This is a genomic window from Clostridium sp. AN503 (assembly GCF_040719375.1).
In the GTDB taxonomy this organism is placed as follows: Bacteria; Bacillota; Clostridia; order Lachnospirales; family Lachnospiraceae; genus Brotaphodocola.
In genome coordinates this window covers 979,399-1,037,069 of record NZ_JBFDTP010000001.1, presented here as the reverse complement: position 1 = coordinate 1,037,069, position 57,671 = coordinate 979,399, and the positions used below count along the sequence as shown (strand labels likewise).

Below are 57,671 nucleotides of genomic sequence, written 5' to 3'. Positions count from 1 at the left end.
GGCCACACAGCTCAACGCCCTCCGGGTCGTTCATCAGGAAATCAGCGAGCATCGCAGCTTCTTTCTTGTGCTCAGACGCTTCTGTGATCGCAAAACACTGGGAGATCTTGGTCAGACCTGCTTCCGTATCGCCGATGCCGGTGATGAAATCGCCAAGCACAAACTCCTGCCCCTCTTCCAACGCCTCCTGGAACTTGGTGTTGGCGGAATCCCACTCGTAGAAGCCTGCGTAGGTACCGTTCGCCCACTTGGAGTTCTTCTCAAGGATGGTAGCACCGTCGCCCAGCAGCAGCTCGATCTTCGGAAGTACATGTGTATCCTCCAGGGAGCATACCCAGTCAAGGCCTTCCTTTACTTCGTCAGCGGTATAGTTGACTGCGCCGTCTACCACCCACTCTTTGCCGTACCTGGCTTCCAGATAGTAGAGCATCAGCAGCATGCGCTCATACTGGTACATCGCCAGCGGATAGTACTCATCGCCCAGCTTGTCCCTAAAAACAGCGCCTGCATTCAACAGCTCATCCATGGTCTTCGGGATCTCCAGGCCTGCCTTCTCAAAGGTTGTCTTGTTCCAGAAGAAGCACTTGCCCGTAACACTGATCGGGACTGCCTGAAGCTTGCCGGCTACCACGCACTGGTCCACGATCTTCTCCGGGAAACCGCTTAAGTCAATATCCGTCAGGCTGTTGATGTCTGCAAAGGTGGAGCCGTCCCCGGAAAACTGGTAAAGCCAGTTCCAGTTTACCTGCATCAGGTCCGGCGCCGTACCGCCGTTTAACTGGGTGGCACACTTCTCTGTCCAGCCGTCCCATGCGCCGTACTCGCACTCGACCTTGATGTTGGGATACTTCTTCATAAATGCATCAACTGCCGCCTGCGTCGCCACATGCCGGGAATCACCGCCCCACCAGGAGAACCGTATCGTCACTTCTTCTCCGTCACCGGATGTGCTGTCCGCAGCTTCCGCCCCAGCGCCTTCTGCCTTGGACGCCTCTGCTTTGGGAGCTTCTTTCGCGGACCCTCCGCCGCATGCTGTCAGGGACGCCGCCATAGATACTGCCAGCGCCATGGAAACAACTCTTTTCATTAACTTCATTTTAAAACCTCCCTTGGTTTTTTATTTTATACTGCAATTATAACACATGCTCCGCCCTTGTCAATTGCTTTTTGTATATTTTTTATGTATACAGTAATTATTTTATTGTTATATTAAACATTTTGTCATTTTTCTATTGATTATTTTCTTTTTATAATGTATCATTATGTAAGTTACTTCCATTTATATTTTAGTGTATACATAAATATTGTACAATGCAATGCAAAATTTCACCTTGTATAAGGAGCTGCTATGAGATCAAATTCATTAAAAACTTTAAAAAACCTGACAAATCCTGTTACACTGCAATGCGCATACTGTGACCGGAACAGCCTGCCTGAGTTTTCAAAGCTGCTGGACCTGCTTTCACGGTATGAGTTTTATGGTATTGAGCTGAACCTGCCGGACTTAAAAGCGCTGCCTCCGAGAGAGCTTTCCTCCCTGCTCCGCACCTATGGGTTATCACTCACCTATATTGCTACTGGAGTCTATGCCAGGAATCAGGGGTTATCCCTTTCCGCATCCGACCCAAAACTCCGGCAAAAGAGCGTGGATGGCTGCATGGAAAATATTCGTTACGCCAGCGATCTCGGCGCGGGTATCATCATCGGCTACCTTAAAAATCACCCTGATCCCGCCTCCGCTCCTTCAGATCCAGCTCAGCCGGCTCTGTATCTCCAGGAATCCTTAGCGCAGCTGGATGACTTTGCCAAAACGCTGAATGTCCCGATCCTGCTGGAAGCTACCAACCGCTATGAGTCCTGTGTCGCAAATGCCCTGGCCGATACCTGCCAGATCGCCATGCAGGCAGCTGCCCTGTCCGCTGGCAATGATACGGCAGACCACAGCATGATCTCCATCCTGCCGGATACCTACCATATGAATATAGAAGAAAGTCATCCGCTGGAAGCTCTCGGCATTTACCAGGGACATTATCAAAACATCCACCTTTCAGACAACAACCGGTATTTTCCAGGACTGGGATGCCTGGCCTTTGAGAATTATTTTAACAAGCTGAATGCGATCCATTATCAGGGGACATTCGGGATTGAAGGAATCTTAAAAAACGGGATAGAAGAAGATCTGGAAGTATGTGTGGATTACCTAAACCGGTTGATGGAAACTTCGGCGCAGGCCTGTGAGATGGGACTGTTGGCGTAACGTATCTGAACAGAAAAGGAGGCGCCGGATGGACACCTCCTTGAACTGAAATCCTATCTTTTCCCTGCCGCAGTAAAGTAGTTTGCCAGCTCCGCAAACTGCTCAAGGGTCAGCGCCTCCCCACGGATCGTAGGAGAGACCCCCAGGCTCTCAATGCCCGCCGCGATCTGTTCTTTGGAAAATGAGATCTCCGGGGAATTGTTAAGGCCGTTCTGCAGGGTCTTTCTCCTCTGGTTGAAGGAAGCCCGGATCAGCTTAAACATCAGCGCCGGGTCCTGTACCTTTACGGGCGGCTCCTTATGCCGGGTAAGACGGATCACCGCCGACCCCACATTGGGACGGGGGATAAAACAGTTGGGCGGCACATTAGCTACAATATAAGGCTCTGCATAATACTGCACCGCAAGGGATAGCGCGCCGTAGTCCTTAGAGCCTGGCCCAACCTGCATCCGGTCCGCCACTTCCTTCTGTACCATAACGGTGATATTGTCAATCGGCACATCGCCCTCGAACAGCCCCATGATGATCGGCGTCGTAATATAATAAGGAAGATTTGCCACCACCTTGATCGGTCTGCCGCCGTTATACTTTTCCGCCAGTTCTTTTATGTCAACCTTTAAGACGTCTGCATTCAACACCACCACATTGTCATAATCCGCCAATGTTTCCGAAAGGATCGGGATCAGGTTCGTGTCGATCTCCACCGCCACCACTTTACCTGCCGCCTCCGCCAGATACTGGGTCATGGTCCCGATCCCCGGCCCGATCTCCAGCACCATGTCATCTCCCGTAACCCCCGCTGCCCGGATGATCTTGTCCAGCACATGGGTGTCGATCAGAAAATTCTGCCCGAATTTCTTTTGAAATGCAAACTCGTATTTCTGTATAATCTCTATTGTATTTTTCGGATTTCCCAATGTCGGCATCCTGTTCCTCCTCAATCTGCTCATTCCTTTTCCGGTCTGCTATATGCCATCCGGCCTTTACAGGTTCTCCAGCTATTATACCAAACTATGCGCGTCTGCAGATGCACTGGGCATCCCGGTTCACAAAAGCCTGTACATCTTTCTCGCATTCTGCTGCGTCACCGCGATCACTTCTTCCGGCGCCACTCCTTTTATCTGGCTGACCGCCTCCACCACATAGGGCAGGTTCAGGGAAGAATTGCGTTTCCCCCGGTTCGGGACCGGGGATAAGTACGGACAGTCGGTCTCCAGAACGATCCGGTCCAACGGCATATACTCCACAACTTCTTTCAGCTTCCGGGCGTTGTTAAAGGTCAGGACGCCTCCGATCCCAAGATAAAAGCCCAGATTTAAATACTCTCTCGCCATCTCCAGGCTGTAGGAGAAGCAGTGGATGACCCCGCCCAGCTCCCCGGCCCGCTCCGCCTTTATAATATCCAGCGTATCCTTCGCCGCGTCCCGGCTGTGAACAACAACAGGCAGATTCACTTCCCTCGCAAGAGCAAGCTGACGCACAAACCAATGCTTCTGCACCTCCGGCTCCGGCTCATTCCAGTAGTAGTCAAGGCCGATCTCACCGATGGCGACCACCTTCTCCTCCCCGGCCACGTGCTTCAGCCAGTCCATCAGATGATCGTTCAGCTCTCCGGTCTCATTGGGATGGACGCCCACGGCCCCATAGACAAAAGGATACCGTTTTATAAGCTCCAGCGTATTTTTCGTGGATTGGATGCTGGCTCCGATGTTTACCACCGCTCCGATCCCGTTCTCCACAAGGCTGTTAAGAATTGCCTCGCGGTCCTCGTCAAATGCCTCATCATCGTAGTGGGCATGGGTATCAAAAATCATGGTTTTCAAAGTAGTTCCCTCTTTCTTTATAATATAACCATTTACACAAAAATCAAATGATAGATCCCGGCCAATGCCAGCATATGCGCCGGATAAAACAGGTAAAAGAGGTACTTCCCCTTCCACTTGCCGCGCTGCCCATTGTAAAGGTATATCAGGAAAAATCCCAGCGCCAGGCCCGGAATCATATAAAGGGTCCGCATCGTCATGACCATCCACACAAATCCCATCACACACATCCTGGTCCGGTCCCAGCGGAACCAGTATAACAATGCGATCAGCATGATCCCGATATAGCCATAATCTGTTTTAAGCAGCCAGGCTGCACCACAAAACAAAAGGATCACCGCCAGCTGCAGGAGCGTCTTCAGCGGCATCTGCGCACTTCCAGGCTTCCACAGATCCACGGCCCCGACCGTTTCCAACGCTTTCATCATCAGAAGTCCCAAAAACAGGGTAAAAAATACGTTCTGCACGTCCCAGGACATCGGCACATGGGCGCCCATCAGGTCAAAGGGAATCTCCGAGACCACCGCAAACACACCGAGACGCAGCGCATACCGTCTCCAATCCCGGGTGTGCAAAAAACCTTCCAGCAGCAGAAAACAGAAGATGGGAAATGCCACCCTGCCAATCATCCTCAGCACGCAGTAGAGGATCCACCAGCCGCCCATGGGTTTCCCCAGCCGCATCATCATAGGCAGGATCACGCCGTCTCCCACAAGCAGGTACCCGATATGATCCACCAGCATACTGATAACGGCAATCAGCTTTAACTGATTGCCGTTTAATCTGCCGTTCAAACTCAATGTCATACCATTCTCCATCCGCATATCCCTATCTCATCGCCAATCAGCACGCATCAGCAGATCTCGGCTCCTGCAGGCATCTTCTTCTCCGGCACCATCAGGGACAGGTTGCCTTCTGCATCCTCTGCACAGAGCAGCATTCCCTCAGACAGGACGCCAGCCAGCTTTGCAGGCTTTAAGTTCACAACGACCATGACCTTCTTGCCGACCATCTCTTCCGGTGAATAGTACGCCTTAATACCGCTGACGATCTGCTTCACCTGGCTTCCGACCTTTACCCTGGAGCAGAGAAGTTTCTTGGACTTGGGCACTGCCTCGCAGGCAATGATCTCCCCGACCTGGAACTGGAGCTTTGCAAAATCATCATAGGTGATCTCCGGCTTCGCCTCGATATCGATGACGGCGTCATCGGACGCATCAGCTGCGCCATCAGCCGCGCCGGCTGCCGCCGCCTCGGCTGCATGCATGGCCTCCACTTTGTCCAGGACTTCCTTCATATCCATTCTCGCAAACAGGATCTCCGGTTTGTCTGTCACATGGCTTCCGGAAGGATACAGTCCAAACTGATCCATGGCGGATAAGCTGCGTTTCTCTGCGTGGAGCTGTGCCAGGATCTTCGCGGAAGTCTCCGGCATAAAGGACTCAAGCAGGGACGCGCCGATGGTGATCGCCTCCACCAGGTTGTAGAGAACGGTGGCAAGACGGTCTTTCTGCGCCTCATCCTTCGCCAGCGCCCAGGGCATGGTCTCGTCGATATATTTGTTGCAGCGGCGGAAGATATTGAAGATCTCACTGATCGCGTCCGCTACCCGCAGCTCGTCCATCTTCGCATCCGCTTTCTTCACGGAATCCAGTACCACAGCCTTCAGATCTGCATCCACTTCACCGGCTGCACCGCCGTCGCGCACCTCACCGCCAAAGTATTTGTTGGACATGGAGATCGTACGGTTCACCAGATTGCCCAGGATGTTCGCCAGATCGGAATTCATCCGCTCTACCATCAGCTCCCAGGAGATCACACCGTCATTGTCAAAGGGCATCTCATGCAGCACGAAATAACGCACCGCGTCCACGCCGAAGAAGTCTACCAGGGTATCTGCATAAAGCACATTCCCCTTGGATTTGCTCATCTTGCCGTCGCCCTGTAAGAGCCACGGATGTCCAAATACCTGCTTCGGCAGCGGCAGATCCAGCGCCATCAAAAAGATCGGCCAATAGATCGTATGGAAACGGATGATATCCTTACCGATCAGATGAAGATCCGCCGGCCAGAACCTGTCATACAGCTCCCCGCTTGCACCATCGCAGTCATACCCCAGTCCGGTGATATAGTTGGTCAGAGCATCCAGCCACACATAGGTCACATGCTTCGGATCAAAGCTGACCGGGATCCCCCAGGTGAAGGAAGTCCTGGAAACGCACAGATCCTGCAGGCCCGGGAGAAGGAAGTTGTTCATCATCTCATTCTTGCGGGATACCGGCTGGATAAACTCAGGATGCTCATTGATATGGGCGATCAGCCTGTCCGCGTATTTGCTCATCTTGAAGAAGTATGCCTCCTCCTTCGCAGGCTGCACCTCACGTCCGCAGTCCGGGCACTTGCCGTCCACCAGCTGGGACTCGGTAAAAAAGGACTCGCACGGCGTGCAGTAAAGCCCCTCATAATAGCCTTTATAGATATCGCCCTTGTCATAGAGCTTCTTAAAGATCTTCTGCACCTGAGCCTCGTGATCCGCATCGGTGGTTCGGATAAACTTGTCATAGGAGGTATTCATCAGATCCCAGATATCCCGGATCTGTCCTGCCACTCCGTCTACAAACTCCTTCGGGGAAACGCCTGCTGCTTCCGCCTTCAGCTCGATCTTCTGTCCATGCTCGTCGGTACCGGTCTGGAACCGGACGTCGTAGCCCTGTTCCCTCTTAAACCGGGCAATGCTGTCCGCCAGCACGATCTCATAGGTGTTGCCGATATGCGGCTTGCCGGATGTATAGGCGATCGCCGTGGTAATATAATAAGGTTTTTTACAGTTGCAGCTTTCATTCTGACACATGAGCCATTTTCCTCCAAATTATAGAAATTAAGTAATCAAACTATAGCACAAACCAGCCAAAAACTCAAGGAATCCGGTCAAATGTCTCATAAGTTGTATTTTTTCAGAGTATAGATTATAATAGGAACACTTAGGAGGATACCCTTATGCATACAAAACAACACCGAAACGGCAGTTCTCTGCTTTCTCTCCTGCTCTGCACCGTGATGCTCTGCGCGGCGCTGCTCACCGGTTGTGTGCCCCGCCCGGACGGGAATACGCCGACCACTGCAGCCCCATACCCGGAAGAAACACCGGCCAGTTACGAGCAGTTTGAAGAGAAAAAGCTGGAAGAACAGAACCGTTTCAACCAGATGGAAGAAGAATTGTTCCGCAGTGAAGCCGGAGGCAACCTGCTCAGCCTGCATTTTCTGCTGAAAGATCCCGCCGCTTACCAGATCACATCTGCCGAACATCTTTATACCCCTGCTACCCTGGAATTTGCGGAGTCTGCCCGACAGGAGCGCGAGGAACTGTCACAGCAGCTTGCCACCTTCGATGCGGCGCTTCTCACCGAGGAGCAGAAGGTAACCCTGCGGATCCTGCAAAGCTTCCTGGAAACAGAAAAAATGAGCGACGGCCTGGAGCTGTATTCCCAGCCTCTTGCCCCTACCATCGGCATTCAGGCGGAGCTTCCCATCCTTTTGTGCGAGTATACCTTTTATCAAAAACAGGATGTGGATGATTATCTGAAGCTGCTGGAAAACATGGATGAATATTACGCAGAGATCCTCCAGTTTGAGCAACAAAAGGCGGACGCCGGACTGATGATGAGCGACACATCCATTGACCATGTGATCGAATCCTGTGAGAGTTATCTCCTGGTGCCGGGGGACAATTTTATGATCGATTCCTTTAACAGCCGCCTGGATGCAGTGGCGGGGCTGACAGAGGAGGAAAAGGACCAGTACAGGGCGCAGAATTCCGCCATGCTGGAGCAGCATTTCGTTCCGGCTTACCAGCTTCTGATCGATGAAATGCAGAAGTTTAAAGGTACGGGAACCAATGAAAAAGGAATGTGCGGATACCCCCAGGGCAAGGAGTACTATAAATATCAGGTTTTCGCCAGCACCGGCACCTCTTATGGCTCGGTAGAAAGCCTGCTGGCTGCTATCGGGCAGAATATTGACAAAAACCTGGCTGAGACCTCCGCCCTGCTGACAGAACACCCTGAGCTTATAGAGGCTTTTGATACCTATCAGTACCTTTATACAGAACCCGCGGATATCATGGAGGCTCTGAAAACCCTGACCGCCAGGGATTTCCCGGCACTGCCGGAATGCAGCTACACCTTCAAGGATGTTCCCCGTGCGCTGGAGCTGTCCTTAAGCCCGGCATTTTATCTGGTATCGCCCATTGACGACACCAGCAGCAACACCATTTATATCAACCGCAACCCCCGGTACGCCTCCTCAGAGCTGTTCGGCACCATCGCCCACGAAGGCTACCCCGGGCACTTATACCAGCATGTGTATTTCACTGACGCCTGCGGTTCCAACCTGCGGAAGAATTTGACCTTCCTCGGTTACAGCGAAGGCTGGGCAACCTATGTGGAGCACCTTTCCTACACCCTGGACAATGGCCTGGACCCGGATCTTGGAAGGCTTCTCGCCGCCAACAGCATGGCAAGCCTCGGACTCCACGCCTACCTGGATATCTCCATCAATTATATGGGCTGGGATAAAGCCCAGGTCCAGGAATATCTTGCAAAATATTACAGCAAACCGGAGGATGTAGTGGATTCCATCTACAGCGCCATGGTAGAAAATCCAGCCAACTATCTGTCCTATTACGTGGGCTGTATGGAGATTCAGAATATGCGGGAGACCGCCGAGAAGCAGCTAGGAGATAAGTTCAATGCAAAAGAATTCCACCGTTTTCTGTTGGACATCGGAAATGCGCCGTTTGATGTGATCCAGCCATACTTTACCACATGGCTTATGAAACAGAAGATGTAGCGTGAAAAACGATGGGCCATGGCTAGTTTATAACCAATTTATGACCAGTCCATGACACAAAAATGACCGTCCCGGAGAGATCTTTTCACACACTCAGGGACGGCCTTTTCTTTTATGATTTCTTTTATGGTTTCCCCTATGATCAGATTTTCTAGCCCATCAGATATTCCAGGATCTCAGCCGCATTGGTATCCGGCTTCACTTTTTCCATGGCCTTCTCGATCACGCCGTTCTCATCGATCACATAGGTGCTGCGCACCACGCCCATAGACACCTTTCCATAGAGCTTCTTTTCCTTCCAGACATCGTAGGCCTGGATCGCCTGAAGCTCCGGATCTGAGAGCAGGATAAACGGCAGCTCATGTTTTTTAGCAAAATTCTGGTGGGACTTTACACTGTCCTTACTGATACCGACCACCGGCACGCCCAGGTTCTCGAACTGCTTGTAAACCGCTGCAAAGGCACAGGCCTGGCGGGTACAGCCCGCAGTGTTATCTCTGGGATAGAAATACAGGACAAACCGTTTGCCGGAAAAATCCGACAGCGAAACCTGATTCCCCTCCTTATCCTCCAGTGTAAAATCCGGCGCTTTTGTTCCAACCTCCAACATAGCCTGTCACTCCTCTCCCGGAATCTCAAGATCGATCTTCCGATTTTTAAAATAGTATTCCCGGTCGCGCTCTCCAATATCCCGCAGTACCCGGCACGGATTCCCCACAGCCACCACATTGGCCGGGATATCCTTTGTGACCACACTGCCTGCGCCGATCACAGAATTGTCCCCGATCGTCACCCCCGGCAGCACTACCGCCCCCGCGCCGATCCATACATTATTGCCAATGTTAACGTCCGCGCAGAACTGCAGCGCCTGTTTCCTCAGATGCGGCTCTACCGGATGCCCGGATGTGGTCAGGGTCACATTGGGGCCAAACATCACATAGTCCCCGATATAGATATTCCCATCATCTACCAGGGTCAGGTTAAAGTTCGCATACACATGGCTCCCCATATGCACGTTCCGTCCGCCCCAGTTGGCACAGAGCGGAGGTTCAATATAGCACTCCTCTCCGATGCTGCCAAACATCTCTTCTAAAAGCCTTTCCCGCCTGTCCGCCTCTGACGGGCGCGTGTGGTTGTACTCGTACTGCTTCTCCAGGCAGGCTGACTGCTCCTGCATAATGTCGCTGTCAGCCGGGTCATACAACTGTCCGGCCTCCAGCCTCGCTCTGTTATCCATGTCTGCGCTCCTCCCATCTCTACTCCCTGATCCCGTACTCACGGTATAAAACCGCGCGGTAACTCTTGTCCTTTGTCGCTTTCGCAAGATCATCCATTCTGGAATCCTCTATAAGCCGGCCCGTCAGGGCTACAAAGTCATTCTCACCGAGTTCTTTCCCGAGTGCTTCTCCTTCTGCTTTTCCAGCAATCACTCCATCTTCAAAGATCATCTGGCCGATCTGTGTCATCCTCATCTCCTCCTTTATGCGGTTTTTATATGCCTCATCGATCACCTTGTCCGAGAACGTCAGGATCCCCGCAAGGGCTTTTAAGGTCCGGTCCCGCTCCGGGATCCGGCGGGCAAGCTCTACGGACCGCTCGATCATAAGCTGTTTGTTCTGATTGCCCTTTACCGTCAGCGGCAGGATCGTGAGCTGCATCAGATCCTCCTCGTCAAGCCGCTCTCCCGCAAAAAGCTTCTCATCCAGTCTCTTATAGATCCCCTCTGTGTCCTGGAAGACCAGGTATGCGGATTCCACCTGCAGGGTCAGGCCGCCCAGGTCATACACTTCTTCCGCCCGCTCCACATCCGCCGTATAGAGCACCAGCATCTTGATCTTCCATACCTCATTTAACCGGTTCTGTCCTGCATAGCGTTTCAGCACCCTGGCAATGTAATTCAAATATTTGATAAAATTCTCCCGGTCAAAGCTGGACTCATAATCCATGATCGCCAGAGAACCATCCTCCAACTGAAACAGGTTGTCGATCCGCAGCTCATTACTCTCGATCGCCGGCAGATTCGTCGGCAGGATGCCTGTAATGGATAAATGCGGCAGACCAAACACAGCCAGGTTCTTCCCAACCAGCGTTTCCCCCGTCAGTTTGGATGCGATATCCTTGTTCTGATATGCAATATCACCCATATGTATTTCTCCTTTTATTATACTTGATTTGGTACCGTTATTGCAATACTGCAATCATATGTTGTTTGTTCCCCCCTTACTTTAAATTGCACCTGTTGTTTTGAAATCTTCCGCAAATCTGCGGCATTGATAAATATAGAATTTATCAGAACCCTGCCAGATGGAATCCCCGGCGAAGATTGTGTCCAGTATAATATCTTTTGGTATGGTTGTCAATTCTAAATGTTTTCTAATTTTGCTTTTTATTTTTAAAAACTTTCCGGTCAAAAACCGGCCGGCAGTTCCCTGCCAACGGCAGGGAACCAGCCTTCCTTTTAGTTTATCATAGATGGTAAGTCCTGCCGCATGGTTTCCGTTAAAAGCACCAGCAATTCCAGCGCACTTCGGAACTGCCTTTTCAGCTTTCGGTTGTCCCACCGGATTTCCCCCTGCCAGCTGGCATGATTCCGGTAACGGATACAGATGTGGAACTGCTGCCCATGTCTCCGCCCAGCAAAGGTTCTGGCTTCCATATGCACTTTTTCCATTCCCCTTTCATACGCATTTTTCTGCTCCCGCATAAGACTTTCTGCCTGACACAGTGAATGCATCTGTCTGCGCCCCGGCTCCCTCCATTCTCTCCGGATCCGGAACACCGCCTGCGGCATATCCAGCTCCTCCAGCAGGCCCTCCAGTTCATAGAAAAATTCTGAAAAGCTGTGGAACTCCTTCCATTTTCCCTGGTACATAGGGCAGAATTCTCCCCAAAGCTTATCCTCGCATAAACAATACTGCATCAGAATCCATGTCTGCATGCTCCATCCCTCTTTTCTTTTGTCTGATTCCTGCGCCTGTTCCTGTCTGGTACTGATCTGCTTCAGTCATATTGGGACAACTGTTAAGCGTCAGTTTTCCGGCACCGGACCGCCACGCGGTTTTCTCCTCCGTAGGTACATGTGAAAAGCAGTAACTGCCAGTCGCCCTTCAGCATCTCCTCTCCCTGGTCCGGACCAAGGGTCCGGACATCCACCGCTTCATAGACCGTCTCACCCCCGTCCAGGCCGGTAAATGTGATCCTGGCTCCTGGCTTCAATCTTTTTAATCCGCCAAAATGCCTTTCGTAATTGTGTGCCAGGATGACCAGGTTTTCTTCCTCCACACTCCCACTGTAGCGGCAGGGGGTCTTACGCAGGGCCGGGTAGCTCCACTGCGCTGCAACCGGAAGCTCCAGGCCCAGTTCCGGAAGGGAGAGAATTCCCAAGTAGTCTCCTGACAAGAGGGTGGCGGTTATTCTTTCGTCTCCTTCCGGACCGGCTGCGTCTGTGTCACCGGATGTTCCCTCACCGGATGTTCCCGCCTCCTCCGCCAGCTCTCCCGCCCAGGCATCCGCAATCTCTTGATTCCCCGCCTGGGCGTCCGCGATCTCCTGACTTCTGAACCGGGCATCCGCGATCTCTTTTTTCAATAGTTCGGCTGCCTGTTCTGCCGCAATCCCGGCCTGCCGCTCTTCCAACGCGTTAACGCTCCAAAAGCCGGCAGACGCCAGGATCATCAGCACTCCCAGCAGCATGAATATACTTCCTCTGTTCCATCGTCTCATGTTTACTCTCTGCTTTCCTCCCGTCTCTCTTTGGCCCGGTTCCCCGCGTTCCCATATATACACTAAAGAATATTTTTTGTCCCATACTGTCTCTCGATATATCATAAACGTTCCACCGCAAACGCCGCCGGATACTCTTCCGCAAAAAACCATTCCAGATTTTCCAGTTTCTCCACATCAAACAGAGCCTGCTCATCCTCGCTCAGACCCTCTATCAGTTCCCTTATATCCACGATCTTCTGGTAAACCTCCAGCAGATAGTCCCCTATCTCTTCTCCTTCTAGCTCACTCTCTTCCGGAAGCGCATCGATCCGTTCCTGCAATTCTTCCACCGACCACTACAGGTCCGGGTCTGCGGGCGAGGCCTCGCTGGACGTGGCTTCGTCCCTGAATCCTCTGACCGGTCCGTCGCTTTCGTCTGACCTGCCTGTTCCGTATCGGCCGGTGTATGGCCGATCACAGAGCTCCTGCTGACGGGGAATATCTCTCCTCCTCGTTCCGCAAGGGATGAAATATTTAAGGACATCACCAACAGCGCACAAAGCCATCCTGCCTGTACTCTCCTCAGCTTTTTCATTCTTTTACTCTGCCACATGACCGTACCCCTCCGATTTATTTTATCTTTTTGTTGTATCCGGCATCTATATCCGACACCTGGTCCCTTTAGAAAAACGGCAGTCCGTTCACTCTTCTTCCCGGCCTGCCATTCTTCCAATTATTCTTCATCTTCTCGCTGCTGCCTGTCCCGGCGGCGCATCACCCAGCCGCCCCCGATCAGGATAAATCCGCCTACCGCGCACAGGATCACCGGCAAACGCCGCATTCCTGTCTGCGGAAGGCGCTCGATCATCTCTACCGGTACCAGCGGTTCCAGGGGGTCCGGAACCGCTGTAAACGGAGGCACGGTTTCAGGCGCTGTTGTGGGGGTTGGCCTGTCCCCGCCTCCACCCGGATGATCCCCGCCATCCGGCGTGTTTCCGCCGGTATGACGTTCGATCTTAGGTCTTGCTTCTATTTTATAGTTCCAACCGCTTCCATCCTCCTCCATCATTGGCACCGGGATGAGAAACGGCTTCATGGTATAGTAACCGTTCTTTGCCGCGGTCTGTTTCGCCAGATACATTCCTGCTTCCAGCTCCGCAAAAACGGCTTTTCCATCTGCGTCGGTCTTCTGTGCGCTTCCATACAGCAGCGCGCTCAGATTCCCGCTTTCGTCGATCTGGCCTGCCGCCTCTGCATTCCCGCCTTCTGTAAATCCGCTGTTTAAGATCTCTTCAAAGGCTTCCAGTCCCGGCGACGGGACATAGAACACCTGCCCGTCCCGGATCTCCACTCCGGCGATCCGGTAAAGGCTAAGTTCCACGCCCGGGACCGGGACCCGCTTCTGGCTGTCCCCGCTTCCCGTGACGTAGGATGTGGTTATGGCGGCTATCCCACGGCGCTGTGGGTCCCAGGAGTCCGCAAGGGCCGGAAACGCGCTCTGCAATGCCAGGAACAGAACTCCCAGCCATGCAAACGCCCTGATCTTTTTTTTCTGTGTTCTCAACGCTTATCCCCTCCTTGCTTCTTCTCCGGGTTACTATGGTTGTCTTTTCCCCGCTTCCTCCGCTTCTGGATCACAGGCATAGCCAGGATCAGCAGGAACACCGCAAACAACAGGCCGGCCGCAATCGCCGGGAACCACCGTGTCAGCTCCTGTTTAAGCCTTGTCTTCCAGTCACGTGTGACGCCGGAGGCTGCGCCGGCGGTTGTGGATGCTGCGTCAGTATCCGGGGCTGCGCCTACAGATGCTGCGTCAGAAGCTGCGCCGGCATTTGTGGAATCTGCCCCTGTACCGTTGGAAACAGATGTTTGCGAGTCCAGGCTCTTCCCATCACCCGCAACCCGCTTCCCCCGCACCAGAAGACGGTGGCTGTTGATTCCGTAGGGGGTGCAGGTTACCAGGGTGCAGTAGTCCTCACCTGCTATGATCTCCACATCCTCCATCTCCTGTGGTTCCACCACGGTGATCTGGTCCGTCTCATAAGTCAGTGTTTTCCCAAGCACATGAATATAAAAACGATCCCCTATGATCACCTGGTTTAAATCCGTGAACAGGCGGGCGGATGGCAGCCCCCGATGTCCGGACAGGACACAGTGGGTGGACTCCCCGCCTATGGGCAGGGAACTGCCTTCAATATGGCCGATGCCGTTTTGCAGGACAGCTTCTTCCGTGCTGTGATAGACCGGAAGCTTTACCTTGATCGACGGAATCTCCACTGTGGCGATCACGTCACTGTTGCCTGTCAAAAGCAGGGTATGATAATATCTGGTCTGCTCCGCATCGGGATGGAACCGCCGGTTATCCGTCAAAAGGTTCCGATTATACTCCTCTGCCGCTTCAAACAGGCCGGAGTAATCTTCCTGCTTAAGCCGCTCCACTCCCGCCTCATAGCTGGCTATCGCCCGGCTCTGATGCCAGGCGTTCCACCAGTCGCTGATAGCCGGATAGAGCAGAAGCCCGCTGCCGGTAAGAAATACCGCCGCCAACAGGATTGTTGAAATATATTTTTTCAGATATCGCATCGTTTCAGAATCCTATTCTGCCTCATCCGGCTTTTTTGCCCCGCTCCATGAACGGATCAGAAGGATGACCAGCACAATGAAAAGTACCGGTATTGCCGCCAGAGACAGACGTACCCCCGGCTCCAGATGCCCTATCACCCGCTGCGCCGGTGACTGTGCGGCAAGTGATTTTTCAGCCGGTAACAAACCGTCTTCTTCTGCCGTCTCCTCAACTCTTACGCCCCGGACCAAAAGCCGATGGGTATTGATGCTGTAAGGAGTGCAGGTTATGAGCGTACAATAATCGCGGCCTTCTTCGATATCAAGGCTGTCCACCTCCTCCGGCTTCACAACCTGGATCTGATCCACCTCATAAGTCAGGGTCTCATTCAGGGTGTAGATCCGGAACCGGTCTCCCTCCTTCACCTGATTCAGGTTTGAAAACAGGGTCGAGGAGGGCAGGCCCCGGTGCCCGGACAGTGCACAGTGGGTAGAGCTTCCGCCCACCGGAAGGGAACTGCCCTCGATATGTCCGATCCCCGCCTGCAGTACAGATTCATCAACACCGTGGTAAACCGGCAGGTAGGCTCCGATGGCAGGAATCTCCAGCGCCGCCATGACGTCGCTGTTTTCTGTGGAAAGCAGGCTGCGGTAATACGCATCCTCCTTTTCCGACGGATGAAACCTGTTTCCTTTCCTGACCAGTTTCTGGTTGTATTCCCTGGCGGCCTTCAGAAGTTCCGTGTAATCCTCTTCTTCCAGAGACTCCAGGCCTGCTTCATATCCTGCGATGGCCCGGCTTTGATGACGGGTGTTCCAGTAATCGCTGACTGTGGGGTATAAGATCAACCCACAGCCAGCCAGAAATATCATGACCACAAATAGCGTCGAACGAAATCTTTTCATGCAGTTATCCTATTCTGTCTCATCCCGTCTGTTCTTCTTTGCAAGCATAAAGATCGCCCCGATCATGAGTGCCAGGCCCGCGATCGTAAAGATGGTCGTCCCTACACCACCGGTGGATGGAAGCATGGCGCCCTGTTTGTTCTCTACCGTAATGGAGATAAAGCCATCTTTTGACGTAATTGGCGCGCTTGCTGAACCATCTGTCACTGCTCCGGAAACATAGTATTTCCATACACAGGGATTATCTCCTGCCGGATCGATCGTATCAGGAAGCTCACAGGTGATAACAACTGTGATCTTGCCGGACAGGGCATTAAAACCGGTCGGCGCTTTTGTCTCCTCCAGCTCATAGGTTCCTGCTCCCAGTCCCTTGAATACCAGACAGCCATTTGCATCCACCTCAACCTTGATATCCGTCGTGGTCCCTTCTGTTGTCACCACGGTATCGGTAACGGTGACCTGCTTATATCTTGTTTTGCCGGCATCCGTACCTTCTACATATGCCCGCATCTCCCCGTCATCGCCCACCACCCAGTCGCCGTTTGCATCCTGAACATAAGAGGTTGTGGTCTGGTTGGAAGTTGAAATAGTTGTGGCAAGCCCGTTGCCACTCAGCTTAAATTCTGCTCCTGGAAGCGGTTTCCCGTTCTCGTCCACTTTCACAACTCTGAGTTTTGTGGTATAGGTGTAAGTCTTTTTGGTTGTTGTCGTATCAGTCGGCGTATCCTCTTTCGGCTCATCCGGTTTGTCCGGGTCCTTATTTCCGTCGTAATCATAGTTCGGATTGTTGGAATAGGTCAATGTCACTTCGTTCTCATTGCCTTCTACGCCCGCTTTGGCATACTCATTGAGTTTCGCCTTATATGTGATGGTGATCTGCTGCCCGGCAGATGCTTTATGTTTGTTAAGGAAATCCTTAAATACGATCTTTAATGCTGTGGACTTGTTTGCTCCTGAACCTGTTACATCCGCAGTTATCGCATAATCCGTATCCTTTGTAAGCGTGGTGCTTCCAATGGTGATCGTTTCCTCACCCACATAGTCCAGTCCCGCTGAAAGTTTATCGTTTACGATAAAATAATACCAGTTGTATCCGTCCATCTGCGGAACCTGGGACGTCAGTTTGAATGTGATGGTCTCGCCAATATTGGATTCGCCGGAAACGGTACCGTCACCTGTCCCCTCGATCTTTTTATCGATATTGGGAGCCTCGGCTTTGGCATTTACTGTGGTGCTCTCTACCATCTGTAAGATGAACTTGGTATAGGCGTTATTCTCATCACCCGCAAGGGAATCATCCTTATCTTTCACAAGATAATATCCCCCTCCCAGGCCATCGATGGTATATGTATAAGTTGTGTCTGCTTTGAGCGTACTTTCAGCCGGTGAACCGGTCAAGTGCTCACCTACAATTGCCGCAAATGCATCCAGATTCGCAGAATCGGAAGCGAAGTCCGTTCCCTGCAGTACAGTTGCAACATCATCTGCACTGGCACTGGATGTGAATTTTTCTCCAATGGTCCCGTCTGCTTTCAAGGCCGCAAGAAGCGCCGTGCCATTCACACCTGTACCCCAGTCAATATTTGCCAGGGTCTTCTGTGTGGCGCCGTCGACAGTCACCTCCGAATAATCTCCCTTGAATACCTGGTAAGCCTGGTAGGTGTGCCCGCTGGTAGCGGAATTGATCGTCAGGGTATACGTGTCCCCCGGAAGCTGCTGCCGCCGGTATCGTCATGGCAAATACCATGACAGCGGCCAGCATAATGCTCAGCCATTTCCTAAAACCTTTCATTTCCCTTTTCCTCCTTTTTCTTTTTGGGTAAATACTCCTGCTCTTTTCTTTTTATATAGAAAGCCGGAATAACACAGGCACAGTATTCCTGCCAGGTTTACTGGCAGCGTCCCGGTGCCTCCGGTCTTGGGCAGAACAAATGCGCTGGTGTTCTTAACAGTGATGGTCAGGACAAGCGGGTCTGTATTGCCCTCCTGACGGTCTGGCTTGACAGCCTCAAGATAGCCAGTGTCAGTTATCTGATAGCCTTCAGGTGCTCTTACTTCTTTTAATCTGTACGCACTCTCTGAAAGACCTTCCCAGGTGATGGTTCCTGAATCCCCGGTGGTGCGGATGTCAGCCAGATACCAGGTGGTGTCTGTACTGCCTGTATCTCCAGTGCCTCCCGCATTTCCTGTGTCACCTATACCCTCTGTGCCGATGCTCGTTCCCGGCTCTGCAAAAGTCATCGCCGGGCGCTCTGATTCACTCAGTGCCAGATACGCATCATATGCCGCATCGCCTTCCTGAATCTGATCGGATGCCAACGGACTGTAGAGCGCAAAAACTGCACCCGGGAGCAGGGTTGTCACGATCTTGCTGTCTGCCTTCTTCAGGAGAATGGACCAGCCAGGATAGCGGTTCTCGCAGTCGAGACGGATGGGAGTTGCATCCTGATGGTAGAAACTGACGCCGTTTGTTGTGCTGCCATGGAGCCGGAAGAACTGGTAGTCGGCGGATGGGGTGAGTTCTGCTATGGTATACTGGGTTCTGTCGGTCCAGTTCCAGTCTGTAGCAGTATCCTCCACCCACTCAATTGTACCGTCTGGCTGTGTCTGAGCCTTCCACTGCTTCAGGCCGGACAAAACTACCTGTCCAGATGTGTCGCCAGATTTTACAGTGACTGGGACTACCGTGAATGCAGGAGCGCTACTGCCTGAAAGTGCGGTCTTCACTGCATCCTCGTCGTTGTAATCCAGACCATCCAGTACCGGACCCTGGTGAATCAGGAAATGGAAGGTCTGATCCTGCCTGGCCGGGCTTTCCTCGTACTCCACAGAAATCAAACGCTTTTCCAGTATTGGTATCTCTGGTATCTTAACACCAACTTTCAACGGTGCACTTAACAGTTTTGGAGTCTCGCCAATCATAGAATAGCGATAACCGAAGCTGTTCCAGGCAATATCTCCCGCGTTGGCGTCACCGTCTATCCTTGCATTAAAAGAAACATGGATCTTTGCCTGTTCCGGGATAAATTCTTTATCCGTTACCGGCAGAATCATTATGCGCAATGATCTGGTATTTTCATTCACTGTCTCTGACCAGCCGCTGCCATTGCCTTCCCAATCCGCTTCTTCAAACTCAGTTCTATTCGTATACTCTACGGTATATTGAGTCAGATCAAGCTCAGTTTGTTTGCCATCCGGGTATTCAATCCTTACTGTCACATTTGGATCGTCTGCCGGTCTCACCTTAAACTGGCTTTCCCGGTAACTATCCGCAGAAAACGTGGCATGGTCTCCAACCTCCGGCAGGTTGTCAATAAAAGTCATATTCCCAATACTATACTTACCCGTATTATCATTGTTGACTGTAAGTGTATAAGTAAACTCCTTATTCTTACCAGGAAGAAGTATATAATTAATAAGCCCTGACGAATCGGTCCTATTAGTCTCGCCCTCAGGCATGTCCTTTTCTTCTACCGCTTTGTAGGAGCTGGTTGCATATGCTCCTGCAATCACGACCGGAGCGCTGTTACGGACACCAGCATTTTTTCCTGTTTCATCCGTCACATTCATCCCCTGTGTAACCCGGTCTGCCTCATAAATCTGTGTCGGCTTCTGGACAACATGGTTCGTGTATATTTTATAAGGTCTTTCATTTGTTTTGTTTACCGTAGAAACCGCCAGTTCCGCATATCCACCGGACAAAAGCTGATACCGTGGATCACTCATATGGATTTCCATAATCTCACGGTTACCTTCTTTATAAAAACGGAGTTGAAACTTTCCATACACGTGTGTCTCAAGCGTCGTTGATAACTCAGTCCACTGCGCATTTTCTTCAGATTCAGCTAATAGGATTTTGTACGTCTTACTACCATCTGTTACCTGAAGATAAGTTTGTTCTGCTTCTAATATTCGGTCTGTTATGGAAAATAGTGTTCCCTGTTTCTCCGGCTTAGTCCACTCCTTTCCCGTCATAGTATAGGAGGTATATTTAACATCTCCCGTAAAGATATAGGGATATTCCATAGTATCTTTTACCGTATAATCAATCAGCGGGACTTCCCCATTATTATGAAGCGTCAGCGTCCAGTTTATCTGATCAAGCGGTCCTGCTCCGTTGCTGTATGGGAGTTCTGTGCTCTCTGGCGTAGTGTATGAAGATGCCTTCTTAGTAATTCCCGGTATAATCCCTCCTCTTTCTACGGTCACAGATGACCTCAGCCATTCCTGACTCTCATCTGAATCCGGAATAGAAAAGCCTTCGCTCAATGCCTCATCATTGCTTATGATATCGCACAGTCCTATATTTTTATCCATGGTTTCTGTCATTACCCCACTGGGATCATCTGAATAATCATACGTCCTTCCAGTTACACCCTTTGCCGCATCTATGCCGCCTCCAGAATAATCCAGGTATGGCATGGCAATCGCATTTTCAGCATAATCTTCTGTCTCTGTTGCCTCTCCAACCCGGCACGTATAGGCAAAGCTAATCGCCTCTCCCTTTTCCAGAAAATAAAGGTTCCTATCCGGGTCATAATTGACACTTGCATTTTGGGGATAACCGCTTCCTTTCCCAAAAGTAAATGTCAGCTTTTGTCGCCCTGTCAATGTATTTTCCTGAGTCTGAACCGTAACCCTGGCACTTTTATAAGTTATCGATGCATTATTGGTATCCGTAAGCACACCAAACACTCTGTCTTTGTAGGGAATATAAGCCCTATAGTCTGTTACAACATAATTATTTCCACCATTATATCCGTTGTAAAAATCGTAAGGATCACTAAAAAGATACCCAATATAGCTTCTATCATCCGCCAAAGTAAATCCTTTAGGCAGCTCGTCCTGAATTTCTGTAAGGTACAGGCGAGTATTTCCACCATTATATAACTGGATATAATATGCTACTTTAGGCTGATTACCATCTTCATTAATATAATGCGTCCGTGTAGTTGTCCCGTAAAAGTCATAGTTACCGCTCCGACCAGAATAATGCCCTATACGATAAACACCTTTCTGAAGATATATTCTTCCCGTCTCTGCTAACTCGTGGCTGACCCGTCTCTGAATCCCGCCTATATAAAAGTCATTATATAGCAGTTTTCCTGCATTCACGGTAACATACGGATCCCAAACAGCAGCGTTTTCCGGGAATTGCAATTCCACATAAATAACAAGGCTTTCCAATGGGATGGTCAACTCGCCCCATTGAATTGTAAAGTATGTATTTTCCTCTGCCGTTTTCGAGATTTTCCCTGTAGAGTCCGTGTTTACAATATCCCAGACAAATTCTTTGTCAATCGGTGCTCCGTTTCTATCGGTATACCTGATCTTTACATTATCTTTTGTCCAGTTAAACTTTCCATGAGTAAAAGGCAGCACATCATACGCATCGGTCACTTTTATATCCGCCGTCACATTGCTGTACATATCCAGACTCAACTTATATCTGGCACTGCTCCCTTTTTTTATGATCGAATGGATGGCTGTCTGCTCGGGCTCCCCTTCAGGCGATACCACAATTTCCTTACCGAACTTAAACTCCGTTACATACAGTCCTGTATGGTCATATAAATAATCTGCCACTTTACCATTTAGCCAGACTATATTATTGATCCAATAAAGGGAACCTTCCGTTTTGTCCTCTTCTAACGCTTTTAAGTGTACTTTATAGGTTACTGTATGTGTATAATCCTCTGGTGTTAAGTTATGATAATACCAGGTGATCGTTGTCTTAAGCTGACCATCTGTACGCTGCAATTTTACGGTGTCTGCACAAAGAAGCGTCCCATTTTCATCCGTTCCAATCCAGACATTTTTATACTCACCATCTGCCCCTCCATCAGTTGTCAGAATATAATATTTTGACCCTTCTATCTCTTCAGGCGTAAGATCCTTCGCCCATTCAGACTCCTGATTGCGCTCCACCGGTACCAAAAGTTGCTGCGGTCCTGTTAGAAAGTCAATCAAAGGTAGACCATTGGTGTCCCCCTTTCCCCAGTGTCTCACGTTCAGTGTGTACTCAATGTTATCTCCCATCGCTAACACCATGTCATCCAAAATAGTGGTCCCTTTTACCGCAGCGCTTTTATCAATACGGAAATCTGCATACGCAGAACCTTCATACGTTGATGTAAGATACTTTTCTGCACCATTCTCAAGGTAAATCACTTTGGCTATATTTGCTCCGCTCCGATTTGCTTTATTAACGTCTTCTTCATGGTGCCAGGGTTCCTGTATAAACTGAAAGGTATCCTTCAGCGTAGTATACACTGGGAATTCCAACGTCTGCCCTGCATATAGCGGGATTCCGTCTAAATTCCATACAACATGGTAGGATGCATGATAAGTTACCAGATAACCAGCAGCATCCAGGGCAGCCTGAATGGATACACCTTCATCTGTCAGACTCAACGGATATACATTATCGGGCGAATCTTCCGTATTCCCGTTATGGTATATTTTTAAATTCAGTTCATTGCCTTCCCAAGCAAAGACCATTGTCGCTCGGACAGGTTTATCTCCCGCTTTTATCTCTTCGCCTAAAGAAGAATTCGCTGCCGTCACTGTAACCGGAGTTATTCCATCCAAAGCCGTCGCCGTTTCCAACTCCAGCTTTTGATATAGCGTTGCATCGGTAATTGTCAATTGCATATGTTTTCCAAACGATTCCGACCGGAACATTCTTACAATATCTTCCGGCCGGATATAGTAATCTTTAGGGATATTTGTATCCTCTAATGCCTTAAGTCCGTTGAATGTCAGACCTCCTTTATTTGCAAGGGCTATATTAAAATAAGCCTCAGCGCCCCTGTAGCGCTGTCCCATAGATGTCTTTTTTATTGTTATCTCACTTTTTGCCGGAGCGATAGGCAGTTCTACAGAGGTCTCAATAGTCACATCACCGGAATACATGTATTGCAATGTACAGGAAATATGGTTTGTCAAAGTCTGGTTTTCACCCCAACCATACGCCGGATCGTCTCTTGAAACCCGCAAATTTTGCGTATTGATCAATAGCGAAATGGTTTTTGTTGATATTTCCTGTTTTGTCGATCCGTTCAACCAATTCCAGCTCAAGATAACATTTTCATCAGATACCTCCAACTTATATGCCGCTGTATTTATATATGCATTTCCCTTAATCTGTGCAATTAGATACACAACATTATTATTCTTATAATAAAAGTTCAAATAATTATCATTATTTTTATCAAATTCTGCGTACCAGGCCCCTGACTGAATTGCGTCCAGAACCTCCTGTTTCCAATGCATACCATCCGGCAGCATTAAGGTATCTCTGTAGTGAACCGTGTGCACAAAATCCTTGCCATAGGCAGTATCCTGGCTGCCACTTCCTGACTGCACCACCAGATTCAAATCATATCCTATGGCTGCATCTCCGCCATTTACCACGACATGCAGCGGTCCACCTTCCGTACCGTCACCCCGAAGCGCCAGTCCATTCTGAAGCGCCATTCCGGTGGCTTTTTTCTCTACCGCAAAGGTATTTCGCACGGTGCCCCACTCTGTTTGTTGTGCAGCATCTCCGTCTTGTGTCAGACCGTTTCCAATAACGTCCGCTTCCTCTGCAGTCAAAATGGCTCCCCAAACCGTCAGAATTCCGCCTGCGGAATCAGGCGATGGATATGCCGGGGTGATTTCAAAAGATGCCGTACTACCGGTCTCAAGAGAAAATTCCAGATAATAAATTCCCTCCACATCACTTTCTCTCAGCGTCACCGGTATCGTTGAACCCTCCGGCCCTAATTCCAGCGTCTGGTCCACATCTATGCCAAAACTGCATGCTGGGTCAGATGCTTCCATGTAAATGCGGTATTGATACATTTTCTCATTTGTACCATGAGCATCTATCTGAAGATGAATGCTGTCTCCTGTAAGGTTTTCAAATCCTGTCTCGGTCTCTGTAGTTGTGACTCCCATTGAAAAACCAAATGACAAAATAGCATCCTCACCCCCTTCTCTCAACTCGATCTTTTCTTTCTGTAAGATGCCCCCCGTCTGAGGTGCATCTGTCAGTGCCGTATTCATAAATAATTGAGAATCCCAGACTTTGCAATTAGAAAATTCCTCTTTTACTTCCGCAATAGTCGTTCTTGTATTTATCCGGGCCAGCCTGGTACAACCATAAAATGCTCTGGTGCCAAACTCTGTTACCGTCTTGGGTGCAGCAAACGTCACTTCTGTCAGATCCTTAGCCTGGCAAAATGCATACGCTCCCACCTGCGTTACGGTTTCAGGTACTGTGTAAACAGCTATTTCCGGAGGACAATAAATAAGAGTTTTTTTGTCTTCCGTATAGAGCACTCCAACTTCATCTACATAATAGGTGCCGGATAACCCATTCAGCGCTTTTACGGGGCCATCGGTGATGCCAGATATACCTATGGCATTGTTCGGCTCAAAGAAAACCGACACTCGTTTCAATCCATTGAAAAGGGAGCCAGTCAAATGCTTTGTTTCTTTTCCTATCACCATCTCCGACTGTTCCGGAAGTTCTATAGAATCCGTCACCAGTCCTGCATCATCTGCTGCACGATATACCAGACGTTCTATGCTGCATCCGCTAAAGGCTTTACTGCCAATCGTTGTTATTGTGGTTGGAATTTCTATCTGCTTAAGTGCAATACAGTCAGCAAACGCCTTTGCTCCGATTGTTTCTACCTGTCCCAGATCCAACTTATTTAAAAACCTATTACTAAAAAATGTCTCCTCACCAATTTCTTTTACTGCACCTGGAAACTCCAGTTCTTCAATATTTGTGTTTCTAAAGACTCTTGCTCCGATTTTTCCGGCTTTTTCCGGATTGTCATTTGTAAAGATCAATTTATTTAATTTTCTTACAGCTTCATCATCAATTGCATCATCTTGTATTGTGATAGAGCCGGGAAGTATAAGCCTTTGAAGTTTCGCAAAACTATACCCGCTTGCAATTGCCTTTTTACGAAATTCTATGATACTATCCGGAAATTCAATCTCCCGTATTCCAGCCCAGTCTCTTATTGCCTGATAATCCAGAATAATCTCTCCGTCCTCCGGAAATATAGCCTTTGTTATTCTGTATTTATAATCTTCTAAATATCCATCTGCACCTTTGTCTGGACCTATGATTCCCTCTCTGGCATCCGTTTCCCATGTATAAATCACCGTATACTCCTGATTCGTCGCTCCCGGCTCCGAGGTCTCATACACACTCCACCGCAGCGTCTTATTCATAATCCCGGTATCCACCAACACTCCGCTTTCCGCCGCAAACACCGCCGGATACTCCTCCACAAAAAATGTCTCCAACTCCTCCAATTTCCCCACGTCTAACAGAGCCTGCTCGTCCTCGCTCAGGCTCTCCACTGCTTCCCTTATATCCACCACTTCCCGGTAAACCTCTAAAAGGAAGTCTCCCAGTTCTTCGCCTTCAAGCTCGCTCACTGCCGGAAGCGCATCGATCCGCTTCTGCAGTTCCTCCACCGACCACACCAAGTCCGCATCTGCGGGCGTGGCGTCGCTGGGTGTGGCTTCATCGTCAATGAGATCGTTTATCAAGTCCTCATCTGCATCGCTGGGCGTAGCCTCATCCTCCGGATCGCCTGATGTATCTGACTCCCCGGTTTGTTCGGTATTTTCCGTATTGCTCGGAGTGTGGAGGATCACGGAACTCGTATTCTTATTCTCTTCCTCCGGCTCCCCGGCAGGGTCCGTCTCTATTGGCATCGTTTCCGTCTCGTCGGGAATCTCATCTGATTCCTCCGATGGCGCTTTGGTCTCTGCCTTATCTTCCGACGATAATGTCGGTATAATCTCGGTAATCTGTCCGCCCTTTTCTGCAAGAGATGAAATATTTAAGGACACCACCAGTATTACACAAAGCCATCCCGCCAGTATTCTCCTCAGCTTTTTCATTTTCCCACTCTGCCACATGACTGTTCCCCTCCGTTTTTCTTATCTCTTTGTCAAATCCGGTAAATTGTTGCTTTTTTAACAAATTTAAGCCGACTTGTTTTTAACATAATCTAAATTATGTGACTGAAGAAAACATGAAAGGGGTATTTTTATAAAAGCAGGCGGTAAGTACAATTAATCCTGCTTATTTATCATGTAACAATTCTGATTTTTTTACCTTTTTTGTGACAATCAGTAATTTCAGAGAAATGATTTTGTTAAGGAAATAAATTTAGACGGATATTCTGGATTTTAGCTTGCGACAAATTTTTATATATAGTATAATAAAGGAAATAATTTCCATTTTTATATGTATTACCAGTCACATAATTTAGATTATGTGACTTTTTTATATCTGTACTCACATACCAGCCCCAGCCGCGACAAAAGCCTCACATGTTCATTGCCCGGCGTCGCCGTATAGATCCTTGTTGTCTCAATACTGGAATGGCCCAGGATCTCGGCCAGCCGGAGCAGATCTTTCCTGGCCCGGTAGAAGGTAAGCGCGAACAGGTGCCGGAGATTGTGGGGGAATACCTTCTTCTCATCGACGCCGGATTTCCTGCAAAGTTTTTTCATCTTACGCCAGATGACGCTGCGGTCAACGGCCTGCTTCCTGTTTGAGATGAAAACCGGCCCTTCTGATATTTGCTCCCTTTTGCAAAAGATCTTCAGCATCCGTATCAAGGGCCGGGGCAGAAAAACTATCCTGGTTTTTCCTTTGTTGCTGATATAAGCATAGCCTGCATTGACCGCCTTAACATCCACGAACCGCAGCTCCCCGACCCGGATTCCGGTGCTGCAGATTGTCTGCATGATCAGGCTCAGCTGGTCATCTCCCGCCTGCTCTGCACATTCCACCAGCCGCTCATATTCCCCTCTGGTCATAAAACGGTCCCTCTGGCAGAAGAAACTTTTCTGAACCTTGAACTGCCGCACCCTGCAGTCTTCCCATCCCATATACTGAAAAAAACGGTTTAAGGCCACAAGCATGGAATTGGCGCTTGATATCTGATAATTTTCCTGAAGATATTCTTTATATTTCAACACATCCCCTTTATCAAAATATTTATCGTCCGGCAGACCATCATAGAAACGCATGATATCCCGGATATATTTCTCTATGGTCAGTTTTGATTTTTCTTCCTCTCTCAGTCTGTCCCGGTATTCTTCAATCAGCTTTTGTTCCATTTTCTTCTTCATCTTTATGGCCTCCTCGCCTGTACTGTTATAACCACTATATATGAAATCCGGAAAAATGATCATGGTAATTTTTTCCAATAAAAGACTGCCTGACAACATTTTATCGCCCTACAGTCATATAAAAATACCTCCAAAACAGCGTCAGAATCATCTTCCCTGTTTTAGAGGTATCATTTCACTTCTATTCTTTTTCTTTACTTCCCTGCCACCACAAACTGGGCATTCTCGATCAGCGGTTCGCCGTCCACCTTAATGGTCAGATACAGCACGTCCATATTCTCGATAAAGGTATTCGCCACAGCCTGCAGCTTCATATCCTTCTGAGCGCCCTCCGGGAACTGGCTCAGCTCCAGGGTGCCTTTTTCCTTTAAGTTGCTGGTCACTTCAAAACCGGGGATCTTTACCATGCCGGGGCCGACTTCCTCGCTGCTGGGCTCGCCTGCTGCGTCCCATTTGACCAGAGTGGTTCCTTCATCCAGCACCTTATACTGGATCAGCAGGTCCACCAGGGCCTGAGCGCTCATCTCTTCCACCGCATCCATGGTACCTTCGATCTTGGTGCCGTCTTCGCTGACCGTATAAACAGAGATAACCTGCATATCCGGCGCTGAGAGATCCGGCATCCTGTCCGTAACCACGCCTGGGCCGCTGTCCTTGGTCGGCTTGACCGCCGCCTCCGTCTGCTTCACTTCACCGGTCTTATTCTTCTCCGAAGTCGGTGTACACGCAGCCAGGGATAAAATCATCATGGCTCCAATCATGCACATGATAGTCTTTTTCATAATTAAATGCCTCCTTCTAGTCTTCCTGACGCCTGCGAAACCATCGGTCCAGCTTCGCCAGCGCTTTTACCAGGCTTTCCGTCTCATCCTGTGTCAGGTCCTTTAAGATGGCGTCAATCATCTGACGGTGGAATTCCTCATGGTGCTGATATGCCCTTCTGCCCTTGTCGGACAGAGAAATATAGACTACACGCCGGTCTTCCTTACCCCGTTCCCGGTTCACGTAGCCTTTTTTTACAAGACTGTTCATAGCGATCGTCAGCGTCCCGACCGTCACCGACAGCAGCTTTGCTATGGTAGACATATTCTTCGGTTCGCCCAGGCCGATCGCCTGAATCACATGCATATCATTATTCGTAATATCCTGGTACTCCTGAGAGATGATCGCCTCTTCTTCCAGGGTCATCACATCCCGGAACAGATTCACCAGGGCGTCATTCAGCGTCGCATAAGTATCCACTTTTTTCCCTCACTACACATGGAGACAAAAGCTTCTCCATGATTATACATGATTTCCTTGTGTTCGACAACCTCATAATTATTAGGAAATTCTTACAAGGTTGTGAAATTTTCTAAGCCGTGCGTCCCATTACCCCATCGTCAGCCAAATACTCACCGCCACACCCACCGCCGTAGCAACAAGCGCGCCCGGCAGAGCGTACCGCGTCTTTTTCACCTTTACTGCCCCAAAATAAATGCTGACACAGTAAAATACCGTTTCCGTACAGCTCATCAGCACAGAAGCCGCCATCCCCAGCTGGGAATCCGGCCCGTACTTTCCAAAAACATCCAGCACCAGCCCCGTCGCCGCCGAGTTGGACACCAGCCGGACCAGGGTCAGCGGGATCAGCTCTGTGGGCAGATGCAGCCACCTTGCGGGGACTGTAAGCCAGCTTCCGATCGCGTCTAAAAGCCCGGACGCACGCAGCACGCCCACCGCAGTCATCAATCCGATCAGCGTCGGAAGGATACCTGCAACCGTCTTCATACCGCTTTTTGCACCCTCCAGGAAATCCTCAAACACCGGTCTCCCGGACAACAGTCCAAAACCAATAATATAACAAACCGTAAGTGGGATCAGGATTCGCGACAGCCAGACGATCATCGGCGCGCCCTCCAATCCATAAGCTTACAGAATACAACCGCTGCCAAAGTGGAACAGGTTGTGGCGATCAGCGCCGGTCCCAGCACTGCCGCCGGGTTGACCGAACCGTACTGGCTCCGGTAAGCGATCATATTGACCGGGATCAGCTAGGGATGATATATTTAAGATCAGAAACGTGCACATGGCGTTTGACGCAACCCGGCCGTCTTCTTTCCCTTGATACGACGGCTGCATTGCAACCCGGTCCCTATCTTTATCCTGATACAGCGGCTGAGTTGCCTCCCGACCGCCATTGCTTTCCTGATTCAGCACCTGCACCGCCTCCCAACCGCCTTCTGCGTCCTCGCACAGCGCCTGCATCGCCTCCAGCCCGGCGGGCGTCGCCGCCATGCCCAGACCCAGCATATTTGCAACCATATTGACTGCGATCGGCCGTCTGGCGGGATGATCCTTTCCGATGTCCGGGAACAGAAAACCCAAAAGAGGCTCCATCTTTCCTGTCAGCCATTCGATCAGTCCGGCCCGGTTTCCCACCTCCAGGATTCCGCACCAGAAGGACATGATGCCAAGCATAGTAATACCCAGGGTCACCGCGTCCTTTGCAGAATCGATCAGGCCCTGGGTCACTAAATCAAGATTTCCATTTGCCGCACCCCAGAGCATTCCTGCCAGTATCATAAAACTCCACAGATAATTTAACATACAAGCGCTTCTCTCCGCCTCTTTGTTTCCAGTCTATGGACAAAATCTCTGAATTATGACAGGCTCTATGATGCGGCACACTCTGATATCTGCCTCAGCGATAACAGGCGCTATGGCGGCGTCTCCCGAAGCTCGGGCTTAAATGGCGCCAACCAGGTCCTTCATCACCGCATCCACAGTCTCGATCTTATCCGCACGGTAAGCGTTGCTTCCGCAGAACAGCAGTGCGTCTGCCAGGTTCCCCTCCGCAGCATCGGACAATGCCTTGGTAATGCAGTATGGTATGTTCATCGGGTCGCAGTGCTCCAGGCACTGGTAGCAGTGGCTGATCTTCGCCCGCTCGCCCTTTTCCTTCCGCTCCGTGATCTTCTCCAGAAATCCATTTCTGATGGCGCGCCCAGGCATGCCTACGGGACTCTGGGTGATGACGATATCTTCCTTCTTTGCATCGATATATGCCTGCTTGTAGGACATGGGCGCATCGCACTCCTCGGTGGTGACGAATCTGGTCGCCACCTGAACCGCATCCGCTCCCAACTCTAAGGCGTGCATCACGTCCTCGTGGGTGTAGATACCGCCTGCGATGGCAACCGGAATATGCTGTCCATATTTCTCTTCATACTCTTTGACCACCTTCATGATCCCGCGGATCTCCTCATCGTATGCAGCCTGATCATAGGTTGTCGGAACGTCCACAGTGTCTGCGCCGTACTGGGTCAGCTGCTCCGGGGAAAATCCCAGATGCCCGCCTGCCAGCGGTCCCTCGATGACCAGCAGATCCGGGAGCCGGTTAAATTTCCTGTCCCACATCTTGCAGATGACCATAGCTGATTTGGCGGTGGAAACGATGGGCGCGATCTTGGTCTTTGCCCCTTCCACCAGCCCCGGCAGAGATACCGGAAGCCCGGCGCCGGAAATGATGATATCCGCTCCGGCCTTTACCGCCTCTTTTACATACTGGGCGTAGTTCCGGGTAGCCACCATGATATTGAATCCGATGATACCTTTTGGCGCGATCTTTCTTGCCTTGTCAAATTCGGTCTTGATCGCTTTTAGATTGGCCTCCATCGGCGCTTTTAAAAAGTCCGGGTCGCGAAACCCGATCTGCGCCGTGGAAATGATTCCGATCCCGCCTGCTTTCGCTACGGCTCCGGCAAGGGAAGAAAGGCTGATGCCTACTCCCATGCCTCCCTGGATAATCGGATATTTTGCTGTTAGATCACCTATAACTAATGGCTTTAAACTTTTCATTCCATTCTCCTGATAGCCGCCTGCGGACAAATGCCGCACGCTTACATATTGCGGAACCGTTTATAACGCTGTTCCTGGATCTCTTCCTTCGATAACTTCCCGTATTCTTCAAAGAACCTTACTATATTCTGGTCCATGATCTGTGCCAGCACCGGCATGGTCTTTGCACTGGCCGGTTCCTCCTCCGGGATAACCTGCTCGATCAGCCCCCGCTCATAGAGGTCCGCCGCCGTGATCTTCATCACTTTGGCTGCCTCAGGCGCTTTCTTGCTGTCTTTCCACAGGATGGAAGCGAAACCTTCTGGTGAAAGGATGGAGTAGATGGCATTTTCCATCATCCAAACCTCATTTGCCACCGCCATGGCAAGCGCGCCGCCGCTTCCGCCTTCTCCGATCACAATGGAAAGGACCGGAACGGTCAGGGCCGCCATCTCAAATAAGTTGCGGGCGATCGCCTCGCCCTGTCCGCGCTCCTCGGCCTCCAGGCCGCAGAACGCTCCCGGCGTATCCACAAAACAGATAACCGGCCTGCCAAAGGTTTCCGCCTGTTTCATCAGGCGCAGGGCCTTGCGGTATCCGTCTGGGGACGGCATCCCGAAATTGCGCTTGATATTTTCTTTGGTATTTCTGCCCTTCTGCTGTCCGATCACGGTCACGGGCATCCCGTGGAACGTGGCGATACCGCCTACGATCGCACCATCGTCATGGAAATACCGGTCTCCATGGAATTCTATAAAATCATCAAAGACCGCATCGATATAATCCGTCGCTACGGGGCGTTCTCCATCACGGGAAAGCTGCACCGTATCCCAGGCGCTTTTTCCACTTTTTTTCAGTCTCTGCAGACGGTTTTCCACAAATTCCTTACTGGTATATGTGGAAATCGCGGAGCCGCGCATGGAGCTTGCATCTGCTGTATCGCCTGCCAAACCAGCTTCACCGCTTCCATCGGCCGCACTCCCGGCCTCCGGCTTCTTATGCATCTTAAGGATCGCCGCCAGCACTTCCCTCTGTTCGCTCCGCTTTACGATCTTATCCACAAAGCCGTGCTCAAGCAGGAACTCGGAACGCTGGAAGCCCTCCGGCAGCTTCTGCCCGATGGTCTGCTGGATCACGCGGGGACCTGCAAAACCGATCAGTGCATTGGGCTCTGCCAGGATAATATCTCCCAGCATCGCAAAACTGGCTGTCACGCCGCCCGTGGTCGGGTCCGTCAGGACGCTGATAAACAGCTGTCCTGCCTCATGATGCTTCTCAAGGGCCGCCGAGGTCTTTGCCATCTGCATCAGGGACACAAGCCCCTCCTGCATCCTTGCTCCGCCGGAGCAGGCAAAGATGATCACTGGAAGCTGCTCTTTTGTGGCTCGCTCCACCATCAGGGTGATCTTCTCCCCAACGATATGGCCCATGCTGCTCATGAGGAACCTGGCGTCGCACACGCCCACCGCCGCCTCGAAGCCTTCGATCTTTCCCTTACCTGTGACAATGGCCTCGTTCAGCTTCGTCTTCTCTTTTGCCGCCAGCACCTTCTTCTCGTATCCCGGGAAATCGAGGGGGTTGGAGAATTCCATCTCTTTATTCCACTCCTCAAAGGTTCCCTCGTCGATCAGCATCTCAATCCGGCGGTATGCATGTACCCTGAAGTAACCGCCGCACTTGGGGCAGACATAATAATTGTTCTTTACGTCCTCCACATAGATCGGCTGTCCGCATTTATTGCATTTTCTCCAGAGGCCCTGAGGGATGTTGGGTTCTTCCTCCACCCCCTTTTTCTGGCCCCTGTGGTGAGTGTCAATCATGGTATATGTTTTTTTGAACATGTCTTTTAACATATGGTCTCTCCTTACCTGCCTGAAGCGTCAGACACTCCTGCTGCCATCCTTTTATTTACAGTATTCCGGGAAATATTTGGGGATAAAGCCTGTATCTACATCCCCCTCCTGATAGGCCGGGCTGCTTAAGATCTCAAACTGGAAATCCAGGTTGGTATCAATACCCTCGATGATCAGTTCTCCCAGGGCGCTCCGCATCTTGGCGATCGCCTCTTTGCGGTCCTTTCCGTGTACGATCAGCTTCATCAGCATGGAGTCGTAGTTGGCGGGGACCTTATAATCATTATAAATATGGGTGTCCACTCTCACTCCGTTGCCGCCCGGGATATGGATGTTGGTGATCAGCCCCGGACAGGGCATAAAGTTCTTCGACGGGTTCTCCGCATTGATACGGCACTCGATGGCGTGGCCGTTTACATGGATATCGCTCTGGGAAACACTCAAAGGCTCCCCTGCCGCCACGCGGATCTGCTCCTTGATCAGGTCAAGGCCGCTGACCAGCTCCGTCACCGGATGCTCCACCTGGATACGGGTGTTCATCTCCATAAAGTAAAAGTTCTTGTTCTTGTCCAGAAGGAACTCGATGGTTCCCGCATTTTCATAACCCACTGCTTTTGCAGCGCGGACTGCGGTATCGCCCATCTTCTGACGCAGCTCTTCTGAGATCGCCACGGAAGGGGACTCCTCAAGCACTTTCTGATGGCGGCGCTGGATGGAACAGTCACGCTCTCCCAAGTGCACCACATTGCCGTACTTGTCTGCCATGATCTGGAACTCGATATGTCTCGGCTTCTCCACGAAACGCTCCAGATACATGGTATCGTCGGAAAATCCCTTGATGGACTCCATCTGCGCATTCTGGAAGTTGGCCTCAAAATCCTCCACGCCGTAGGACACGCGCATGCCCTTTCCGCCGCCGCCTGAGGACGCCTTGATCATCACCGGGAAGCCGATGGTCTTTGCCAGCTCTAAAGCTTCCTCCACGGTGTGTACCGGCTCTTTTCCACCCGGTACCACCGGAACATCTGCTTCCATCATGGTCTTTCTTGCCGCGGATTTGTTGCCCATCTTATTGATGATCTCTGCGGACGGACCGATGAAGGTGATATTGCATTTCTCGCACAGCTCCGCAAACCGGGCATTTTCAGAAAGGAAACCGAATCCGGGATGGATCGCCTCCGCCTTCATCGCCACAGTTGCCGCCAGGATGCGCTCCATGTTCAGATAGCTCTGATTGGAGGGCGCCGGCCCGATGCAGATCGCCTCGTCCGCCAGCAGGGTGTGCAGGCAGTCCCGGTCCGCCTCGGAATAGACCGCTACGGTCTTGATGCCCATCTCACGACAGGCCCTGATGATTCTTACTGCAATCTCGCCACGGTTGGCGATTAGAATTTTCTCAAACATGGTGCACCTCTATCCTGCCTTTACTTACTGACCTACCACAAAAGTCAACTCTGCGGAAACTGCTACCTTGCCCTCCGCGTTGGTTGCGACTGCCTTGCCCACTCCGATCGGGCCTTTGCGCTTGATGATCTCACACTCCAGCTTCAGCCTGTCGCCCGGAAGCACCATCTGCTTGAACTTGGCGTTGTTGATGGAGCCGAAAAATGCGGTCTTGCCCTTGTTCTCCGGAAGGCTTAAGATCGCCACCGCTCCTACCTGCGCCAGCGCCTCAACCATCAGCACGCCCGGCATCACCGGCTGTCCCGGGAAATGTCCGTTAAACTGCGGCTCATTGAAGGTGATGGACTTATAACCCACCGCGCGCACGCCCGGCTCCAGCTCATCGATGAAATCGATCAGCAGAAACGGATGGCGGTGGGGAATGATCTCCTGGATCTCTTTTATACCTAATCTCATAATCTTTCTCCTGTAATCACTGTGATCAAATCTGTGAAACGGCTCAGCGGATGCGGAACAGCGGCTGTCCGAATTCCACCACGTCTTCGTTATTTACCAAGATAGCCTCTACCACGCCGTCAAACTCGCTTTCGATCTCGTTCATCAGCTTCATGGCCTCGATGATGCCGAGGACCTGGCCCTTCTTCACGGTGTCGCCCACTTTTACAAAGGCGTCTGACTCTGGTGAGGAGGATGCATAGAAGGTGCCTACTAACGGAGAGGTCACTACGTTGTCGGAACCGATATCCATGGAGGATGCGCTTCCGTCAGCATCACCTGCCGCACTGCCCAGGCCGTTGTTGTCAGCGCCTGCGTTTCCTGCCGGAACCTGCATTTCCATATGCTGCGGAGCCATCGGCATTGCCATGGCGCCCATCATCGGAGCTGCCGGCTGTGAGATCACAACCGGGGCCGGAGCCATATTTTTTTTCTTTTTCTTTTTCAGGACCAGTTTCTGGTCTCCTTCTTCATACTCAAAGCTGGTCAGGCCATTGTCTGATACCGCCTGGATCAATGTTACAATCTCATCTATTGTCATGGTCATATCCTCCCATTAACCTACAAACTTCTTTACCAGAAGGGTTGCATTGTGTCCGCCAAAGCCCAGGGAATTGGTGATGGCACAGTTCACATCCATCTTGACGCCCTCGCCTTTTACATAGTCCAGATCGCACTCCGGATCGTCTACGGTGAGACCTGCGGTCGCATGGACATATCCGTCCTGGATGGACTTCACACAGGTGATGAACTCCACGCCGCCTGCGGCTCCCAAGAGGTGGCCGATCATGGACTTGGTGGAATTGATCTTCACGTCCTTTGCATGGTCGCCTAAAGCCAGCTTAATGGCCTTAGTCTCAAACAGATCGTTGTGGTGGGTGCTGGTGCCGTGTGCATTGACATAGTCCACATCCGCCGGGGTCAGCCCCGCGTCCGCGATCGCCACTTCCATGGCCTTTGCCGCGCCGCTGCCGTCCTCCGCCGGGGAGGTGATATGGTATGCGTCACAGGTAGCGCCGTATCCGGCGAGCTCCGCATAGATCTTCGCGCCGCGGGCCTGGGCGTGCTCTAAGGATTCCAGCACTACCACGCCTGCGCCCTCGCCCATAACGAAGCCGCCGCGCTCTTTGTCAAAGGGGATCGATGCCCGCAGCGGATCTTCGGAGGTGCTGAGTGCCGTAAGTGCCGTAAACCCGGCTACGCCGATCGGAGTGATGCTGGCCTCTGTGCCGCCTGCCACCATCACATCCGCCTCACCGTACTGGATGGAGCGGAACGCCTCGCCGATGCTGTGGGTTCCGGTAGCACAGGCTGTCACGACGTTGATGCATTTACCTTTTAAACCAAACTGGATCGCAACATTGCCTGCCGCCATGTTGCTGATCATCAGGGGAACCAGAAGCGGGTTCACACGTGACGGTCCTTTTTCCAGAAGTTTTTTGTGCTCACGCTCGACGGACTGAAGGCTTCCGATACCGGAGCCTACGCTGACGCCGACACGGTATGGATCTTCGTTTTCGAGGTTTAAGCCGGAATCAGCCAGGGCTTCTTTTGTTGCAGCGACCGCATACTGGCAGAACTGCTCCATACGCTTTGCCGCCTTCGGGTCCATGTACTGCTTCGGGTCGAAATCCTTGACCTGCGCCGCCAGCTTTGCTTTGTAATCGGTGGTATCAAAATAGGTGATTGGCCCGATGCCGACTTTCTTTTCTTTTAAGCTGCTCCAAAATTCGTCTACGCTGTTTCCGATGGGGGTGATGGCACCCAGACCGGTCACTACAACTCTCCTGCTCATGGTTTTTCTCCTTTTTAATCGTTATTAATACATGGTCATCCCACCGTCTACGCAGAGGACCTGGCCGGTGATGTATGCTGCTTCTTCTGACGCTAAAAATGCTACTGCATTTGCGATGTCCTGCGTCGCTCCGAACCGCTTTAACGGGATCTGGGCTGTCATGGCTTCTTTTACTGCGTCGGATAATACGTCGGTCATCTCGGTCACGATAAAGCCCGGCGCCACCGCGTTGCAGGTGATCCCACGGCTGGCAAGCTCTCTTGCCACGCTCTTGGTCATGCCGATCAGCCCGGCCTTGGACGCCGCATAGTTGGCCTGGCCTGCATTGCCCATCACGCCTACCACTGACGCCATGTTGATGATCCTGCCGGATCTCTGCTTTAACATCTGGCGGGAAATGTGCTTGATGCAGTTAAATGCGCCTTTTAAGTTAGTGTTTATGACTGCGTCAAAATCCTCCTCGCTCATCTTCATCAGTAGGTTGTCACGGGTGATCCCGGCGTTGTTCACCAGGATATCCACGCGGCCGTACTGTTTTACCACGTACTCCATCAGCTCCGCCGCTTTTTCAAACTCAGCCACGTTGCACTGAACGGCCTCCGCATTTCCGCCTGCCGCTTTGATCTCGTTTACCACTTCCTCCGCCTTTGCGGCGGAACCGTTATAGTTTACGATCACGGTCGCGCCTTTTGCGGCGAGAGTTTTGGCTACCTCTCTGCCGATTCCCCGGCTGGCGCCGGTCACTACTGCGATTTTATCTGTCAACATCTGTTATTCCTCCATATTTCGGTGCGCTCCTCAAGCTTATGCGTTCAGCGCTTCCACAACCTTATCTACGTCTTCCAGCTTCTCTATGTTAAGAACCTTTGCGGTCCTGTCTATCTTCTTCATAAATCCTGCCAGGGTCTTGCCCGGCCCGATCTCGATAAAGGTATCCACTCCGTCTGCCAGCATCGCTTCCACGCTCTGCTGCCATCTCACGGAGGATGAAACCTGTTTCTCCAAAAGCGGTTTCACCTCGTCTGCGTCTGTCACATATGCGGCGGTGACATTTGCCACATAAGGGATCACAGGGGTGTGGACCTCTACATTTTTTAATACCTCGCCCAATTTCTCACCAGCCCCGGTCAGCATCCGGGAGTGGAATGGGCCGCTTACATTTAACATCACCGTGCGCTTTGCTCCGGCTTCCTTTAACTTCTCACAGGCAGTCTCAACCGCCTCTTTTTTCCCGGAGATCACGATCTGCCCCGGACAGTTATAGTTTGCGATCTGCACGCCGTCGATGTCCGCGATCACTTCCTCGATCGCAGCCGCGTCCATGGCGAGGATCGCAGCCATGCCGCCCTGTCCTGCCGGAACGGCCTCCTGCATCAGGATCCCTCTCTGTCTCACGGTCGCGATGGCGTCTTTTTCCGTCATCACTCCGGCAGCATAGAGTGCGCAATATTCACCCAGGCTTAAGCCCGCAGCCACATCCGGCCGGATGCCCTTATCTTCCAGCACCTTTGTCATGGCAATGCTGACGGTCACCATAGCCGCCTGCGTGTACTCGGTAATATCCAGCCTGTCATTTTCCGTAAAGCACAGCTCCGGCATGGAAAATCCCAGAATCTCACTCGCCAGGTCAAAGACCTGCTTCCCAATCTCCGTCTGCTCATAGAACTCCTGTCCCATGCCGCAGACCTGTGCTCCCTGTCCCGGGTAAATAAATGCGATCTTGCTCATCACTCTTATGCTCCTTTGTTCTTATTTCCTGCCCAGCAGCGTCTCCGCCTGGTCCATCATTTCCACAATCATTTCCTTGCAGGTCTGCTCTTTGTTCACCATACCTGCGATCTGGCCCGCCATCACGGTGCCGTTTACCACGTCGCCGTCCATCACTGCATTGCGCAGGGCGCCCAGGGTCAAATATTCCAGTTCTTCAAAGCTCTTGCCTTCGTTCTCCAGCTTGACATACTCTCTGGTCATCTGGTTCCGCAGGCAGCGCACCGGATGTCCATGGCTTCTGCCGGTCACAGCAGAATCGATATCCTTCGCTTTGATCACGCGGTCTTTATAGTTCTGATGCACGATACATTCTTTTGCCAGCAGGAAACGGGTTCCCATCTGGACTGCCTCTGCGCCCAGCATAAATGCCGCTGCAATGCCTCTGCCGTCGCCGATGCCACCTGCTGCAATCACCGGGATGGACACTGCATCCACCACCTGCGGTACCAGGGTCATGGTGGTCGCCTCGCCGATATGTCCACCGGACTCGGTTCCCTCCGCCACAACTGCATCTGCGCCGTACCGCTCCATTCTCTTAGCCAGCGCCACGGAAGCCACTACCGGGATCACCTTGATTCCAGCGGCTTTCCACATATCCATATATTTCTCCGGGTTTCCGGCTCCGGTGGTGACCACCTTCACGCCTTCCTCCACAACCACCTTTGCAACTTCATCTGCATGGGGGCTCATCAGCATGACGTTCACGCCAAACGGCTTATCCGTCACTTCTTTTACTTTTCTTATGTAATCGCGGATGACCTCTGCCGGTGCGTTCGCACCGCCGATCAGTCCCAGTCCGCCTGCTTCCGATACGGCTGCTGCCAGATGGTTCTCTGCCACCCAGGCCATTCCGCCCTGTATGATCGGATATTCAATTCCTAACAGTTCCGTAATTCTTGTCTTCATTTGGTTCCTCCAACAGCCTCTCAAAATCAGTCTAAGTCAGGGTCTGTGCCCTTTTTCAAAAGGAAGGTGCAGGGCATTAAGCCTCTACACCTTTTTCCTTCAAGTAGTTCATTACATCGCCAACAGTCAGCAGGTTCTGCAGGTCGTCAGACGGGATCTCAACAGAATACTCATCCTCAAGCGCCATAACCAGCTCGAATAAGTCCAGGGAATCCGCGCCCAGATCTTCTTTGAAGGAAGAAGCCTCGGTAATGGTATCAGCGTCTACGCTTAACTGGTCTGCAATGATCTCTTTCATTTTCTCTAACATGTTTTTGTTCTCCTTTTAATTTAAAATGTTTTATTTTTTATATTTTATAGAGAGGATAGCCTTACCTTCGCCCGAAGGCTTCTGTCTTGACTGTCGCTCTTAACTACCGTGATTTTTATGCGGCGCGGTTGCCGCTCAGCGATCTGGATGCTGCGGCTGTTCTGTGCTCTGGCCATCAGCTATTTCCAACTCCCCGTCTGGCGGCACATCACCACTCTAACAGGATCGCTCCCCAGGTCAGCCCGCCGCCAAAGCCTGACAGGATGATCTTGTCGCCTTTTTTAAGCTTCCCTTCCCGGTTCAGCTCGTCCAGCATGATCGGCACCGATGCGCCGGAAGTATTACCGTAGCGGTCGATGTTCATCGGAAACTTTTCCATGGGCTGCTTCAGCCGCTTGGCCATGGACTCAAAGATTCGGAAGTTCGCCTGATGCAGGACAAAATATTTGATGTCCTCGATATCAGTCCCGGTTTGTGTAAGTATCTGATTGATGCACTCCGGCACCCTCTTGACTGCAAACTTGAACACTTCCTGACCGTCCATGTACATATATCCAAGCTCCGGCTTCTTGCCGCTTAGGAAGTTGCCTTCCGACCTGGCTACACAGGACAACACCGGACCCTTTACTCCGTCTGAATGCATGATGCTGCGGATCACGCCGGTTTCCTCCGCCCGCACCACAGCCGCGCCCGCGCCGTCTCCGAACAGCACGCAGGTGCCCCGGTCGCTCCAGTCGGTGAGCTTGCTCAAACAGTCCGCGCCGATCACCAGCCCGGTCTTATAGATGCCCGCCTGGATGAACGCCTGGGCCGTGCTCAGTGCAAACACGAAGCCGGTACATGCCGCGCTGATATCAAACGCCGCAGCATTCACCGCCCCGATGGCCGCCTGCACCTCACAGGCCCCATTGGGGAAGCAGTAGTCCGGTGAGGAGGTCGCCAGCAGGATGATGTCCAATTCCTCCGGTTTTATTCCTGCATCCTGGATCGCCCGCTCTGCGGCCCTCACTGCCATTGCGCTGGTACCCTCATCCGCCGCAGCGATCCTTCTCTCACGTATCCCGGTCCTGCTTTGGATCCACTCATCACTGGTCTCCACTATCTTAGCCAAATCATCATTCGTAACAACCTGATCCGGCGCATAAGAACCGGTTCCAATAATTCTGCTTGTCATGCTTTCCTACCCGTTTTCTGTTAATGTTGAGATTTATTCTGAAATTAGTTTTAAACTCAAATGTTTTGATATTCAAAGTATTTATTTGTATTCTATAATAGAGAAGCGGGTTTTGTCAAGAAGAATTTCTCGACAAAACCCGCCTGCCTTATAAATTTTATATAACTGTCAATCAAATCAACCGCCGTAAATCATATTCGGCAAAAACAGCACCAACTGTGGGAAGAAAATACAGATTGCCAACGTAGCCAAAATTGCGATAAATAATGGTACGGAATATTTGGTCGTATCCTGTACAGAACAGTCCATAATATTCGAGCAGGTATAAAGCGCCACCCCAACCGGCGGTGTAGAACATCCCATAGTGACAATGGTCATCATGATAATACCAAAATGTACCGGATCAATTCCATATTTCGTAATGATCGGAATCAAGATCGGTGTCACAATCAGAGTGATAACCGTTGTTTCCATAAACATACCAAACACAGTCAGCATGATCAGGATTAACAAAAGTAATATGTACTTGTTGCTGGTCAGACCTACAAGCATGGTAGTCAAGGTCTTAGGAAGCTGGTCAAATACAACGCCATAACTAAATATTCCAGAGAAGGCCAAAATCATGGTGATAACAGACAAGTCCTTTACACTGTCTACAATACACTTTTTAAACTTTTCCAAGTCCAGTTCCTTATAAATAAACAATCCCACAAACAACGCATAGAACACTGCAAATGCGCCGGACTCAGAGGGGGTCATAACCCCAAACCTGATCAGCACAATCAAAAGAATTGGAAACAGCAAGGCCCAGATACTCTCAATGCAAGATTTAAGAATCACACCTGGCGGTGATGGTTTGTCGTGATCCGGCTTGTATCCAAAATGACGAGCAGACCAGGAGGTCGCGATCATCATAAAAACACACATGATAATACCCGGCAAAAAGCCTGCCACAAACAGACGGCCAATCGAAACTTCTCCTACAGTACCATAAAGAATCAACCCCATAGATGGTGGGATCGTAGCCACGATCAGACCGGACAAGCAGTTAATTGCCGCAGCCCACCCCGGAGCATAGCCACGCTTTGTCATCTCTGGTCCCAGAATACGGCATTCCATTGCCGCATCAGCAACCGCAGACCCTGATACGCCCCCCATAAGAGTTGACAGTACAACAGAAACCTGTCCAATAGAACCATACATATGACCAGTTAACACATTTGCCAACTTTACCAGGCGAGATGTGATGCCGGTATTATTCATCAGATTTCCCGCAAAAATAAACAGCGGGATTGCCAGCATCGTGAAAGACTGAGTAGTAGACAAAGACTTCTGTACCAAAATCGTCCATGGGATCTCCGGTCGCATCAGAAAAAATGCAAAACCTGACACCGCAATCGCAAAAGCCACCGGCATACCCAAAAACAGGAGAATCAGGAAAAATCCAACTGCATTTAACATTCATTAACCCCCCATTCTTTTACCGGTCGTTTGATATCACCGATTAATTTTCCGATCATACTGAAGAACATGAGCAGCGATCCCACCGGTACAGCAAGAGTACACCATGCATAACTCATTTTCAATGTATTAAATGTACGGTTCCAACTCTGGGATACCAGTAAAAATCCGTAAACAATCAGGATCAGCAAAAACAACAGCATAAAGAAATCAAATACAAGCATCAGCGCTTTCTGAACCAGCTTTGGGAACTTATTGGTCAACATATCAATGCGGATCAAACTTCCGCTCTTGATGATGATGTCCGAGCCAATAAATGTCAGCCATCCAAATGCCAGCAATGAAACGTCCTGTGCCCAGTTCACCGGCATTCCAATTGTTCTGGCCACTGCGGACCAGAACACCAGAACTGCAATCATGCACAACATTGCACCAGCCAGAAGCTCCTCTGTCTTCAAAATTACAGCAGATATTTTCTTCATCTTAAAGCTTCCTCTCTACATTGCAAACTTATCTCAGGATCAAAACTCAACACTAATTTATTTTTCCAATCTCCTTATACAGCTGCTCCCTCAACTCTGCATAGCCAAGCTTATCATACACAGGATCAACAGCTGCCTTAAACGGAGCCACATCTGGCTCAACTACTGTCATTCCTCCCTCAACCATAGCTTTTTCTGCCTCGTCTGCCTCAGTCATAACATCAGCTGCTGTCTCCTGACCGACTTCAATCGCGGTCTCAACCAACAGTGTCTGCAGATCTTCCGGCAGGCTGTCAAACCAGCTCTGACCACAAATCAATCCCTGCATCAACTGGAAATGCGCGGTCTTAGACTGATACTTGGTTACTTCGTACAATCTGGATGGATAAGTAGAAGTGTTCTGTGCCTCACATCCCTCCAGTGCTTTGGACTGAATTCCATTGTAAACCTCTCCCCAGGACATAGAGATCGGAGTTGCTCCCATAGCCTGTATGGTCTCGGTACATACCTCCTGACCGATCGTACGAATTCTCAATCCTTTTAAGTCATCAGGAGTGTTAATTGGCTTATTCGTCATGAAATGGCGAGGACCGTCATAAAATGTAAAGGACAAAATCTTGATCCCGTGATCCTGTGACAAGGTGTCCGTCCATCCTTTAAAAGTATCAGTTTGTGTCACTTTATAGCACTCGTCATAATTATCTGCAAAATAACCCATCATCAAAATAGAGAAATCCTTTACATACTGCCCCATACGGGAAGCATCCGTATTAACAGCTACATTTGCCCCCTGAATTGCCTGCTCAAGCACATCTTCGTCACTTCCCAGCTGCCCGGACGGGAATACAGTAACTTTTAATCTTCCTCCGGACTTTTCATTCAACTCATCTGCCAGCTTCTGATAGTTTCTGGTGATCAATGCCTGCTCTGTCTGAGAAGTGGAAATCTTTAATTCGTACACCTTGTCGTCACTTGCGGCTGTATCACCGCTATCGCTGCCTCCACTCTGCGCCTGTGTTGCCGCCGGCTGTGCGTTGCCCATTCCCGGCATTCCGCTGCATGCTGTCATCGCTATCATGGCAACAGTCAAAACGCTTGCTACTAATACTCTTTTTTTCATAGTTATCCCCTTTCCCTTTTCAGGTGATTAGCGATTTTTTACATTCGCTAAACGTTTATATATTTACTTTAATAAGTATAAACGTTTACATATTTTTCATCAAGCACTTTTTACCAGAAATCTTTAACAGTTTTTTTACTATTTTTTTATGCATTCTTCACAATGTCATATTTTTAAAACTTTTTTATATTTTTTTTGTTTTCATTTTGACAATATTTCAAGAAACCTTTACAATATTTATGTATGCCTGTCAGCAGACCAATTCAGAGGAGGTGAACTAACACATGGTGACAATCAAAGACGTAGCAAAAAAATCCGGCTATTCCGTGTGCACAGTTTCACGCGCCCTCTCCGGCAAAGGCTATCTAAAAGAAGAAACCCGAAAAAAGGTTCTTCAGGCTGTGGACGAACTGGGATACCGTCCCAATACTCTGGCCGTCAATTTAAAAACCGGACGTCGTCAGACACTTGCGCTGATTTTGCCGTCACTGACCAATATTTATTATACGAAGCTGGAAGCCTATCTGGAAGCTTGCGCGTCAGAAAAAGGCTATATCATTTATCTGAGCAACACAGAAAACTGCCTGGAAAAAGAAAGGCAGATTATCAACAATCTGATTGGAATGGATATTGCTGGCGTCCTTATCGCTTCTGCTACCGGCGAACATACCCACATTATGAAGCTTGCAGACTATAACATTCCCTATGTTTATCTCAACCGTTCTTTTGAGGATGATATGGAGCACTGCCTCTCTCTGGACAATAAAAAAGCGGCTTACGATGCCGTCAATTACATGATCAAACTGGGGCATAAACAAATCGGTGGGATTTTCCAGAATTTTGACAACGCTACTTATCGAGAACGCTATGACGGTATGGTAAAAGCGCTAAGCGAGCACAACCTGACCTGCAATCCCGACAATATGCTGTTTGATATCAACCCAGAAGACATGGGTGCCACTCCGGGCCGCATCATTCAGCTCCTCCAAAAACCAGATCGCCCAGAGGCCATTTTTGCCTGTAATGACATGACTGCATTTAGTATTTACCGTGCCTGCTATATCCTGGGACTGCGGATTCCCAATCACATTTCCGTATTCGGATACGATGACTGCATTATGGCGAACTTTGTGACACCGCCTCTGTCCACAGTCAGTGTTCCGGTTCCTCAATTAGCTGCAATTGCGGTTGATTTCATTCACAACTATCTGGAAACCGGAACCATGATTAAGCTGCCCACCTTAAAGGCTTCCCTGGTCATCCGTAACTCTGTTCGCAATCTGAATCTAGATTAAGCAATTATGATTCCATCTCCCTGCCCGGATACACGATCACCAGTTCCGTATCCGATGCAGGGATGATCCGATATTTTCCCACTCCTGCCGCAATAACAAAACTGTCTCCTTCTCTTAGGGAAACTGTTTCATCTCCCTGCTCTGCAACACACGCACCAGCACATATAACACCCAACGTAAACTTATGATTATGCTGTATTTCGGTCGGTCCGATAATATTGAATTTCTCCACAAAAAAGCAAGACGTCAGAGTTTCATTCACCAGGCACATCCGGCTGCAAGTACCGCTCTTCTCCATCACTTGCGGTTGAATCCGGCACTTTTCTTTAATCTCTTCCCGGGAATACTCCGTATAATCAAAAATATCCAGACAGAATTCCAGGTCCTGGCTCATAAACCGACCAGCCTCCGGCACTACAATCCCTTCACGCTCAAATTCACACCTAACCACCAGATCTGATGGTTCCATGATCTCCAGCATCGTAATCCCCTCGCCGATTGCATGGGGCATTCCCCCCGGAATATACCACACCTCGCCAACCTGCACGGGAATCTTCTCAAAACAGGCATCCATCCGCTCCTTATCCTGCGTTTCTATGATCTCCCTCCAGCCCGCTCTTCCCGGAGTGTGTTGGAAACCCAACCGAATATATGGGTGGATATCTTCCCTCACATTTAAAATGTAATAGCACTCCAGTTTACCATATGCTTTCCCCATCACTTCCCTAGCAAACTCAGTAGATGGGTGAGCCTGCACATGCAGCCGCATACTTGAATCCAGGATCTTAAGGAGAAAACTCAACTGACAGCTACCATCCTGATGGATCCCGGTTCCCAGATAGTATTCCCGGTTTTCATCCACCAGATCCCGCAAAAACCGTATCCCCTCTTCTGTCTCAACCAGAGCAAGCCCTTCATGGGCCATAGGTTCCATTCCCGGATTAAAAGCCTCCACCATGGATCCCACCCACTCCTCCGGCATATCATTGTCCCGACACACCGTCTTACCATGCATCCGGTCAATTCCAGCACCGCCTCTGTAATTTCTACGCACCCGGTTCTCCGGTAATTTTATAAGTCCTTTTCTCATTTGCATCTCCTATTTCATCCGTTGTATTTTATCAATTAAATCCAGATAATCCGCTCCATATTTCTCATAAACCGGCTCCATTGCTGCTCTCCAAGCATCTAAGTCCTCCGGTTCTATAATTGTAACACCTGCCCGCTCTAAAGCCTCATAAGCTTCCTGATCCGCCTCGGCAATGGCCTTACTGTTAAATTCCTGTGTCGCCCTGGCTGCCTCTTTAAGGGCCTCCTGATATTCAGGCTTTAAGTTTTCCCAAGTGATCCTGCTTACCAAAATCACTCCTGGGGAATATGTATGACCGTCTTTCACATAGTAAGGCGCTACTTTGTAAAATTTATTATAATAATAACTGACCGGCGGATTTTCCGCCCCATCCACAGCCTCCGACTGCAACGCTGTATACAATTCCACATAGTCGATTGGGACCGCTTTTGCCCCCAGAGCCTCCACCATATCCCCCATCATGGACGTAAGCTGCACACGGATTTTCAAATCTTTCATATTATCCAACTGCCTTACCGGATAGTCTGACGTGAAGAAGTTTCTGGCTCCTTCATCCAAGTATGCCAGTCCTATCATACCGGTACAATCCTGAATGTTGTCCAATATCTGTTGTCCCAGCTCACTGTCGCATACGTTCCAAAAATGTTCGCGGTCCCGGAAAATATATGGCAAAGCCAGAGCCGATACCATTGGTTTACCGCATTCTACCAGCGACATGCTGTTGCCCCTGTACAAGTCCAGCGCGCCCATCTCCATCGCCTGATAGCAACGGGCATCATCCCCTAACTGGCCGGACGGATAAATATCAACCATTACTCTTCCCTCCGTCAGCTCGCTGACCTTATCCGCAAAAAACCTGGCCGACTCCGTCATGATGTGTCCCTCCGGATTAACTTCTCCGTATCCCAGAACCAACTCCGGTTCGCTATCTGCCCCATTACCCTTACTGTCTAACACCACATAAGCGCCCAGACAGCCGCTAACCAGCACTGCCAACACAGATCCTATGACAATCTTTTTTTTCAATCTACACCTCCTGTTGCCTCACGATTAAATCTTTTGAACCTGCATTTTGGAGAAAAAATCCACATGGTACTTCAAATTATCACCGTTAAAATTTAGCTGTTCCAATTTTTCAAACCGGGTTACCGCCTCAGATGTCTTGATCCTAATCCCAGGCATCCGGTTAATTCCCCGAATTATGGTCATCAGGCTACGGCCAAAATTAAGCTTCACCGGTACATCCTGATAATCCAACAGATCCTCCATCTGATCAATCAACTCCTCCAGATTGTTCTTACTTCTTTTCCGATCTTCTTGGGATAAATCATGGATAATTGTGTCCTCTAACTCACTGATCCACCGCATCCCTTTCGTCATGCGCTCAAATTCCTGCTGTTTTTCAGAATCCGAATATTGATAGATAAAAGCCATTGATTCTTCATACGCATCAGCCAACCGCTCGACGCCCTCATAAGTACCGCTGGTGCCACAAGCTACCAGAATCTTCTGATCCCCCGCCAGATAATTCCTTGCCCGATTAATACAGCCTGTCAACTCTGTAAATGCATCCTGCTGCGGAGAATACAGGCAAATGGCCATCTGATCCATCCAGATACTGTTAAGCACTGTCACCCCCGACATCTGAAAATAGTTTTTAAGCACCGCCTGGGAAAATCCCCCCATATTGATCAGCGCCGGACTGGATATTAAAACCACCTTAAACCACCCCTGTCCAACACCCCATAAGGCAAAATCTTTTTCCAGTTCCACCGCCTTTCGACGGCGATAAAACAGATTCCATAACAAATCTTTCTCCAAATCCTGATAAAAATCAAATTCTTCTCTATCTTTATCTGCCATGCTATGGGAATAGGAAAGAAGCGCCAACGAATCCTCCCGTTCCCGAACTCGGGCAATCACCTTGTCAAGTGCTTCTCGAAGTTCAGAATCCAGATATGGTTTAAGAAGATAGTCTGTCACGCCCAGTTTAATTGCCTGCTTTGCAAAAGAGAAGTCACTGTACGCAGAAATAATCACAATCTGAACATCCGGATACTTCTTCCCTATCTCCTCCGCAGCCTTCAGTCCATCCATTCTGGGCATCTTGATATCAAGCAGTACAATCTGCGGCTTGCACTCCACCAGCTTTTCCATCAAATCCACCCCATCCGTAGCTTTATACACAATCTCTAATAGATTTTTATAATTCTCCCGAATTACTTTCTCCAGATAATCCCTCTCATACTGTTCATCATCTGCTAATATAACACGTAACATATCCATTCCCTCCTACAGTGATCACATTTTGTACAGTTTCAGCGTTATCTTCGTAACACCATTCAGCCGCTCTATCTGCAAAACATCTTCTTTTTTATAAAACAATTTCAGCCGTTCCCGCACATTATTTAAACCTATTGAAGTTTTAGGAATAGCCACATTCTGCGAAAACTCCTTCTGCTCATCTATTATCGGAAATCCTACACCATTATCTGCAACCACTACCTCAATATACTCCAACTTCTCTGTTATCAAAATATCGACTTTCCCACCACTTATCCGATCCTTTAATCCATGTTGAATACTATTTTCCACCAGCGGTTGAATCGTCAGTGGTGGAATCATCACATCCTTATCTAAAAACGATTTGCGCACATCCAGGCAAAATGTCACACGTCCCTTTAAGTGTAGCTTTTCTATATAAAGATACGACTGCAAAAGCTCAATTTCCGCATCCAGCGGAATCGACATAGTCTTGATTTCTATGCTGCTGCGAAGAATCCTGGAAATTGCTTTTACTAACTGAATAGATGTATCTCTTTCCCCTAACTGTATACTGCGAACGACCAAGCTTAGCGTATTAAACAGAAAATGTGGATTCATCTGCATCTGCAACTCCCGAACTTTGGCCTCTGCCAACCGTTCTTTCATCTGGTGGGTCTCCTGCAGTTCTGTGATCATGACCCGAATCTGCCGCTTCATCTGGTCAAAAATTCCGGACACTTGATTCAGTTCCGTATATGGAGTTTCCTCAATATCCGCCGCTTCCAGATTGTTATTCATAATCTCTTTAGCGGCATCTGTCAGCCGACCGATTGAATTCAGAATACTGACGCTCATCCGATGATTTAAAACCATGCACAAAATACATGCCCCAATAAAAAACAGAACCATCACGGTATTAACCATCCGCAATCTGCTACTGTACCCAGCGAAGGATGTATTGAGATATTCCAGATACTGGCTCATCAATTGATTCAAATTCCGTTCAATCTCCAAATCCACCTCCTCCAGATCCGAAGTCAGACTTGGATAATAATGTTCTCCAGGCCAGATATACGAATCCTCCAATTTTTTTCTGTATTCTGTCACCTGGCAGACAATTCGGTAAGTCATCTTACACTTTCGGTCATTCTGCATTTTCTCAACCAGTCCACGCAACTGATAGTCAAATAACTCGCTGTCCTCATGATACTGCTTAAGAGAACTCTCATCATGGCTTTTACTGTATAACTTAAATGAAGTCCGTCTCTTATTATTAAGCATTAACAGCTCGTTAACCTCTTGATAGTTCTGTAAAAGTTTGTTGTATCGATGTGAGGACTCGGTAGCTACAAATACATTGGATGCTATAAAGATAATCGCTACTATCATCAGAATCAGATGATTTTCCGTTACTTCTTTTCTTATGGATTTCATAGGACCCTTTCCAAAGATGCATTTTTATTGCTTACATGAATATTTTACCACATAATACTTTTTTTGCGAAACCTTTATGTACCATTTTTGGTAGTAATTATCCCTCATTTATAAACCAAAAACCGGAAAAAGTTCTGGCTCACTTAAGCCATCCCCTTCCCCGGCAAATAAATCCTTATTCTTATTTCGTCAAATACCCTCCGTCAACCGGAATCACCGCGCCATTCAAGTAATCGCTGGCCGCAGACGCCAGAAACAAAACCGGCCCCTTTAGATCCTCCGGAGTTCCCCAGCGCCCGGCTGGAATCCTGGCCGTGCATTCGTCCTTACGCTCCTGGGTCATGTTCGCACACATCTCCGTATCCATGTATCCCGGCGCAACGGCATTGCAGCAAATGCTGTGGTCCGCACAGTCGGAGGCAATGCTTTTGGTCAACTGCACCACCGCTCCTTTTGCCGCTGTGTATGCAGGTATGGTAGTCCCTCCAAAGTAGGAGCACATGGAACCGATATTGATGATCTTACCAATGGTCTCCCTATCCCGCATCACCTGGATGGCTTTCTGGCACATGAACCATACATGGTTTAGATCCACATCGATCACCAGCTTCCACATTTCCTCCGGAAATTCCCACGGCTCATAACGCCTCTGCACTCCCGCGGCAGGGATCATCACATCCAGGGCCCCGCCCAAAAGCTCCATGGCTTCGTCAAACATCCGGTCAATCTCCGCTTTTTTAGAAAGGTCCCCGCAGACTCCATAGGCTTTATAGCCCATGACCTGGTACTCCTTTACCACGGCATCCAGCTTCTCCGCCTGCAGGTCCATCAGGACCACCTCTGCGCCGTTTTCTAAAAGCCCCTCTGCCATGCCGCGGGAAAGCCCCTGGGCTCCCCCGGTGACGATGCAGCGCTTTCCTTCTACACTAAATGCTTTCTTATAATCGTAAGCCATACTATGCCTTTCTTTCGCCATCATAATTTTCCAGCCGCTGGATCGCCCCATAGATCATATCCTTCGTGACCGGATAAGGCGTATGGAGCATCTCCTGGTTCGCCATAGTCACTTCCAGCACATCCTCCAGAAGATCCTCCTTCTCAAGCTCTAAGTCCGTCAGGCACACCGGAAGCCCGATCTCCCGGTGAAGCGCATAGGTCCGGCTTAACTTTTCCCAGTCCTCATCCACCATCAGGTTGACCAGGGTGCCATAAGAGACCGCTTCCCCGTGCAGATGGTTCTTCTCAATATGCTTGCGGCTGGTGAGACCGTAAAACAGTGCATGGGCGATCCCTCCGTTATAATCCGGATGCACCGACACGGACACGATTCCGGGAGAGATCACAATATTCAGGATCGTATTTTTCAGTTCTTCACTGACCTTCCCCGCTGCGGCATCCCGGAGAGCCTGCGCGCCGTCCTGGAGGATCGGGTAAAAGCACATGCGCCCCGCGGCGATCCCCAGCTCGCTTCCGTAATCCAGGCGCTCCCCGGCTTTTGCGGACCAGGACGACTCCACGTGCTTTGCCATGGCATCGCCTATCCCCGCCCACAGATAGCGCACCGGCGCGGCAAGCACGAGGCTGGGGTTGATAAAACAGTGTACCGGGACATTGGTCAGCCGGGGAATATCCATAAATGACCCGTCTTCATGGTACATGATACTGATCTTTGTGATCGGAGCACAGTTCGAGGCAATGGACGGTACCGTAAACACCGGCTTTCCCAGCTTATCTGCCGCCAGCTTTACCGTATCGATGCATTTTCCGCCGCCGACAGCGAGCAGCATGTCCGCTTCCTGTACCGCTCTGTCTGAAATGATTTTTTCCACATTCTCATAGGTGGCGTCATGACCGTAGACAAACTCCCGCGTCAGCTCAAGTCCCGCTTTTTCTATGGCGGGAACCACCAGATCCCGTGCAGCCGCCCATGCCTTTTCCCCATGGATCACCGCAACCGAAGCTCCGTATTTTCCCATCTCAGGTTTAAACGCCTCAAAAGCATGCTCCCCAACCGTAAATTGGGGCAGATAGATAGATTCCATCCAGGCTTACCTCCCAGCCACCACTTCATCCACAAACGCCTTCAGTTCATCATCCTTACATCCCCCGTAGAAGCAGTCCAGGAATCTCGGGATCATACACTCCCGCACCATCTGCGGGTCGATTGATCTAAGAGCCTCTAAGAGCGGCTTGGCAACCTGTTTTTTCACCTCAAACAGCAGGTTGGCATTGCGGTTCTGCGCTTCTTTTCTTCCGTCCGGATAACCCATGCCCTTGGGAGAACCAAATGCTCTGGTGAAAATATTGTTCAGATTCAGCTCCGCGCCCCATCCAAAGCCTTTGGCAAACGGGATCGCCAGCGCATTGCCGTTGTTGATCTGTAAGAAAAGATAGGCGTCGGTCGGCTCAATACAATATCCGCACACAACGCCCGGATACATATTGAGTGACATGAGCGCGCCCTGCCCCGTACCGCAGCCGGTGATAACAAAATCCACCGCCCCGGAATTCAGTAACAATGCCGCCTGAATGCCCAGGTGCAGGTAGGTCAGCCTCGGGTTCTCCTCCGTATATGCCTCCGGCACGTCCTGGTCGGACAATGGCTTCTCCATAGCTGCGTTATAGACCTGATGTCCCATCGGCTCGACCACTTTCTTAAGTTCATTAACAATGATCGGGTTTTTCGGCGCCTGGCTGAATTCATTTAATACTGCTATCTTCATGTTGATATCCTCTTTTCTTTTTTGTAATAAAAAATTTTAAGTAACCGTTTAAAGCTTCTGCCGCGCGATCACCTCGTCCGCATCCGCCTTCATCCTCAAAAATTCCTCCTGTGTCAGGGGAATATCCAGGGATCTGGCTGTATCCTCGATCTGCGGCAGCTTCCTGGCTCCGCAGAGCACGTTGATATTGGGCGACAGCATGGAATTCCACTTGATACAGAGGTTTGCCAGTGTACACTGGTATTTCTCCGTCAGATCCTTCCACCCTGCAAGCATCTCATTGGCGATCCGGATATTCTCCGAACGCCACCATGCCTTTCCATCCCGCACTTCCCCCGGCTTCGGCACATAATCGTTGGACGCCTTTCCGGCCAACAGCCCCTGCTCGATGGGAGAGTAGGTCTGCAAAGAGATCCCATGCTCTTCACAGAACGGCAGAAGCTCCGCCTCCGGCTTCCGGTCCAGGATGCTCAACTTCTCCTGGATCACATCAAGCTGCCCCGCAGCCACATAATCCTTTAAGATCCGCAGATCCACATTGGAGGCGCCGACCGCCCGGATCTTGCCCTCCTGTTTCATCTTAAGAAGCTCTCCCATGGTCTCCGCCACCGGTACCAGCCCGTAGGTCTTACACTGCCAATGGGTGTAGTACACGTCCACATAGTCCGTGCCCATGGCCTTTAAGCTCAGCTCCAGGTCCCGCCTGATCGCTCCCGGCGACAGATCCCGGTGCACCTGATGGCCCTCCTTACAGAAATGCGGCTCCCCGCCGCCGTCATACCACTGGAGCCCGCATTTGGTGGAAATGATGACCTGATCCCGGGGCAGCTCCTTTAAGGCCCGGCCCACAACCTCCTCGCTATGTCCAAATCCGTACACCCGCGCCGTATCGATCCAGTCGATCCCCAGTTCCACCGCCCGGTGAATCGTGTCAACAGACATCTGATCGTCGTTAGTTCCCCACCATTCTCCTCCGCCGATCGCCCAGCACCCCAGCGCCAGGCCGCTTGCCATAATACCAGATTTACCTATCTCTCTTTTTTCCATCTCTGTCACTCCACTCTTGCCACCATCTCGCCGAACTGTTCCTTTTCCTTCCGGATAAATTCCTTAAGCTCGCTCTCCGTCGGCATGTCGGGACTGCATCCGTGGGATGCTACCAGCATGGATGCAGACGCGGAACCAAGCTCTAAGCAATCCATCATCTCATATCCGTTTAAGATCCCGAACAGGAAGCTGGACGCATAACCGTCCCCGCCTCCAAAGCCTTTTAACGCATTTACCGGGAACGGCCGGATGGAATAGGATCTGCCGTCCTTTGTGTAGGCAGTGGAGCCCTCCTTTCCATGTTTGATGACTACGATGGATGCCTGTCCTCTGCACCAATACCGGGCAGATGCCTCATCGGTCCCGTCAAGGCCCAGGAACCTTTCCGTCAGATCGTACTCCTCCCTGGAGCCAAGGATGATATCGCTGTCCCGCGCCACCGCCGCATAATACACGGCGATCTCATCCTCACTCTTCCAGTTGTACGCCCGGTAATCGATGTCGAAAATGACCCGGACCCCGTTCTTTTTTGCCAGGGCCACGGCCTTTAACGCCGCCTCCCTGGACGGACTGGCTGCCAGGGCCGTGCCGGAGATCAGGACTGCCTTTGCCTGAGCCAGATAATCCTCGTCAATATCCTCCGGGCACAGGGCCAGATCCGCGATCCCGTTCCGGTACATCAGGATGCTGCTCTCATCATGGCTGAGGATCTCCGTGAAGGTCAGGCCCAGGCTTTCCCCGTTCTCACATGTTCGGATATGGGAGGTATCGATGCCCTCCTCCTCAAAAAAATCCGTGACAAATTCTCCAAACCTGTCGTCTGATACCCTCGCAAAAAATCCGCACTTTTTTCCCAGACGTGAAAGGCCCACTGCGATATTGGCAGGGGAGCCGCCCACATATTTTTTAAAGGTCCCGCTCTCCGCCAGGGTCTTATAATAATCCACAGGATTAAAGTCTATGGCAACCCGCCCCAGCAGGATCAGATCATACTTTTTATCCTCGCCAAACTCCACATATCTCATCGTCAAATCCTCCCTCGTCCTGATTTTCCGCCGCTACCAGAGCCTTCTGTAAAGCTCCTCCATGATCTCGACACTGACCTCTCTCCTGGTATTGGAGGGGCTTCCGGAAGCAAAGGCATCAGACGCCATCTTCGGTACCGCTTTCATGAACTCCCCTTTATCAATCCCATATTCTGCAAGAGTCGGGATACCGATATCCTGTAAGAGCTGTTCGACCTCGTGAAGAAGCTTCGTTGCTGCGTCATATGCAGGATCCTGCTCTTTAGCAAAACCGCAGGTTACTGCGATATCCGCAAACCGCTGTATCGCGCTTTCCGCCACTTCAGTCAATGCACCGGCCTCCGCGCCATCCGCCGCGCCAGCCAGCGCTCCGCTATCCGCCGCGCCCATCTCACCAGCTTCCGCACCGTCCAGCACATATTTTAAGCAAACATTCAGCAGCATGGCGTTAGAGATCCCGTGGGGCACATGGAACAGCGCGCCGATCGGGCGGCTCATCCCATGAACGATCGTCACAGAGGCGTTATTAAATGCCATTCCTGCCTCCAGCGCCGCAAGGGACATCTGAATCCGGCTCTCCTCATTGTCACCCTGTCCCCACGCAGTGCGCAGATGCCCGAATATCCTGCGGCACGCAGAAAGGGCAAAGGTGTCGGAAAGAGGCTGCGCCTTTTTGGAGGTGTAAGCCTCGATCGCATGGGTCAGGGCGTCCACGCCCGTAGCCGCGGTGATCTTCGGCGGCGCCGTCATGGTGAACTGCGGGTCGATCACCGCCACGTCCGGCATCAGGGCCGGACCTTTGAGGAGCATTTTCACCTGGCTTTCCGTATCGGTGATGATCGTGAACTGGGTCGCCTCAGATCCGGTGCCTGCCGTGGTGGGTACTGCCACCATCGGAGCCAGCTCTGTCGAGACGGTCCGTCCCATATAGTCAGCCGGTCTTCCGCCGCAGCCGGCAACCATGGCGATCGCTTTCATGGAGTCGATGGGGCTTCCGCCGCCCAGTCCCACCAGAAAGTCACAGCCATTCTCCCGGTAGAGCCGCACGCCCTCCACGATCATCTTGTCGTCCGGCTCCCCGTTGATGCCCGAATACACCACGCAGGATACTCCCGCCTGAACCAGCATGTCCGTTACCTTCTTCAGATTCCCAAGCATCTCCATGGTTGTGTCAGTCACCACAAGCGCCCTGCTCCCCAGTGAACCGATCGTCTCAGCCGCCCGCAGAAGCGCCTGGTTTCCGCTGATGATCATCCCCGGAGCCATAAATACATCCGCCATCCAAAGTCCCTCCTTTTTTATGAAAATGCCTCCAGCAGGTCCTCATAAGTCCCCGCGTGCTGCAGTTTCTCCATAGTCGCATCATTCCCCAGCTTACCTGCCAGCTCCGCGATCAGCCGCAGATGATCCTTCGCTCCCTCGCTGTCGGACGGCACCGCAAACAGAAAGAACAGCCGGGACGGTTCCCCGTCGTAGGACTCCCATTCGATCATATCCTGCGTCCGGCCCACCGCGATCCCCACCTTGTCCACATGGTCGGACTTGCCGTGTGGGATCGCCACATGACCTCCGATCCCGGTAATGCCTTCGCTCTCCCGCAGGTAAACATCCCTGATATATCCATCCAGATCCTCGATATAACCGGCATCCTTCAAAAGCCCTGCCAGGTGCCGGATCACCTGATCCTTATTTTCCGCATTCATGTCCAGATCAATGACCCTTCTGTCCAGTATCTCCTTCACTGCCATATCCACATCTCCCCTTTACTTGATAAAATACTGATATAGATCCAACGCGGAATCCATCTTCTTCATCGCCTCCAGATTCTCATCGTCGTCCGTAAGCTGAAGGAAATCTTTATAAAACTGCTTCGTTCGCCTGATCTCAAAATTAGACGTCATTTTCACTGCCAGTAAAAACACTACATCAACCATGTCCTCATGCCAGGCGATCGGTTTGTCCAGAATCGCCACAACGATCCTCGACTCGTTGATCTCCGCCATATTTCCATGGGGGATGGCGATCCCCCTTCCGATGCTGGTGGTTGTCGCCCGTTCCCGGTCAAACACGCTGGGCAGGTAGTGGGGCGTCACATCCCCCTTTTCCTCCAGCTTCTTCACCATCATCGTGATCAACTGATCCTTCTCCTCCACCTTTGGACGGAGCAGGAGCAGATCCATCTCAAAAAGCTGGTGGCACAGGCCGTTAAAACGGAATTCCGGTTTCTTCCGGTAGCTGAATATCTGGCTGACCTTCTGTCGCACCAGCTCGATCCCCTGTTCATTTAACCGGGAACCCACATTGACCACTCTGGAATCCTCTATCCTGGAATCCGAAGTATTTACGATTACATCCACGTCCCGGTACGGATCCAGCTTGAAATCGTGGTTGCTGACCGCCTGGATCTCCATGATCTCAGGAATATTGTACTTCAGCATTTCGATGGCAAGCTGGCTGGACGCCAGCCCCTTCTCACTGATAAACAGCGCCGTCAGCGGCCGCCCCTTTTTCTGGCGTATGATAGCCGCCTGGATGTAAAGGGCGATCCCCGCCAGTTCGTCCTCCGTCACCTGCACGTCGTAATACTCCTCAAACAGGCTGCTGGTGGACCAGGTGGCAAGAAATGTCTGCTTATATTCTTTCTTAACATATTTACTGATACTCTCCCCGGTGGCCGTCGAATACTTCATGCGGAAGATCGCCGACCTCATGTGCAGCAAAAGGCTCTCATACAGCACCGTATCCTCCGACAGATCGATATCCAGCACCGCATCGATCGTCTCTATGACCAGCCTGACAAAGGCCGCCAGATCCTTGTCATATTTTTTCGTAAAATCCTCGCCCTGGAGATTGGCAAAATTCTTGATCTTTTTCGCGGTCAGCAAAAGCACCGCCAGGAGCATCACATCCTCCTCGGAGATCTGGATCTGGTATACCCGCTC

At 50.5% G+C, this 57,671-nt stretch carries 50 protein-coding genes (2 of these 50 only partly in view); 3 read left to right on the top strand and 47 right to left on the bottom strand.

The features are described 5' to 3' along the window. On the bottom strand, positions 1-1,096 hold the 5' portion of the coding sequence (locus AB1I67_RS04685; protein WP_367028655.1) for an ABC transporter substrate-binding protein. Its footprint begins 272 nt before the window's first position; only the first 1,096 of its 1,368 coding nucleotides appear in the window; it begins with the start codon at positions 1,094-1,096; its stop codon lies off the left edge, out of view. A gap of 252 nt (positions 1,097-1,348) precedes the next feature. Between AB1I67_RS04685 and AB1I67_RS04680 the strand changes: the two genes are divergently transcribed. Next, positions 1,349-2,257, top strand: coding sequence for a sugar phosphate isomerase/epimerase family protein (locus tag AB1I67_RS04680; RefSeq protein WP_367028654.1), 909 nt, complete (start codon positions 1,349-1,351; stop codon positions 2,255-2,257). Positions 2,258-2,310: 53 nt separating this feature from the next. On the opposite strand, the gene rsmA is transcribed toward AB1I67_RS04680, so the two are convergent. The 4 genes from rsmA to metG all read right to left on the bottom strand — a co-directional run bounded on the left by rsmA (position 2,311) and on the right by metG (position 6,931). Next, on the bottom strand, positions 2,311-3,183 hold the full coding sequence (rsmA, locus tag AB1I67_RS04675) for a 16S rRNA (adenine(1518)-N(6)/adenine(1519)-N(6))-dimethyltransferase RsmA (protein ID WP_367028653.1): 873 nt from the start codon (positions 3,181-3,183) through the stop codon (positions 2,311-2,313). Between the two features lie 120 nt (positions 3,184-3,303). After that, positions 3,304-4,071, bottom strand: coding sequence for a TatD family hydrolase (locus tag AB1I67_RS04670; RefSeq protein ID WP_367029153.1), 768 nt, complete (start codon positions 4,069-4,071; stop codon positions 3,304-3,306). Between the two features lie 41 nt (positions 4,072-4,112). After that, the gene (locus tag AB1I67_RS04665; protein ID WP_367028652.1) at positions 4,113-4,886 is read right to left on the bottom strand and encodes a TraX family protein; all 774 of its coding nucleotides are present in this window, start codon (positions 4,884-4,886) and stop codon (positions 4,113-4,115) included. Between the two features lie 47 nt (positions 4,887-4,933). Continuing rightward, positions 4,934-6,931, bottom strand: a complete 1,998-nt coding sequence (gene metG / locus AB1I67_RS04660; protein ID WP_367028651.1) for a methionine--tRNA ligase — start codon at positions 6,929-6,931, stop codon at positions 4,934-4,936. A gap of 146 nt (positions 6,932-7,077) precedes the next feature. On the opposite strand from metG, the gene AB1I67_RS04655 reads away from it, so the two are divergent. After that, the gene (locus AB1I67_RS04655) at positions 7,078-8,928 is read left to right on the top strand and encodes a DUF885 domain-containing protein (RefSeq protein WP_367028650.1); all 1,851 of its coding nucleotides are present in this window, start codon (positions 7,078-7,080) and stop codon (positions 8,926-8,928) included. A 151-nt stretch (positions 8,929-9,079) separates the two neighbouring features. On the opposite strand, the gene bcp is transcribed toward AB1I67_RS04655, so the two are convergent. From bcp to AB1I67_RS04505, 30 genes are all read right to left on the bottom strand, one after another. Beyond that, positions 9,080-9,538, bottom strand: a complete 459-nt coding sequence (bcp, locus tag AB1I67_RS04650; protein WP_367028649.1) for a thioredoxin-dependent thiol peroxidase — start codon at positions 9,536-9,538, stop codon at positions 9,080-9,082. Between the two features lie 6 nt (positions 9,539-9,544). After that, positions 9,545-10,165: a sugar O-acetyltransferase gene (locus AB1I67_RS04645; protein WP_367028648.1), complete on the bottom strand. Its 621-nt coding sequence runs from the start codon at positions 10,163-10,165 to the stop codon at positions 9,545-9,547. Positions 10,166-10,184: 19 nt separating this feature from the next. Beyond that, on the bottom strand, positions 10,185-11,072 hold the full coding sequence (locus tag AB1I67_RS04640; RefSeq protein ID WP_367028647.1) for a hypothetical protein: 888 nt from the start codon (positions 11,070-11,072) through the stop codon (positions 10,185-10,187). A 314-nt stretch (positions 11,073-11,386) separates the two neighbouring features. Further along, positions 11,387-11,866, bottom strand: a complete 480-nt coding sequence (locus AB1I67_RS04635; protein ID WP_367028646.1) for a hypothetical protein — start codon at positions 11,864-11,866, stop codon at positions 11,387-11,389. A gap of 83 nt (positions 11,867-11,949) precedes the next feature. After that, positions 11,950-12,651 (bottom strand): sortase, encoded by a 702-nt coding sequence (locus tag AB1I67_RS04630; protein WP_367028645.1) that lies wholly within the window; start codon positions 12,649-12,651, stop codon positions 11,950-11,952. 101 nt (positions 12,652-12,752) lie between these two features. Then, on the bottom strand, positions 12,753-12,983 hold the full coding sequence (locus AB1I67_RS04625; RefSeq protein WP_367028644.1) for a hypothetical protein: 231 nt from the start codon (positions 12,981-12,983) through the stop codon (positions 12,753-12,755). Positions 12,984-13,366: 383 nt separating this feature from the next. Continuing rightward, on the bottom strand, positions 13,367-14,197 hold the full coding sequence (locus AB1I67_RS04620) for a SpaA isopeptide-forming pilin-related protein (protein WP_367028643.1): 831 nt from the start codon (positions 14,195-14,197) through the stop codon (positions 13,367-13,369). After that, a complete protein-coding gene (locus tag AB1I67_RS04615) occupies positions 14,194-15,216 on the bottom strand; it encodes a class C sortase (protein WP_367028642.1) in 1,023 nt (340 codons plus the stop codon). Before AB1I67_RS04615 ends, AB1I67_RS04620 begins: the two co-directional genes overlap by 4 nt. 12 nt (positions 15,217-15,228) lie before the next feature. Further along, complete coding sequence (locus AB1I67_RS04610; RefSeq protein WP_367028641.1) at positions 15,229-16,101, bottom strand: class C sortase; 873 nt, start codon at positions 16,099-16,101, stop codon at positions 15,229-15,231. Positions 16,102-16,110: 9 nt separating this feature from the next. Then, complete coding sequence (locus tag AB1I67_RS04605) at positions 16,111-17,721, bottom strand: isopeptide-forming domain-containing fimbrial protein (protein ID WP_367028640.1); 1,611 nt, start codon at positions 17,719-17,721, stop codon at positions 16,111-16,113. A gap of 168 nt (positions 17,722-17,889) precedes the next feature. After that, positions 17,890-26,037 (bottom strand): leucine-rich repeat protein, encoded by an 8,148-nt coding sequence (locus tag AB1I67_RS04600; RefSeq protein WP_367028639.1) that lies wholly within the window; start codon positions 26,035-26,037, stop codon positions 17,890-17,892. 357 nt (positions 26,038-26,394) lie between these two features. Beyond that, entirely contained in the window at positions 26,395-27,261 is an 867-nt protein-coding gene (locus AB1I67_RS04595) for a tyrosine-type recombinase/integrase (RefSeq protein WP_367028638.1), read from the bottom strand. 194 nt (positions 27,262-27,455) lie between these two features. After that, positions 27,456-28,043 carry a hypothetical protein gene (locus tag AB1I67_RS04590; protein WP_367028637.1) on the bottom strand — a complete coding sequence of 196 codons (588 nt, stop codon included), beginning with the start codon at positions 28,041-28,043 and terminating at the stop codon, positions 27,456-27,458. A gap of 16 nt (positions 28,044-28,059) precedes the next feature. Next, the gene (locus AB1I67_RS04585) at positions 28,060-28,503 is read right to left on the bottom strand and encodes a MarR family transcriptional regulator (protein ID WP_367028636.1); all 444 of its coding nucleotides are present in this window, start codon (positions 28,501-28,503) and stop codon (positions 28,060-28,062) included. Between the two features lie 129 nt (positions 28,504-28,632). After that, positions 28,633-29,148 (bottom strand): nucleoside recognition domain-containing protein, encoded by a 516-nt coding sequence (locus AB1I67_RS04580; protein ID WP_367028635.1) that lies wholly within the window; start codon positions 29,146-29,148, stop codon positions 28,633-28,635. A 24-nt stretch (positions 29,149-29,172) separates the two neighbouring features. Continuing rightward, complete coding sequence (locus AB1I67_RS04575; protein WP_367028634.1) at positions 29,173-29,850, bottom strand: nucleoside recognition domain-containing protein; 678 nt, start codon at positions 29,848-29,850, stop codon at positions 29,173-29,175. 138 nt (positions 29,851-29,988) lie between these two features. Further along, positions 29,989-31,101, bottom strand: coding sequence for a nitronate monooxygenase family protein (locus AB1I67_RS04570; RefSeq protein ID WP_367028633.1), 1,113 nt, complete (start codon positions 31,099-31,101; stop codon positions 29,989-29,991). A gap of 41 nt (positions 31,102-31,142) precedes the next feature. Beyond that, positions 31,143-32,933, bottom strand: a complete 1,791-nt coding sequence (locus AB1I67_RS04565) for an acetyl-CoA carboxylase carboxyltransferase subunit alpha (RefSeq protein WP_367028632.1) — start codon at positions 32,931-32,933, stop codon at positions 31,143-31,145. A gap of 51 nt (positions 32,934-32,984) precedes the next feature. Further along, a complete protein-coding gene (locus AB1I67_RS04560) occupies positions 32,985-34,337 on the bottom strand; it encodes an acetyl-CoA carboxylase biotin carboxylase subunit (protein ID WP_367028631.1) in 1,353 nt (450 codons plus the stop codon). Positions 34,338-34,361: 24 nt separating this feature from the next. Further along, positions 34,362-34,793, bottom strand: coding sequence for a 3-hydroxyacyl-ACP dehydratase FabZ (fabZ, locus tag AB1I67_RS04555; RefSeq protein WP_367028630.1), 432 nt, complete (start codon positions 34,791-34,793; stop codon positions 34,362-34,364). A 43-nt stretch (positions 34,794-34,836) separates the two neighbouring features. Beyond that, a complete protein-coding gene (gene accB, locus AB1I67_RS04550) occupies positions 34,837-35,373 on the bottom strand; it encodes an acetyl-CoA carboxylase biotin carboxyl carrier protein (RefSeq protein ID WP_367028629.1) in 537 nt (178 codons plus the stop codon). A gap of 15 nt (positions 35,374-35,388) precedes the next feature. Beyond that, positions 35,389-36,627: a beta-ketoacyl-ACP synthase II gene (fabF, locus tag AB1I67_RS04545; protein ID WP_367028628.1), complete on the bottom strand. Its 1,239-nt coding sequence runs from the start codon at positions 36,625-36,627 to the stop codon at positions 35,389-35,391. A 24-nt stretch (positions 36,628-36,651) separates the two neighbouring features. Then, entirely contained in the window at positions 36,652-37,395 is a 744-nt protein-coding gene (gene fabG, locus AB1I67_RS04540) for a 3-oxoacyl-[acyl-carrier-protein] reductase (RefSeq protein WP_367028627.1), read from the bottom strand. Positions 37,396-37,431: 36 nt separating this feature from the next. Then, the gene (gene fabD, locus AB1I67_RS04535) at positions 37,432-38,355 is read right to left on the bottom strand and encodes an ACP S-malonyltransferase (RefSeq protein WP_367028626.1); all 924 of its coding nucleotides are present in this window, start codon (positions 38,353-38,355) and stop codon (positions 37,432-37,434) included. 21 nt (positions 38,356-38,376) lie between these two features. After that, positions 38,377-39,303 carry an enoyl-[acyl-carrier-protein] reductase FabK gene (gene fabK, locus AB1I67_RS04530; protein WP_367028625.1) on the bottom strand — a complete coding sequence of 309 codons (927 nt, stop codon included), beginning with the start codon at positions 39,301-39,303 and terminating at the stop codon, positions 38,377-38,379. Positions 39,304-39,379: 76 nt separating this feature from the next. Beyond that, positions 39,380-39,613 (bottom strand): acyl carrier protein, encoded by a 234-nt coding sequence (acpP, locus tag AB1I67_RS04525; RefSeq protein WP_367028624.1) that lies wholly within the window; start codon positions 39,611-39,613, stop codon positions 39,380-39,382. Positions 39,614-39,821: 208 nt separating this feature from the next. Continuing rightward, the gene (locus AB1I67_RS04520; RefSeq protein WP_367028623.1) at positions 39,822-40,787 is read right to left on the bottom strand and encodes a beta-ketoacyl-ACP synthase III; all 966 of its coding nucleotides are present in this window, start codon (positions 40,785-40,787) and stop codon (positions 39,822-39,824) included. Between the two features lie 177 nt (positions 40,788-40,964). Next, entirely contained in the window at positions 40,965-42,248 is a 1,284-nt protein-coding gene (locus AB1I67_RS04515; RefSeq protein ID WP_367028622.1) for a TRAP transporter large permease, read from the bottom strand. After that, entirely contained in the window at positions 42,242-42,730 is a 489-nt protein-coding gene (locus AB1I67_RS04510) for a TRAP transporter small permease (RefSeq protein WP_367028621.1), read from the bottom strand. The genes AB1I67_RS04515 and AB1I67_RS04510 overlap by 7 nt, the downstream gene beginning before the upstream one ends. A 52-nt stretch (positions 42,731-42,782) precedes the next feature. Then, on the bottom strand, positions 42,783-43,850 hold the full coding sequence (locus tag AB1I67_RS04505) for a C4-dicarboxylate TRAP transporter substrate-binding protein (protein WP_367028620.1): 1,068 nt from the start codon (positions 43,848-43,850) through the stop codon (positions 42,783-42,785). A 284-nt stretch (positions 43,851-44,134) separates the two neighbouring features. On the opposite strand from AB1I67_RS04505, the gene AB1I67_RS04500 reads away from it, so the two are divergent. Beyond that, the gene (locus tag AB1I67_RS04500) at positions 44,135-45,145 is read left to right on the top strand and encodes a LacI family DNA-binding transcriptional regulator (RefSeq protein WP_367028619.1); all 1,011 of its coding nucleotides are present in this window, start codon (positions 44,135-44,137) and stop codon (positions 45,143-45,145) included. Positions 45,146-45,149: 4 nt separating this feature from the next. Here the strand turns inward: AB1I67_RS04500 and AB1I67_RS04495 are convergent, their stop codons facing one another. The 12 genes from AB1I67_RS04495 to AB1I67_RS04440 form a co-directional block, all read right to left on the bottom strand. Continuing rightward, the gene (locus AB1I67_RS04495) at positions 45,150-46,235 is read right to left on the bottom strand and encodes a mannose-6-phosphate isomerase (RefSeq protein WP_367028618.1); all 1,086 of its coding nucleotides are present in this window, start codon (positions 46,233-46,235) and stop codon (positions 45,150-45,152) included. Between the two features lie 9 nt (positions 46,236-46,244). Further along, entirely contained in the window at positions 46,245-47,261 is a 1,017-nt protein-coding gene (locus tag AB1I67_RS04490; protein ID WP_367028617.1) for a TRAP transporter substrate-binding protein, read from the bottom strand. 24 nt (positions 47,262-47,285) lie between these two features. After that, a complete protein-coding gene (locus AB1I67_RS04485; RefSeq protein WP_367028616.1) occupies positions 47,286-48,515 on the bottom strand; it encodes a response regulator in 1,230 nt (409 codons plus the stop codon). 21 nt (positions 48,516-48,536) lie between these two features. Then, positions 48,537-49,934: a histidine kinase gene (locus tag AB1I67_RS04480; RefSeq protein WP_367028615.1), complete on the bottom strand. Its 1,398-nt coding sequence runs from the start codon at positions 49,932-49,934 to the stop codon at positions 48,537-48,539. Between the two features lie 181 nt (positions 49,935-50,115). Beyond that, positions 50,116-50,889 carry an SDR family oxidoreductase gene (locus AB1I67_RS04475; RefSeq protein ID WP_367028614.1) on the bottom strand — a complete coding sequence of 258 codons (774 nt, stop codon included), beginning with the start codon at positions 50,887-50,889 and terminating at the stop codon, positions 50,116-50,118. 1 nt (position 50,890) lies between these two features. Next, on the bottom strand, positions 50,891-51,976 hold the full coding sequence (locus AB1I67_RS04470; RefSeq protein WP_367028613.1) for an iron-containing alcohol dehydrogenase family protein: 1,086 nt from the start codon (positions 51,974-51,976) through the stop codon (positions 50,891-50,893). Between the two features lie 6 nt (positions 51,977-51,982). Next, on the bottom strand, positions 51,983-52,657 hold the full coding sequence (locus tag AB1I67_RS04465) for an RpiB/LacA/LacB family sugar-phosphate isomerase (RefSeq protein ID WP_367028612.1): 675 nt from the start codon (positions 52,655-52,657) through the stop codon (positions 51,983-51,985). Between the two features lie 48 nt (positions 52,658-52,705). After that, the gene (locus AB1I67_RS04460) at positions 52,706-53,704 is read right to left on the bottom strand and encodes an aldo/keto reductase (protein WP_367028611.1); all 999 of its coding nucleotides are present in this window, start codon (positions 53,702-53,704) and stop codon (positions 52,706-52,708) included. A gap of 5 nt (positions 53,705-53,709) precedes the next feature. Next, positions 53,710-54,729 carry a 5-dehydro-2-deoxygluconokinase gene (iolC, locus tag AB1I67_RS04455; RefSeq protein ID WP_367028610.1) on the bottom strand — a complete coding sequence of 340 codons (1,020 nt, stop codon included), beginning with the start codon at positions 54,727-54,729 and terminating at the stop codon, positions 53,710-53,712. Between the two features lie 33 nt (positions 54,730-54,762). Continuing rightward, positions 54,763-56,010 carry an iron-containing alcohol dehydrogenase gene (locus tag AB1I67_RS04450; RefSeq protein WP_367028609.1) on the bottom strand — a complete coding sequence of 416 codons (1,248 nt, stop codon included), beginning with the start codon at positions 56,008-56,010 and terminating at the stop codon, positions 54,763-54,765. Positions 56,011-56,027: 17 nt separating this feature from the next. Further along, positions 56,028-56,477 carry a PTS sugar transporter subunit IIA gene (locus AB1I67_RS04445; protein ID WP_367028608.1) on the bottom strand — a complete coding sequence of 150 codons (450 nt, stop codon included), beginning with the start codon at positions 56,475-56,477 and terminating at the stop codon, positions 56,028-56,030. Between the two features lie 15 nt (positions 56,478-56,492). Beyond that, a protein-coding gene (locus AB1I67_RS04440; RefSeq protein ID WP_367028607.1) for a PTS sugar transporter subunit IIA crosses the window boundary here: on the bottom strand, positions 56,493-57,671 show its 3' portion. The gene runs 786 nt beyond the window's last position; the window shows 1,179 of its 1,965 coding nt (coding positions 787-1,965); its start codon lies off the right edge, out of view — the gene reads right to left on this strand; it ends in the stop codon at positions 56,493-56,495.

Coding starts and splice junctions, on each gene's coding strand:
- AB1I67_RS04680 (WP_367028654.1), top strand. CDS start 1,349: ATGAGATCAAATTCATTAAAAACTTTAAAAAACCTGACAAATCCTGTT.
- rsmA (WP_367028653.1), bottom strand. CDS start 3,183: ATGCCGACATTGGGAAATCCGAAAAATACAATAGAGATTATACAGAAA.
- AB1I67_RS04670 (WP_367029153.1), bottom strand. CDS start 4,071: ATGATTTTTGATACCCATGCCCACTACGATGATGAGGCATTTGACGAG.
- AB1I67_RS04665 (WP_367028652.1), bottom strand. CDS start 4,886: ATGACATTGAGTTTGAACGGCAGATTAAACGGCAATCAGTTAAAGCTG.
- metG (WP_367028651.1), bottom strand. CDS start 6,931: ATGTGTCAGAATGAAAGCTGCAACTGTAAAAAACCTTATTATATTACC.
- AB1I67_RS04655 (WP_367028650.1), top strand. CDS start 7,078: ATGCATACAAAACAACACCGAAACGGCAGTTCTCTGCTTTCTCTCCTG.
- bcp (WP_367028649.1), bottom strand. CDS start 9,538: ATGTTGGAGGTTGGAACAAAAGCGCCGGATTTTACACTGGAGGATAAG.
- AB1I67_RS04645 (WP_367028648.1), bottom strand. CDS start 10,165: ATGGATAACAGAGCGAGGCTGGAGGCCGGACAGTTGTATGACCCGGCT.
- AB1I67_RS04640 (WP_367028647.1), bottom strand. CDS start 11,072: ATGGGTGATATTGCATATCAGAACAAGGATATCGCATCCAAACTGACG.
- AB1I67_RS04635 (WP_367028646.1), bottom strand. CDS start 11,866: ATGCAGACATGGATTCTGATGCAGTATTGTTTATGCGAGGATAAGCTT.
- AB1I67_RS04630 (WP_367028645.1), bottom strand. CDS start 12,651: ATGAGACGATGGAACAGAGGAAGTATATTCATGCTGCTGGGAGTGCTG.
- AB1I67_RS04615 (WP_367028642.1), bottom strand. CDS start 15,216: ATGCGATATCTGAAAAAATATATTTCAACAATCCTGTTGGCGGCGGTA.
- AB1I67_RS04610 (WP_367028641.1), bottom strand. CDS start 16,101: ATGAAAAGATTTCGTTCGACGCTATTTGTGGTCATGATATTTCTGGCT.
- AB1I67_RS04600 (WP_367028639.1), bottom strand. CDS start 26,037: ATGTGGCAGAGTGGGAAAATGAAAAAGCTGAGGAGAATACTGGCGGGA.
- AB1I67_RS04595 (WP_367028638.1), bottom strand. CDS start 27,261: ATGAAGAAGAAAATGGAACAAAAGCTGATTGAAGAATACCGGGACAGA.
- AB1I67_RS04590 (WP_367028637.1), bottom strand. CDS start 28,043: ATGAAAAAGACTATCATGTGCATGATTGGAGCCATGATGATTTTATCC.
- AB1I67_RS04580 (WP_367028635.1), bottom strand. CDS start 29,148: ATGATCGTCTGGCTGTCGCGAATCCTGATCCCACTTACGGTTTGTTAT.
- AB1I67_RS04575 (WP_367028634.1), bottom strand. CDS start 29,850: ATGTTAAATTATCTGTGGAGTTTTATGATACTGGCAGGAATGCTCTGG.
- AB1I67_RS04570 (WP_367028633.1), bottom strand. CDS start 31,101: ATGAAAAGTTTAAAGCCATTAGTTATAGGTGATCTAACAGCAAAATAT.
- AB1I67_RS04565 (WP_367028632.1), bottom strand. CDS start 32,933: ATGTTAAAAGACATGTTCAAAAAAACATATACCATGATTGACACTCAC.
- AB1I67_RS04560 (WP_367028631.1), bottom strand. CDS start 34,337: ATGTTTGAGAAAATTCTAATCGCCAACCGTGGCGAGATTGCAGTAAGA.
- fabZ (WP_367028630.1), bottom strand. CDS start 34,793: ATGAGATTAGGTATAAAAGAGATCCAGGAGATCATTCCCCACCGCCAT.
- accB (WP_367028629.1), bottom strand. CDS start 35,373: ATGACAATAGATGAGATTGTAACATTGATCCAGGCGGTATCAGACAAT.
- fabF (WP_367028628.1), bottom strand. CDS start 36,627: ATGAGCAGGAGAGTTGTAGTGACCGGTCTGGGTGCCATCACCCCCATC.
- fabG (WP_367028627.1), bottom strand. CDS start 37,395: ATGTTGACAGATAAAATCGCAGTAGTGACCGGCGCCAGCCGGGGAATC.
- fabD (WP_367028626.1), bottom strand. CDS start 38,355: ATGAGCAAGATCGCATTTATTTACCCGGGACAGGGAGCACAGGTCTGC.
- fabK (WP_367028625.1), bottom strand. CDS start 39,303: ATGAAGACAAGAATTACGGAACTGTTAGGAATTGAATATCCGATCATA.
- acpP (WP_367028624.1), bottom strand. CDS start 39,613: ATGTTAGAGAAAATGAAAGAGATCATTGCAGACCAGTTAAGCGTAGAC.
- AB1I67_RS04520 (WP_367028623.1), bottom strand. CDS start 40,787: ATGACAAGCAGAATTATTGGAACCGGTTCTTATGCGCCGGATCAGGTT.
- AB1I67_RS04515 (WP_367028622.1), bottom strand. CDS start 42,248: ATGTTAAATGCAGTTGGATTTTTCCTGATTCTCCTGTTTTTGGGTATG.
- AB1I67_RS04510 (WP_367028621.1), bottom strand. CDS start 42,730: ATGAAGAAAATATCTGCTGTAATTTTGAAGACAGAGGAGCTTCTGGCT.
- AB1I67_RS04505 (WP_367028620.1), bottom strand. CDS start 43,850: ATGAAAAAAAGAGTATTAGTAGCAAGCGTTTTGACTGTTGCCATGATA.
- AB1I67_RS04500 (WP_367028619.1), top strand. CDS start 44,135: ATGGTGACAATCAAAGACGTAGCAAAAAAATCCGGCTATTCCGTGTGC.
- AB1I67_RS04495 (WP_367028618.1), bottom strand. CDS start 46,235: ATGAGAAAAGGACTTATAAAATTACCGGAGAACCGGGTGCGTAGAAAT.
- AB1I67_RS04485 (WP_367028616.1), bottom strand. CDS start 48,515: ATGTTACGTGTTATATTAGCAGATGATGAACAGTATGAGAGGGATTAT.
- AB1I67_RS04480 (WP_367028615.1), bottom strand. CDS start 49,934: ATGAAATCCATAAGAAAAGAAGTAACGGAAAATCATCTGATTCTGATG.
- AB1I67_RS04475 (WP_367028614.1), bottom strand. CDS start 50,889: ATGGCTTACGATTATAAGAAAGCATTTAGTGTAGAAGGAAAGCGCTGC.
- AB1I67_RS04470 (WP_367028613.1), bottom strand. CDS start 51,976: ATGGAATCTATCTATCTGCCCCAATTTACGGTTGGGGAGCATGCTTTT.
- AB1I67_RS04465 (WP_367028612.1), bottom strand. CDS start 52,657: ATGAAGATAGCAGTATTAAATGAATTCAGCCAGGCGCCGAAAAACCCG.
- AB1I67_RS04460 (WP_367028611.1), bottom strand. CDS start 53,704: ATGGAAAAAAGAGAGATAGGTAAATCTGGTATTATGGCAAGCGGCCTG.
- iolC (WP_367028610.1), bottom strand. CDS start 54,729: ATGAGATATGTGGAGTTTGGCGAGGATAAAAAGTATGATCTGATCCTG.
- AB1I67_RS04450 (WP_367028609.1), bottom strand. CDS start 56,010: ATGGCGGATGTATTTATGGCTCCGGGGATGATCATCAGCGGAAACCAG.
- AB1I67_RS04445 (WP_367028608.1), bottom strand. CDS start 56,477: ATGGCAGTGAAGGAGATACTGGACAGAAGGGTCATTGATCTGGACATG.